The sequence below is a fragment of the Streptomyces sp. NPDC001750 genome, assembly GCF_042892615.1.
Classification (GTDB): domain Bacteria; phylum Actinomycetota; class Actinomycetes; order Streptomycetales; family Streptomycetaceae; genus Streptomyces.
Window position 1 is genome coordinate 170,412 of the sequence record NZ_JBIAUE010000015.1, and the last position, 41,026, is coordinate 211,437.

General features: G+C 72.3%; 29 protein-coding genes (1 of these 29 running past the window's edge). 11 read left to right on the forward strand and 18 right to left on the reverse strand.

What is annotated here, in order from left to right; all coding sequences use genetic code 11:
* The 3 genes from ACFYY6_RS23295 to ACFYY6_RS23305 all read right to left on the reverse strand — a co-directional run.
* Nucleotides 1-287 carry the 5' end (the start) of a 6-phosphofructokinase gene (locus ACFYY6_RS23295; RefSeq protein WP_351625825.1) on the reverse strand. It extends 739 nt beyond the left edge of the window, so 287 of the gene's 1,026 nt are visible here — the first part of the coding sequence; the start codon lies at nt 285-287; the stop codon falls past the left edge of the window.
* 143 nt (nt 288-430) lie between these two features.
* Nucleotides 431-1,159, reverse strand: a complete 729-nt coding sequence (locus tag ACFYY6_RS23300; protein WP_351516511.1) for a glutamine amidotransferase — start codon at nt 1,157-1,159, stop codon at nt 431-433.
* A gap of 34 nt (nt 1,160-1,193) precedes the next feature.
* Nucleotides 1,194-2,432, reverse strand: a complete 1,239-nt coding sequence (locus tag ACFYY6_RS23305) for a MurT ligase domain-containing protein (RefSeq protein WP_351516510.1) — start codon at nt 2,430-2,432, stop codon at nt 1,194-1,196.
* Nucleotides 2,433-2,537: 105 nt separating this feature from the next.
* On the opposite strand from ACFYY6_RS23305, the gene def reads away from it, so the two are divergent.
* Nucleotides 2,538-3,092 carry a peptide deformylase gene (def, locus tag ACFYY6_RS23310; protein ID WP_351625830.1) on the forward strand — a complete coding sequence of 185 codons (555 nt, stop codon included), beginning with the start codon at nt 2,538-2,540 and terminating at the stop codon, nt 3,090-3,092.
* A gap of 54 nt (nt 3,093-3,146) precedes the next feature.
* Here the strand turns inward: def and ACFYY6_RS23315 are convergent, their stop codons facing one another.
* Nucleotides 3,147-3,797, reverse strand: coding sequence for a TetR family transcriptional regulator (locus tag ACFYY6_RS23315; protein WP_351516507.1), 651 nt, complete (start codon nt 3,795-3,797; stop codon nt 3,147-3,149).
* A gap of 172 nt (nt 3,798-3,969) precedes the next feature.
* On the opposite strand from ACFYY6_RS23315, the gene ACFYY6_RS23320 reads away from it, so the two are divergent.
* Nucleotides 3,970-5,196, forward strand: coding sequence for an acyl-CoA dehydrogenase family protein (locus ACFYY6_RS23320; protein WP_351516506.1), 1,227 nt, complete (start codon nt 3,970-3,972; stop codon nt 5,194-5,196).
* A 48-nt stretch (nt 5,197-5,244) separates the two neighbouring features.
* Here the strand turns inward: ACFYY6_RS23320 and ACFYY6_RS23325 are convergent, their stop codons facing one another.
* Entirely contained in the window at nt 5,245-5,733 is a 489-nt protein-coding gene (locus ACFYY6_RS23325; RefSeq protein ID WP_351516504.1) for a glutathione peroxidase, read from the reverse strand.
* A gap of 164 nt (nt 5,734-5,897) precedes the next feature.
* Between ACFYY6_RS23325 and ACFYY6_RS23330 the strand changes: the two genes are divergently transcribed.
* Nucleotides 5,898-6,137, forward strand: coding sequence for a DUF6011 domain-containing protein (locus ACFYY6_RS23330; RefSeq protein WP_351516502.1), 240 nt, complete (start codon nt 5,898-5,900; stop codon nt 6,135-6,137).
* 10 nt (nt 6,138-6,147) lie between these two features.
* On the opposite strand, the gene ACFYY6_RS23335 is transcribed toward ACFYY6_RS23330, so the two are convergent.
* Together ACFYY6_RS23335 and ACFYY6_RS23340 are read right to left on the reverse strand one after the other, a co-directional pair.
* Nucleotides 6,148-7,020: an acyl-CoA thioesterase II gene (locus tag ACFYY6_RS23335; RefSeq protein ID WP_351516500.1), complete on the reverse strand. Its 873-nt coding sequence runs from the start codon at nt 7,018-7,020 to the stop codon at nt 6,148-6,150.
* A 49-nt stretch (nt 7,021-7,069) separates the two neighbouring features.
* Nucleotides 7,070-9,583, reverse strand: coding sequence for a DEAD/DEAH box helicase (locus ACFYY6_RS23340; RefSeq protein ID WP_388651919.1), 2,514 nt, complete (start codon nt 9,581-9,583; stop codon nt 7,070-7,072).
* A gap of 139 nt (nt 9,584-9,722) precedes the next feature.
* On the opposite strand from ACFYY6_RS23340, the gene ACFYY6_RS23345 reads away from it, so the two are divergent.
* Entirely contained in the window at nt 9,723-10,514 is a 792-nt protein-coding gene (locus ACFYY6_RS23345; protein WP_351625838.1) for a metal-dependent hydrolase, read from the forward strand.
* Between the two features lie 63 nt (nt 10,515-10,577).
* Here ACFYY6_RS23345 and ACFYY6_RS23350 read toward each other — a convergent pair whose 3' ends face one another.
* The 5 genes from ACFYY6_RS23350 to ACFYY6_RS23370 all read right to left on the reverse strand — a co-directional run bounded on the left by ACFYY6_RS23350 (nt 10,578) and on the right by ACFYY6_RS23370 (nt 19,689).
* Nucleotides 10,578-12,359, reverse strand: coding sequence for an ABC transporter ATP-binding protein (locus ACFYY6_RS23350; protein ID WP_389194912.1), 1,782 nt, complete (start codon nt 12,357-12,359; stop codon nt 10,578-10,580).
* Nucleotides 12,356-14,260: an ABC transporter ATP-binding protein gene (locus tag ACFYY6_RS23355; RefSeq protein ID WP_351625842.1), complete on the reverse strand. Its 1,905-nt coding sequence runs from the start codon at nt 14,258-14,260 to the stop codon at nt 12,356-12,358. Before ACFYY6_RS23355 ends, ACFYY6_RS23350 begins: the two co-directional genes overlap by 4 nt.
* A 185-nt stretch (nt 14,261-14,445) precedes the next feature.
* Entirely contained in the window at nt 14,446-15,843 is a 1,398-nt protein-coding gene (locus tag ACFYY6_RS23360) for a Gfo/Idh/MocA family protein (RefSeq protein ID WP_389194929.1), read from the reverse strand.
* 358 nt (nt 15,844-16,201) lie between these two features.
* Complete coding sequence (locus ACFYY6_RS23365) at nt 16,202-19,153, reverse strand: FAD-binding and (Fe-S)-binding domain-containing protein (RefSeq protein WP_351516490.1); 2,952 nt, start codon at nt 19,151-19,153, stop codon at nt 16,202-16,204.
* 92 nt (nt 19,154-19,245) lie between these two features.
* On the reverse strand, nt 19,246-19,689 hold the full coding sequence (locus ACFYY6_RS23370) for a MarR family transcriptional regulator (RefSeq protein ID WP_351625848.1): 444 nt from the start codon (nt 19,687-19,689) through the stop codon (nt 19,246-19,248).
* Between the two features lie 166 nt (nt 19,690-19,855).
* Between ACFYY6_RS23370 and ACFYY6_RS23375 the strand changes: the two genes are divergently transcribed.
* Entirely contained in the window at nt 19,856-21,661 is a 1,806-nt protein-coding gene (locus tag ACFYY6_RS23375) for an ABC transporter ATP-binding protein (protein ID WP_389194916.1), read from the forward strand.
* Nucleotides 21,662-21,940: 279 nt separating this feature from the next.
* On the opposite strand, the gene ACFYY6_RS23380 is transcribed toward ACFYY6_RS23375, so the two are convergent.
* Nucleotides 21,941-23,149 carry an NAD(P)-binding domain-containing protein gene (locus ACFYY6_RS23380; RefSeq protein ID WP_351516606.1) on the reverse strand — a complete coding sequence of 403 codons (1,209 nt, stop codon included), beginning with the start codon at nt 23,147-23,149 and terminating at the stop codon, nt 21,941-21,943.
* A gap of 183 nt (nt 23,150-23,332) precedes the next feature.
* Here ACFYY6_RS23380 and ACFYY6_RS23385 point away from each other — a divergent pair, with 183 nt between their 5' ends.
* Entirely contained in the window at nt 23,333-23,752 is a 420-nt protein-coding gene (locus ACFYY6_RS23385; RefSeq protein ID WP_389194919.1) for a secondary thiamine-phosphate synthase enzyme YjbQ, read from the forward strand.
* A 485-nt stretch (nt 23,753-24,237) separates the two neighbouring features.
* Here ACFYY6_RS23385 and ACFYY6_RS23390 read toward each other — a convergent pair whose 3' ends face one another.
* Nucleotides 24,238-25,116 (reverse strand): helix-turn-helix domain-containing protein, encoded by an 879-nt coding sequence (locus ACFYY6_RS23390; RefSeq protein ID WP_389194922.1) that lies wholly within the window; start codon nt 25,114-25,116, stop codon nt 24,238-24,240.
* 470 nt (nt 25,117-25,586) lie between these two features.
* On the opposite strand from ACFYY6_RS23390, the gene ACFYY6_RS23395 reads away from it, so the two are divergent.
* From ACFYY6_RS23395 to ACFYY6_RS23405, 3 genes are all read left to right on the forward strand, one after another.
* Nucleotides 25,587-26,489, forward strand: a complete 903-nt coding sequence (locus ACFYY6_RS23395) for a DUF6801 domain-containing protein (protein WP_351625853.1) — start codon at nt 25,587-25,589, stop codon at nt 26,487-26,489.
* A gap of 8 nt (nt 26,490-26,497) precedes the next feature.
* Complete coding sequence (locus ACFYY6_RS23400; RefSeq protein ID WP_351516479.1) at nt 26,498-28,690, forward strand: NACHT domain-containing protein; 2,193 nt, start codon at nt 26,498-26,500, stop codon at nt 28,688-28,690.
* Between the two features lie 326 nt (nt 28,691-29,016).
* A complete protein-coding gene (locus ACFYY6_RS23405; RefSeq protein WP_389194925.1) occupies nt 29,017-31,260 on the forward strand; it encodes a PQQ-binding-like beta-propeller repeat protein in 2,244 nt (747 codons plus the stop codon).
* A 391-nt stretch (nt 31,261-31,651) separates the two neighbouring features.
* Here ACFYY6_RS23405 and ACFYY6_RS23410 read toward each other — a convergent pair whose 3' ends face one another.
* Together ACFYY6_RS23410 and ACFYY6_RS23415 are read right to left on the reverse strand one after the other, a co-directional pair.
* Nucleotides 31,652-32,578 carry a hypothetical protein gene (locus ACFYY6_RS23410; protein ID WP_351625860.1) on the reverse strand — a complete coding sequence of 309 codons (927 nt, stop codon included), beginning with the start codon at nt 32,576-32,578 and terminating at the stop codon, nt 31,652-31,654.
* Nucleotides 32,579-32,588: 10 nt separating this feature from the next.
* Entirely contained in the window at nt 32,589-32,984 is a 396-nt protein-coding gene (locus ACFYY6_RS23415) for a hypothetical protein (protein ID WP_351625863.1), read from the reverse strand.
* An 80-nt stretch (nt 32,985-33,064) separates the two neighbouring features.
* Here ACFYY6_RS23415 and ACFYY6_RS23420 point away from each other — a divergent pair, with 80 nt between their 5' ends.
* Nucleotides 33,065-36,859, forward strand: a complete 3,795-nt coding sequence (locus ACFYY6_RS23420) for a CHAT domain-containing protein (RefSeq protein WP_388651925.1) — start codon at nt 33,065-33,067, stop codon at nt 36,857-36,859.
* Between the two features lie 16 nt (nt 36,860-36,875).
* Here the strand turns inward: ACFYY6_RS23420 and ACFYY6_RS23425 are convergent, their stop codons facing one another.
* Nucleotides 36,876-37,616 carry a class I SAM-dependent methyltransferase gene (locus ACFYY6_RS23425; protein WP_351625868.1) on the reverse strand — a complete coding sequence of 247 codons (741 nt, stop codon included), beginning with the start codon at nt 37,614-37,616 and terminating at the stop codon, nt 36,876-36,878.
* 337 nt (nt 37,617-37,953) lie between these two features.
* On the opposite strand from ACFYY6_RS23425, the gene ACFYY6_RS23430 reads away from it, so the two are divergent.
* Nucleotides 37,954-39,354, forward strand: coding sequence for an amino acid permease (locus ACFYY6_RS23430; protein WP_351516469.1), 1,401 nt, complete (start codon nt 37,954-37,956; stop codon nt 39,352-39,354).
* A gap of 89 nt (nt 39,355-39,443) precedes the next feature.
* On the opposite strand, the gene ACFYY6_RS23435 is transcribed toward ACFYY6_RS23430, so the two are convergent.
* A complete protein-coding gene (locus tag ACFYY6_RS23435) occupies nt 39,444-40,715 on the reverse strand; it encodes an FAD-dependent oxidoreductase (protein ID WP_388651926.1) in 1,272 nt (423 codons plus the stop codon).
* Nucleotides 40,716-41,026: the final 311 nt, after the last annotated feature.

Consider the following 41,026-nt stretch of genomic DNA (forward strand, 5'->3'; position numbering starts at 1 on the left):
ACGTCGAGACCGAGGTCGGCGACGTGCCCCCTGGCCTGCTCGACGCCGCCGCGCAGATGGGCGGGCTGGACCCGGGAGGAACCGAGGATCGTGCCGCCGCGGGCGAGGATGCCGGCGACCGAGTCGAGGTCGAGCTTGCGGTAGTCGCACTCCAGGAGACCCTTCCACCCGTCGTGGAAGCCGATGACCTCGTCGCCGTGGTCGACCACCGCGCGGTGCACGACGGAACGGATGACGGCGTTCAGGCCGGGGCAGTCGCCGCCGGAGGTGAGTACACCAATTCGCATTGCCCGGGAAACCTTTGCAACGTGGGCCGACGACCGGACCCCGTCGTCCGGTTGGATGCCCGCCACCCTACCGGCGCGGGGTGGCGGGACCGAACCGGGCGTCCGCCTGCTGGACGCCGCTCAGCTGAGCGAAAAGTGCCTCATCAGGCGGGCTGGGTCGCCGAGGCGATGCGCTCGGCGCGCAGCGCGTCGTACCAGCGGTCGTCCGTCGGCGGCAGGGCGTTGACATCCAGCGCCAGCTTCAGCAGGAGGTCCGCGATCAGCGGGTTGCGCGCCATCACCGGCCCGTGCATGTACGTGCCGAAGACGGTGTCGTTGTACGCGCCCTCGGTGCCGTCCCCGGTGCCGTTGCCCCGGCCGAACTGCACCCGGGCGAACGGCCGCGCCGTCGGCCCGAGGTGGGTGACGCCCTGGTGGTTCTCGAACCCGGTCAGCGGCGGCAGGCCGAGCCGCGGGTCGATGTCGGCGAGCACGTCGCCGACGCACCGGTCCCCCTCGCCGCGGGTGGAGACCACGTCGAGCAGCCCGAGGCCGGGCTCGCGCTCGCCGAGGTCGTTGATGAACTCGTGGCCGAGGATCTGGTACCCGGCGCAGACCGAGAAGATGATCGCGCCGTTGGAGGCGGCCCGGTTCAGTCCGCCGTCGCGGCGCAGCCGCTCCGCGGCCAGGCGCTGCGGCCGGTCCTCGCCGCCCCCGACCAGGTAGATGTCGCCGGACGTCGGGATCGGCTGGTCGCTGCGGACGTCGACGCGCTGCACGTCGAGACCGCGCTGCCGCGCCCGGCGCTCGACCACCAGCGCATTGCCCTGGTCGCCGTAGGTGCTGAGGAGGTCCGGGTACACCCAGACGACACGCAGACCGTTGTTGCTCATGCTTCGTCCTCTCCGGAGGTGGCCGGGGCCGGGGTCAGTTGCCGACACGACGGCGCAGATCCTGGAAGGCGGTGTAGTTGGCGATGACCTCGATACGGCCGGGCGGGGCCTGCTGCACGGCCTCGTCGAGGCTCTCGCAGACCCGGAAGTCGAGACCGGCCACCTCCAGCCGGACCGCGAGGTCCAGCTTGCGGTCGCCGAGCACGAAGATCGGGTGGCCGGCGAGCTGGGTGTAGTCCACGTCCCACAGCCAGGAGGTGTCGGTGCCGTCCGCGCCGCGGGCGTTGACGGACAGGACCACCGGGGTTGGCGGCGGCTCGATCAGGGAGAACGTCTCCAGCCAGCCGGCCGGGTTCTTCGCCAGCAGCAGCCGCAGTTCGCGGCCGAGGAACGTCACCACGTCGTACCGGCCGGCCACGGCCTGCACCTGGTACATGCGCTCCAGCGCGACCTGCGGCGGCACACCGAAGACCGCGGCCACCGCGGCCGACGTGGCCGCGTTGGCCTTGTTGGCGCGGCCGGGCAGCTGGAGGTGGATCGGCCAGGCCGAACCGTGCGGGTCCAGGACGTAGTCGCCGTGCAGGACCCAGCTGGGGGCGGGGCGGCGGAATCCGCACTCGCCGCAGAACCAGTCGTCACCGGGGCGCTGCATCACGCCGCCGCACGACGGGCAGGACCAGGCGTCGTCCTTCCACGCCTGACCCGCCGCCACCCACACCACGTTGGGGGACGAGGACGCCGCCCAGACGATCAGCGGGTCGTCCGCGTTGGCGACGATCACGGCCTTCGAGCCGGACAGGCCCTCGCGCCACTTCTCCGCGAGCATCCGGGTCTCCGCGGCGCGGTCCAGCTGGTCGCGGGAGAGGTTGAGCAGCGCGATCACCTTGGGCGTCGTGTCGCGCGCGACCCCGGCGAGGTACTTCTCGTCGACCTCTATCACGCCGTACTGCGCGTCCGAGCCGCCCGCCAGCGCCGAGGTGATACCGGCCGGCATGTTCGCGCCGAGCGCGTTGGACACGACCGGGCCCGCGGCCCGCAGCGCCTCGGCGATCAGCCGGGTCGTCGTCGTCTTGCCGTTCGTCGCCGACACGAGGATCACGTCCAGGTGCTGCGCCAGTCGCCCCAGCAGGTCGGGGTCGAGCTTGAGCGCCACCCGGCCGCCGATCACCGATCCGCTGCCGCGCCCCGCGGCGCGCGACACCGCCGCCGCGGCCTTGCCCGCCGTCACGGCCAGCTTGGCCCGCGGCGACAGCGGCTCCGTGTTGCCTGCCATCGTCCTAGATCCTCCTTGCATCGGTCCGCGCCCAGCCTATCGATGTCCGGCCCGGACGCCGCACCTCGGCACCGCCGGGACCGCCCGGGGCGGCCGGAACGTACGATGGCCGCCATGCGAAACCGCCCGATCCCCGGCAGTTCCGGACTGGTTCGCGCCATGAGCCTGCTCGGAGACCCGGTGCTGCATGGCGCCTGCGATCCCGTCACGGACTTCGGCCCCTCGCTCGCCCGCCTCGTCGAGGACATGTACGCCACCATGTACGCGGCAGGCGGCGTGGGGCTCGCGGCCAATCAGATCGGTGTGCCGCGGCGCGTGTTCGTCTACGACTGCCCCGACGACGAGGACGTCCGGCACCTCGGACACGTCGTCAACCCGCGTCTGGTCGAGGCGGACGGCGTCACCGTGCGCGGCCCGGAGGGCTGCCTCTCGCTCCCCGGCGTCGAGGCCGGCACCCCGCGCTTCGACCGGGCCGTCGTCGAGGGCGCGACCCTCGGGGGCGAGCCCGTCCGGATCGTCGGGACCGGCTTCTTCGCCCGCTGCCTCCAGCACGAGTGCGACCACCTCGACGGGAGGGTCTACACCGACCGGCTCACCGGGCTGCGCCGGTCCAGGGCGCTGCGCGCGGCCCGCCGGGCACCCTGGGCGCGGGGCGGCTGACGCGGAGCGGGCGCGGACGAGCGAGCCGGGCGCGGGGTGCGGTCGGCCGCACCCTCAGAACCCCGGGCCCCCGGGCCGGTCGTCCACGGCGGCCAGCCTGCCCCACAGCAGATCCGCCAGGCTGCGGACCAACTGTTCGCGGGAGCAGGGCCGTTCCCCCAGCCACCAGTCTCCCGCGGCGTGCATCATGCCGACGATGCCATGACCCCAGATGCGGGCCATCGCCTCGCCGTCCGGTCCCAGGTCCACCCGCTCGGCGATCACCTTGGCGAGCTCCTCGCCGAGTCTGCGCAGCAGCGGGGCGGAGTGCCGCCCGATGTCGAAGCCCCGCTCCGCCGAGGCCGCCGAGTCGTCGGAGGGGTGCATCAGGAAGCGGTAGACCTGCGGCCGGGCCTCGATGGCCGCGAGATAGGTGTCGAGCGTCGACTCCACGCGCCGCCGGCGCTCGGCGGGCGCGTCGAGCGCCGCCCGCAGGGCGATCAGCAGGGCGTCCGTGTGACGCTTGGCGAGGGCGCGGTAGAGGCCGCCCTTGTCGCCGAAGTGCCGGTAGAGGATGGGCTTGGTGATCCCGGCCTCCGCCGCGATGGCGTTCATCGAGGCGCCCGGCCCGTCCCTGAGCACCACGCGGTCGGCGGCCTCCAGCAGCTCGCGGCGGCGGTTCTCGGCCGCTGACCGTTGCCGTTCGGCCCGTCGTGTGGTCTCCATGTCGCCCTCTCCCCGCCCCCGCCGTTCCCGTGCGTCGTGCCTGCGCAACGTAACACCCCACCCCGCGGGGCGCGGATCGGCACCCGTCCGGTTGACACGGGCTACTTACCGGTAACAGACTTCTGTTACCGCAAGTAACCATTGATTTCAGGGCAATACCTGGAGGGGCAACATGGCCGAGTTCACGCTCGAACTCAACGACGACCAGAAGCAGGTACGCGACTGGCTCCACGGCTTCGCCGCCGACGTGATCCGCCCGGCGGCCTCGGAGTGGGACGAGCGTGAGGAGACCCCCTGGCCGATCATCCAGGAGGCGGCCAAGGTCGGCATCTACTCCCTCGACTTCTACGCCCAGCAGTTCTTCGACCCCACCGGGCTCGGCATCCCGATGGCGATGGAGGAGCTGTTCTGGGGCGACGCGGGCATCGCCCTGTCGATCGTCGGTACGGGCCTGGCGGCCGTGGGCGTCCTCGCCAACGGCACCGAGGAGCAGATCGGCACCTGGATCCCGCAGATGTACGGCGACGCCGACGACGTCAAGGTCGCTGCGTTCTGCTCCTCCGAACCGGACGCCGGTTCCGACGTCGCCTCGATGCGCACCCGCGCGGTGTACGACCGGGCGAAGGACGAGTGGGTGCTGAACGGCACCAAGACCTGGGCGACCAACGGCGGCATAGCCAACGTGCACGTCGTCGTCGCCGTGGTCGACCCCGAGCTCGGCTCCAAGGGGCACGCCTCGTTCATCGTGCCGCCGAACACCCCCGGCCTCTCCCAGGGCCAGAAGTTCAAGAAGCACGGCATCCGCGCCTCGCACACCGCCGAGGTGGTCCTGGAGGACGTGCGCGTCCCCGGGCACTGCCTGCTCGGCGGCAAGGAGAAGCTCGACCAGCGGCTGGCCAGGGCCCGGGAGCGCGCCGCGTCCGGCGGCGAGCGGGTGAAGAACGCGGCGATGGCCACGTTCGAGGCGTCCCGCCCCTCTGTCGGCGCCATGGCGGTCGGCACCGCCCGCGCCGCCTACGAGGTGGCACTGGACTACGCGAAGACCCGCACCCAGTTCGGCCGGCCGATCATCGACAACCAGGGCGTCGCCTTCCAGCTCGCGGACATGCGCACGCAGATCGACGCGGCCCGGCTGCTGGTCTGGCGGGCGTCCTGGATGGCCGCCACCGGCAAGCCGTTCACCTCGGCCGAGGGCTCCATGTCCAAGCTCTACGCGAGCGAGACGGCCAAGAAGGTCACCGCACAGGCCGTCCAGATCCTCGGTGGCAACGGCTTCACCCGCGAGTACCCGGTGGAGCGGATGCACCGGGACGCGGCGATCTACACCATCTTCGAGGGCACGAGCGAGATCCAGCGCCTGGTGATCGCCCGCACCCTCTCCGGCATGCAGATCCGCTGACGCGGCGCGCGGGCCCGCGGGAGGTGCGGGCCCGCGCGGAGCCGGCCGTCAGACGGGCAGCTGGGCCTCGATGGCGGCCACCAGCTCCGCGGCCTCCGGGTCCGTGCCCGGACGCAGCCGCGCGACGGGCTCGCCCGTCGGCGAGATGAGGAACTTCTCGAAGTTCCACTGCACATCGCCCGCCTCGCCGTCCGCGTCCGCCAGCGCGGTCAGCTCGGCGTAGAGCGGGTGGCGTCCCTCGCCGTTCACCTCGGTCTTCTCCAGCAACGGGAAGGTGACCCCGTACGTCGTCGAGCAGAAGGTCCCGATCTCCTCCGGACTCCCGGGCTCCTGGCCGGCGAACTGGTTGCACGGCACGCCCAGCACGGTGAAGCCCCGGTCCGCGTACGACTTCTGCAGCCGTTCCAGGCCCGCGTACTGCGGAGTGAGCCCGCACTGGGACGCGACGTTCACCAACAGGACCGCGCGGCCGCGGTATTCGGCGAGCGAGGTGGGCTCGCCGGAGAGGGTGCGCAGGGGGATGTCGTACAGAGTCATGCGGCGCTCCTTGTGAGGGTGGCTTCCAACAGCCATTGTCCTGCCCGCCGGTTGATCGACACGAACTCGAACGCCGGGTCGCCCGGGGTGCTCACCCATGAACCCCTCGCGTCGAGCGCCGCCGGGAAGTCGCAGAGCAGACGCCCGCCTGGGAGGATCGTGCCGTGGACCCCGCAGAACCCCTCTTCGAACCAGGCGCCGAGCCCGCGGCCGAGGACGGCACAGCCGACCGGACACCCCGCCGACGGACGGTGCGCTGCCGCCTGTGCGGCCGCCCCCTCACGGGGACGGAGTCGCGCCGTGCCGGCCTCGGCCCCTCCTGCGACGCCAAACTGCACCCCGCGCCCCCGGACATCCGCACCCGCCGCCATGAGGTCGAGCAGGACCCGTTGCCCGGCGTCTGAAGCGGTACGGCTACGAGCCGAGGGCCCGGAACAGCCCCTCCTGCACCACGGACACCAGCAGGTTGCCCGCGCGGTCGTAGATCCGGCCGCGCGCCAGCCCCCGACCACCGGTCGCGATCGGCGACTCCTGGTCGTAGAGGAACCACTCGTCCGCCCGGAACGGCCGGTGGAACCACATCGCGTGGTCCAACGACGCCATGTCGAAGCCGCGCGGACCCCACAGCGGTTCCACCGGGAGCCGGACCGCGTCGAGCAGCGTCATGTCACTGGCGTACGTCAACGCGCAGGTGTGCACCAGCGGATCGTCGCCCAGCGGCCCGACCGCGCGCATCCACACCGCGCTGCGCGGGTCGGCCCCCTTCACCTCGTCCCGCGTCCAGCGCAGCCGGTCGACGTACCGGATGTCGAACGGCTGGCGGCGGGCCATCCGCTCCAGCGCTTCCGGCAGCTCCCCGAGATGCGCCCGCACCTCCTCGGCGACCGTCGGCAGCTCCTCCGGGCCGGGAACCTCCCGGGCGGGCGGCAGCTGATGCTCGAAACCGGCCTCTTCCGGACGGTGGAACGACGCCGTCAGGCTGAAGATCGTCCGGCCCTGCTGAACGGCCGTGACCCGGCGGGTGGTGAACGACCGGCCGTCCCGGATGCGCTCCACCTGGTAGACGATCGGCACCCCCGGGCGTCCCGGACGCAGGAAGTACGCGTGCAGCGAATGCACCGGCCGGTCCCCGTCCGTGGTCCGCCCCGCCGCGACCAGCGCCTGCCCGGCGACCTGGCCGCCGAACACCCGTTGCAGCGACTCGTGGGGGCTGCGCCCCCGGAAGATGTCGACCTCGATCCGTTCCAGGTCGAGCAGGTCGACCAGACGTTCGGCGGGGTTCGTCATGCGGTTCGTCTCCACTCTCGCAGCGGCGCGGCCCTCAGGGCGTACGCCCTCACAACTGACCGACGGAGGTGACGCGGACGACCGCGCGCCCCTCCTCGTCGGAGGCGGCCAGATCGATCTCCGCGCCGATACCCCAGTCGTGGTCGCCGTTCGGGTCGGCGAACGTCTGCCGGACCCGCCACACTCCGTGCGCGGGATCCTCCTCGATCCTCAGCAGCTTCGGGCCGCGCGCGTCCGGGCCTGTGCCAAGGTCGTCGTACTCGTCCCAGTAGGCGTCCATCGCCTCGCCCCACGCGTCCTCGTCCCAGCCCGACTCGCCGTCCAGCTCGCCCAGTTCGGCGACCTGGTCCAGCGCGGCCAGCTCGACCCGGCGGAACATCGCGTTGCGCACCAGCACCCGGAACGCGCGGGCGTTGGCCGTGACCGGCTTCACCTCGTCGGCCTTCTCCTGCGCCTCCTCGGCGGTCTCCAGCTCCGGGTTGGCGAGCTGCTCCCACTCGTCGAGCAGACTGGAGTCCACCTGGCGGACCATCTCGCCGAGCCAGGCGATCAGGTCCTGGAGGTCCTCGGACTTGAGGTCGTCCGGGACGGTGTGCTCCAGCGCCTTGTACGCGCTCGCCAGGTAGCGCAGCACGATGCCCTCGGTGCGGGCCAGCTCGTAGTGGGAGGTGAACTCCGTGAACGTCATGGCGCGTTCGTACATGTCGCGGATCACGGACTTCGGCGACACCGGGTGGTCGCCCACCCACGGGTGGCTCCTGCGGTACACGTCGTACGCGTGCCACAGCAGCTCGCTCAGCGGCTTCGGGTACGTGACCTCCTGGAGCAGCTCCATCCGCTCCTCGTACTCGACGCCGTCGGCCTTCATCCGCCCGACCGCCTCGCCGCGCGCCTTGTTCTGCTGCGCGGCGAGGATCTGACGCGGGTCGTCCAGCGTCGACTCGACGACGGAGACCATGTCCAGGGCGTACGAAGGGGAGTCGGGGTCCAGCAGGTCGAACGCGGCGAGCGCGAAGGTGGACAGCGGCTGGTTGAGCGCGAAGTCCTGCTGGAGGTCGACGGTGAGCCGGACGATCCTGCCCTCCACGTCCGGCTCGTCGAGCCGCTCCACCACACCGCCGTCCAGCAGCGAGCGGTAGATCGCGATGGCCCGGCGGATGTGGCGCAGCTGCGCCTTGCGCGGCTCGTGGTTGTCCTCCAGCAGGCGCCGCATCGCCTCGAAGGCGTCGCCGGGGCGCGCGATCACGGACAGCAGCATCGTGTGCGTCACCTTGAAGCGGGAGGTGAGCGGCTCCGGATCGGACTGGATCAGCTTGTCGAAGGTGGTCTCCGACCAGGCGACGAAGCCCTCCGGGGCCTTCTTGCGGACCACCTTGCGCTTCTTTTTCGGGTCGTCGCCCGCCTTCCTGACCGCCTTCTCGTTCTCGATGACGTGCTCGGGCGCCTGTGCCACGACGAAGCCCGCCGTGTCGAAACCGGCCCGCCCGGCCCGGCCCGCGATCTGGTGGAACTCCCGGGCGCGCAGCGTGCGCACACGGGTGCCGTCGTACTTGGTGAGCGCCGTGAACAGCACCGTACGGATGGGGACGTTGACGCCGACGCCGAGCGTGTCCGTGCCGCAGATCACCTTCAGCAGACCGGCCTGGGCGAGCTTCTCCACCAGGCGCCGGTACTTCGGCAGCATGCCCGCGTGGTGCACCCCGATGCCGTGCCGCACGTAGCGCGACAGGTTCCGGCCGAACTTGGTGGTGAAGCGGAAGTTGCCGATCAGATCGGCGATCTTCTCCTTCTCCTCCTTCGTGCACATGTTGATGCTCATCAGCGACTGCGCCCGCTCGACGGCCGCGGCCTGGGTGAAGTGCACGATGTAGACGGGAGCCTGCCGGGTGTCCAGGAGCTCGGTGAGGGTCTCGGTGATCGGGGTCAGCCGGTACTCGTAGCTGAGCGGCACCGGCCGGGTGGCGGAGCGGATCACGGACGTGGGACGGCCGGTACGGCGGGTCAGGTCCTCCTCGAACATCCTGACGTCGCCGAGCGTGGCCGACATCAGGACGAACTGGGCCTGCGGCAGCTCCAGCAGCGGGATCTGCCACGCCCAGCCGCGGTCCGGCTCGGCGTAGAAGTGGAACTCGTCCATCACGACCTGGCCGATGTCCGCGTACTTCCCGTCACGCAGCGCGATGGACGCCAGCACCTCGGCCGTGCAGCAGATCACCGGGGCGTCGGCGTTGACCGAGGCGTCGCCGGTGAGCATGCCCACGTTCTCCGTGCCGAACAGCTTGCAGAGGTCGAAGAACTTCTCCGAGACCAGGGCCTTGATCGGCGCGGTGTAGAAGGTGACCTTGTCCTGGGCCAGCGCCGTGAAGTGCGCACCGGCCGCGACCAGGCTCTTCCCGGAGCCGGTCGGGGTGGAGAGGATCACGTTCGCCCCGGACACGACCTCGATCAGCGCCTCCTCCTGAGCCGGATAGAGGGAGATGCCCCGGGTCTCGGTCCATGACGAGAAAGCCTCGAAGAGGGCGTCGGGGTCGTCGGTCGGGGGCAGCTGATCGATAAGGGTCACGCCCCCATCTTGCCTGCCTTCCGCCCGGATGAGGGAACCGGACGACTGTATGAAGATCACGGACGATACGCTTTCCCACTCAACTCGGCCGCGCCGCAGCGGTCGTGGCGGCGACACGGAACTGGGGGCGGGAAGCACCATGATGGGACCGGCACACTCACTGTCCGGGGCGGCGGCCTGGCTGGGGGTGGGCGCGGCGGTCTCGGCGACGGACCACGCGATGCCGTGGCCGGTGCTCGTCGTAGGGGCGTTGATCACGGCCGGGGCGGCGCTCGCCCCGGACCTCGACCACAAGTCCGCGACGATCTCCCGCTCCTTCGGGCCGGTCTCCCGGTGGCTCTGCGAGGTCGTCGACACGCTCTCGCACGCCGTGTACAAGGCCACCCGGGGCTCCGGCGACCCGCGCAGGAACGGCGGTCACCGGACCCTGACCCACACCTGGCTCTGGGCGGTCCTGGTCGGTGGCGGGGCCTCCGTCGCGGCGATCACCGGCGGCCGGTGGGCGGTCCTCGGGATCCTCTTCGTCCACCTGGTGCTGGCCGTCGAAGGGCTGCTGTGGCGGGCCGCCCGGATGTCCAGCGACGTGCTGGTGTGGCTGCTCGGCGCGACCAGCGCCTGGATCCTGGCGGGCGTGCTGGACCAGCCGGGGAACGGATCGGACTGGCTGTTCACCGCCCCCGGCCAGGAGTACCTGTGGCTCGGGCTGCCGATCGTCCTCGGCGCCCTCGTCCACGACATCGGCGACGCGCTGACCGTGTCGGGCTGCCCGATCCTGTGGCCGATACCGGTGGGCCGCAAGCGCTGGTACCCGGTCGGACCGCCGAAGGCCATGCGGTTCAGGGCCGGCAGCTGGGTCGAGCTGAAGGTGCTGATGCCGGTGTTCACGGTGCTCGGCGGGCTGGGCGGGGCGGCCGCGCTGAACGTCTTCTGATCCGCGCCGCGCGCCCCGGCCGCGGCGGTCGGGGCGCGCGAGGGACGGGCCGGGCCCGGCGCCTCAGCCGTGCCAGGACCGCCACAGCGCCGCGTACGCGCCGTCCGCCGCCACCAGCGCGGCATGGCTGCCCAGCTCGCTGATCCGGCCGTTCTCCACCACCGCGATCACGTCCGCGTCGTGCGCGGTGTGCAGCCGGTGGGCGATCGCCACGACCGTACGGCCCTCCAGAACCCGGGCCAGTGACCGCTCCAGGTGCCGGGCGGCCCGCGGATCCAGCAACGACGTGGCCTCGTCCAGCACCAGCGTGTGCGGATCGGCCAGGACCAGCCGGGCCAGGGCGATCTGCTGGGCCTGGGCCGGGGTCAGCGCCAGACCGCCGGAACCGACCTCGGTGTCCAGCCCCTTCTCCAGGGCCCTCGCCCAGCCGTCCGCGTCGACCGCCGCGAGCGACGCCCACAGCTCCGCGTCCTCGGCACCCGCCCGCGCCAGCAGCAGATTGTCCCGCAGCGACCCGACGAACACGTGGTGCTCCTGATTGACCAGCGCCACATGGGTCCGTACGTCTTCCGCCCTCATCCGCGACAACCGCGCGCCGCCCAGCGTGACCTCACCCGTGCGCGGGGAGTAGATCCCGGCCAGCAGCCGGCCCAGGGTGGACTTGCCCGCCCCGGACGGACCGACCAGCGCCAGGCGCGTGCCCGACGGCACGTCCAGGGACACCCGGTGCAGGACGTCCAGCCCGGCACGGTAGCCGAAGCGCACCTCGTCGGCCCGCACGTCCCGGCCGTCCGGGAGGACCCCGGCGTCGCCCGTGTCCGGCTCGATGTCCCGGACACCGACCAGCCGCGCCAGCGACACCTGCGCCACCTGCAGCTCGTCGTACCAGCGCAGGATCAGTCCGATCGGGTCCACCATCATCTGCGCCAGCAGCGCACCCGTCGTCAGCTGGCCGACGGTCAGCCAGCCCTCCAGCACGAACCAGCCGCCGAGCATCAGCACCGCACCGAGGATCAGCACATAGGTGACGTTGATGACGGGGAACAGCACGGAACGCAGGAACAGCGTGTACCTCTCCCACGCGGTCCACTGCCCGACGCGGGTGTCCGACAGGGCCACCCGGCGCGCCCCCAGACGGTGGGCCTCCACGGTCCGCCCGGCGTCCACCGTCTCCGCGAGGACCGCCGCCACCGCCGCGTATCCGGCGGCCTCCGAACGGTACGCGGAAGGCGCCCGCCGGAAGTACCAGCGGCAGCCCAGGACCAGCAGCGGCAGCGCGACCAGGACCGAGAGCGCCAGCGGAGGGGCCGTCGCGGTGAGCGCGGCGATCAGCAGCCCGGCCCACACCACGCCGATCGTCAGCTGCGGCACGGCCTCGCGCATCGCCTCGGCCAGCCGGTCGATGTCCGTGGTGATCCGGGACAGGAGATCGCCCGTACCCGCGCGCTCCAGCACACCCGGTGGCAGTCGCACCGACCGCACGAGGAAGTCCTCGCGCAGATCGGCGAGCATCTCCTCACCGAGCATCGCGCTGCGCAGCCGCATCAGCCGGGTGAACACCGTCTGCACGACGAGCGCCAGCGCGAACACCGCGACCGTGCGCTCCAGACGCAGGTCACCGACGCCGTCGGCGAGGTCCTGGACCAGCCCGCCCAGCAGGTACGGGCCGACGACCGAGGCGATCACCGCGACGGCGTTGAACGAGACGAGCAGCGCGAACGGCCCGCGATGGCGCCGCAGCAGCTCCCGTACGTAGCTCCGCACCGTGGCGGGGGTGCCCACCGGCAGGGTCGTCGCCGACTCGGGCGCCGCCGGGTCGTGGGAGGGTTTCGCGACGCCGATCATGCCCGCTCCTCGATTTCCTCGTCGGCTTCGTGCGGGCCCCGGGCGCCCCGGTCCGCGATCTCCTCGTCCGTCTCGCGCGTGACCACCGCCCGGTAGCGCGGTTCCGTGTGCAGCAGTTCACGGTGCGTTCCGGCCGCGACGACCGTGCCCCGGCGCACCAGTGCCACCCGGTCCGCCGCGTCGAGCAGCAGCGGCGAGGAGGCGAGTACGACGGTGGTGCGTCCCCGGCGCACCTCCTTGATCCCGGTGGCGACCCCGGCCTCCGTGTGGGAGTCGACGGCCGAGGTCGGCTCGTCGAGGACCAGCACCTCCGGATCCGTCACCAGGGAACGCGCCAGGGCGAGCCGCTGGCGCTGCCCGCCCGAGAGCGAACGGCCGCGCTCGGTGATGCGGGCCGTCATCGGGTCGCCGTCCGAGGCGGTGGGCGCCTGCGCCAGCGCGTCCAGCACATCGCCGCACCGGGCGGCCGACAACGCCTCGTCGGCGGGCACCCGCCCGGACGAAGGGACGTCCAGCAGCTCGCGCAGGGTGCCGGAGAGCAGCACCGGATCCTTGTCCTGGACCAGTACGGCGGTCCGGGCCGCGTCCAGCGGGAGTTCGTCCAGGGCCACGCCCCCGAGGAGGACGGACGGCGGCTGCGGCCCGGTCGCGGCACCGGCCCCCCTACGTTCCGGCGCGCCCTCGTCCGGGCCCTGGTCCGGGCCGGTGCCGGTCGCGGTGTCCGCGCCCGTTCCCGCAGGGGCGTGGCCACCGAGCCGTTCGGCCAGGCGGCCCGCCTCGTCCGGGTCGCCGCAGACCACCGCGGTGAGCAGACCGGCCGGTGCCAGCAGCCCGGTGACCGGGTCGTACAGGTCGCCGAAGGGCGCGGTCGCGGCAGCCGGGGAGCCAGTGGCCGCGGGCGGGTCGGTGCGGCGCAGCGAGAGCACCCGCACCGCGCGGCGGGCGGAGGGCCGGGAGAAGGAGTACGCCATCGCGATCTCCTCGACGCGGCGGAGCGGGAACAGCATCAGCGCCGCCGCGCTGTACACCGTGACCAGCTGCCCGACCTCGATCCGGCCGTCGCGGGCCAGCGCCGCCCCGTACCCGACCAGCGAGACCAGCAGCAGCCCCGGAAGCAGCACCTGGACCGCCGAGATCAGCGACCACATCCGCGCGCTGTGCACCGCCGCCCGGCGGACCTCCTGCGAGGCGTGGCGGTAGCGGCCGAGGAACAGCTCCTCGCCCCCGATCCCGCGCAGCACCCGAAGCCCGGCGACGGTGTCCGAGGCCAGTTCGGTCGCCCGTCCCGCCTTCTCGCGCTGGAGATCGGCGCGCCGGGCGGCCCGGGGGAGCAGCGGCAGCACGGCCAGGGCCAGCAGCGGCACGGCGAGCGTCACCAGCATGCCCAGTGAGGGCAGGTAGACGACGAGCGCCGTGCAGATCAGCACGATCGCGGCGACGGCCGCGACGAAGCGGGAGAGTGCCTCGACGAACCAGCCGATCTTCTCGACGTCGCCGGTGGACACGGCGACGACCTCGCCCGCGGCGACGCGGCGGGTCAGTGCCGAACCCAGCTCCGCGGTCTTGCGTGCCAGCAGTTGCTGGACGCGCGCGGCGGCGGTGATCCAGTTGGTGACGGCGGTCCGGTGGAGCATGGTGTCGCCCAGCGCGATCAGCACGCCCAGGACGGCGAACAGGGCGCCCGCCCAAGCGAGCCGGGCGCCGGAACGGTCGACGGCCGCCTGCACGGCGAAACCGACCGCGGGCGAGAACCCGGCCAGCGCGCACTGGTGGAGCAGCCCCCACCCCATCGCCTTGAGCTGGCCGCAGAGTTGATTGCGCCCCAGCCAGAGCAGGAATCGCGGGCCCGAGCGGACGTCGGGAACGCCGGGATCCGAGTACGGAAGATCGCGAATCTTCATGAGGTCCCAGGGGTCGGTGTGCCGGACGGCTCGGAGAAAGCCGCAAACCCGCCCCAGGTTGTCCCCGCCCGGCGGCCGGAGCAATCGAATTTTCCCCGGGGGAGTCGTTTTGGACATGCCCCGGCCGCCGTACCGGTGGCGGAGAAGGGCCGCGGAGCCGGGCCCCGCAGCCTGCCTACCGACCGTCAGATCCCCTCCGGCTTCTCCGAATCCATGCCGGGACGGGCCTTCTTCCACTCACCGCGCGTGAAGTCCGGGATCTGCTGCGGCGCGCCCTTCGCCTTGATGGACAGATGGCTCAACGGCACGGGTGCCGTCCAGGTCGCCGCGTCGTACACGTCGAAGTCCGGGACGAGGCCGAGCTGCATGCACTGCATCAGCCGGAACACCAGCATGTAGTCCATTCCGCCGTGTCCGCCCGGCGGGTTGGCGTGCTCCTTCCAGAGCCAGTGGTCCCACTGGGCGTACCGGGAGAAGTCGCCCCAGGCGTCGTTCGTGTGGTCGGGCTCGATGTAGATGCGGGCCGGGTAGTCCTCGAAGACGCCCTTCGTCCCGCCGAGACTGTTGATCCGCGAGTACGGGTGCGGGGTCGACACGTCGTGTTCCAGCCGGATGACCCGGCCCTTGGCGGTCTGGACGAGACTGATCGTACGGTCGGACTCGATGTAGGTCTCCTTCCAGCTCGGGTCGCCGGGCGGCATGTTGTTCCTGCGGTACTCGGCGAGTCCCAGCGACGGGGAGCCGACGCTGGTGATGCTGACCGCACGGTCGCCGCGGTTGATGTCCATGTAGTTGGCGACCGGACCGAAGCCGTGGTTGGGGTAGAGGTCCCCGCGCAGCCGGGTGTGCCACAGTCTGCGCCACGGGCCCTCGTAGTACTCCGGATCGAACATCAGGCCACGCAGGTCGTGGTTGTACGCGCCCGCGCCGTGCAGCAGATCGCCGAAGAGCCCGGCGTGCGCCATGCGCAGCACACGCATCTCGTTGCGGCCGTAACAGCAGTTCTCCAACTGCATGCAGTGACGCCTGGTGCGCTCGGAGAGGTCGACCAACTCCCAGAGCTCGTCCAGCCGGAGCGCGATCGGGCACTCCACGCCGACGTGCTTGCCGTTCAGCAGGGCGGTCCTCGCCATCTCGAAATGGAAGTCCCAGGGCGTCGCCACGTAGACGAAGTCGATGTCCCCGCGCCGGCAGAGGTTCTCGTAGTCGTTCTCGCCGTTGGTGTAGACGGCGGGCGACGGCTGTCCCGCCGCGGTCACCTTCGCCGCCGCTCGCTCGGCCTTGGCCCTGACCGGGTCGCAGACGGCGACGACCCGTACGCCTTCCAGGGCGAGGAAGAGGTCGATCATGCTGCCACCGCGGTTGCCGAGCCCGACCAGCCCGACCCGGACGGTGGAGCGCCGGTCGAACGGAACCCCCACCATGGTGCGCCCCCGGCGCCGCGGCGCGGACGCCTGCTCCGCGCCGGCCGAGTGCGGGCCCGGGACGGGGGCGGCGGACGCGGTCCCGGTGCCGAGACCGCCGAGCGCGAGCCCGGCACCGGCCACCGAGGCGGTCGTCCACAGGACCGAGCGGCGGCTCATCGGGCCCGGGTCGCCGCTCTCCGCGCCGTGGTGCCGGGGGGTTCCGTGCTGCGTGGCGTCGTGCTGCGTACCGTCGTCGTGCTGTGCTGCGTCGTTCATCGATCCTCCAGAAGGGGGGTCTGACGTGCGCGGCCGGTGAATGAACCTCGTGGAGGACCTTGGTCGTCGAGTCCGTCGACGCGCAAGGGGAACGATTGGATTCCTGATCCCAAACCATGGACTTTCGTGAACCACGGGCCTCGTGCGCGTGCGAAAGCCGGGTGGGTCCGGTCATGACCGGACCCACCCGGCGGGTGAGGACGTCGGCGGGCCGTCGGACGACCGGCCGTGAGGCGGTCGCCGGGTGGCCCCGCGCGGGTCAGCGCACGACCGCTCCCGGCCGCGTCGCCCGTTCCAGCTCCATCAGCACGGAGTAGTACGAGTGGCCCGTGGCCCGGTCCATGCCGATCTCGCACATGCGGTTGGCGGAGAGGTAGGCGTCGTAGTCACGGGTGTTCACCTCCGCCGCCTCCTTGGCCGTGGCCGACTCCGTCAACTCCTTGTGCAGCATGCCGCGGTCGCCCGCGAAGGCGCAGCATCCGGCGTCGTCGGGGATCACGACCTCCTCCGCGCAGGCCTCCGCGACCGTGCGCAACTGCTCCACATCGCCCAGATGCTGCATGGAGCACGTCGGGTGCAGCACCGCCGAATCGACCTTGCGGAGCACCGTCAGCCCGGGGAGCAGTTCGTCGGCCGCCCAGACCAGGGAGTCGACGATGGTCAGCTCCCGGTGCAGCTCCCTGTTGTCGTCGGTGAGGTACGGCACCACCTCGTGGGCGATGCCCAGGGTGCACGACGAGGCGTCGACGACCAGGGGGAGCCTGCCGCCGGCCGTCCAGCCCCAGGCCGCTTCCACGATGCGGTTGGCCATCACGGTGTTGCCCTCGTCGTACCCCTTCGAGTGCCAGATCGTCGCGCAGCAGGTGCCCGCGACATCGTCCGGGATCCACACCGGCTTCCCGGCGCGGGCGGAAACGGCGACGACGGCCTGTGGCAGGGACGGGCCGCGATGGCCCTCCGGGCCGCCGAAGATGCGGTTCACACACGCCGGGTAGTAGACGGCCTTCGCCCCGACGCGGGAGGTGCGGGGGAGCTTCCGGGCGGCGGCGCCCGGGGTCTCGGGAAGCCACTCGGGCATCAGGTCGGGGCGTACGGCCTTGCGGGCGAGCCCGGTGATGGTCTCCAGCGGTCCGTCGCCGATGCGGTCGCCGATCCGGTCGGCCGCGGCGACCGCGAGACGTGCCGCCGCCTCCACCGCCTTGAAGTTCTTGGCGGTGAGCGCCGCGATCCGCTCCTCGCGCGGCGAGTGCCGACGGTGGCGGAAGTCCTTCATCATGGCGCCCGTGTCGATGCCGACCGGGCAGGCCAGCTTGCACGTCGAGTCGCCCGCGCAGGTGTCGACGGCGTCGTAGCCGTACGCGTCCAGCAGCCGCGACTCCACCGGCGAGCCGCCCGTCTGCCGCATCATCTCCCGGCGCAGCACGATGCGCTGGCGCGGGGACGTGGTCAGGTCGTGGCTGGGACAGGTGGGTTCGCAGAAGCCGCACTCGATGCAGGGGTCCGCGATCAGTTCCACCTTGGGGATGGTCTTCAGGCCGCGCAGATGGGCCCTGGGGTCGCGGTCGAGCACGATGCGCGGGGCCAGTACCCCGTCCGGGTCGATGACCTGCTTCGTGCGCCACATCAGCTCGGTGGCCTTCGGGCCCCACTCCAGTTCCAGGAACGGGGCGATGTTGCGGCCGGTGGCGTGCTCGGCCTTCAGGGAGCCGTCGAAGCGTTCCACCGTCAGTCGGCAGAAGTCGTCCATGAACGCGGCATAGCGCTCGACGTCGGACGGCTTCGCCGCGTCGAAGGCGAGCAGGAAGTGGAGGTTGCCGTGCGCCGCGTGCCCGGCGACGGCGGCGTCGAAACCATGTTCCGCCTGGAGCGCGAGCAGGGCCTCGCAGGCATCGGCCAGCCGGGAGGGAGGCACCGCGAAGTCTTCCGTGATCAGCGTCGTCCCCGAGGGCCGCGATCCGCCGACCGCGGTGACGAACGCCTTGCGGGCCTTCCAGTAGCCCGAGATGACCTGGGCGTCACGGGTGAACTCATTGGTCACCGAGGCCACCGGCGCGACCAGGTCGAGCCTCTCGACGACGGACGCGGCGGCCCGCTCGTACGCCTCCTGTCCCGCTTCGTCGGGGGCCCGGAACTCCACCAGCAGCGCCGTGGTCTCCTTCGGCAGCCCGGCCCAGTCGGCGGGCACGCCCTGGACGCTCACCGACGCGCGCAGCGTGTTGCCGTCCATCAGCTCGACGGCGATCGCCCCCGCCGCGTTGAAGTGCGGCACGGCCGCCGCCGCCGCGGTCAGGGAGGGGAAGAACAGCAGACCGGTGGAGACGCGTCGGTCCAGCGGAAGCGTGTCGAAGACGACCTCGGAGATGAAGCCGAAGGTGCCCTCGGAGCCGACCATCAGCCCCCGCAGGATCTCGACGGGCGTCGACCCGTCCAGGAAGGCGTCGAGGCGGTAGCCGTTGGTGTTCTTGATCTCGTACTTGGCCCGGATGCGCGCGGTCAGCTCGGCGTCCGCCTCGATCTCCGCCTTCAGCGCCAGCAGTTCCTCGCAGAGCCGGGGCTCGGCCCGGGCCAGGTCCTCGTCCGCCGAGGGGGCGCCCGTGTCGACGACCGTGCCGCTCGGCAGGACGAACGTGAGGGAGGAGACGGTGCGGTACGAATTGCGGGTCGTGCCCGCGGTCATGCCCGAGGCGTTGTTGGCGACGACTCCGCCGACCGTGCAGGCGATGGCACTGGCCGGGTCGGGGCCGAGCAGCCGGCCGTGGCGGGCGAGCGTGGCGTTGGCCCGCACGATCGTCGTCCCGGGCCGGACACGGGCGCGTGCGCCGCCGTCCAGCACCTCGATGCCCGCCCAGTGGTGGCGCACGTCGACCAGGATGTCCTCGCCCTGCGACTGGCCGTTCAGGCTGGTGCCCGCCGCGCGGAAGACGACCTCGCGGCCGTTGTCGTGCGCGTACGAAAGGATCGCCGCGACGTCGGCGATGTCCTCCGGGACCACGACGACCTGCGGCACGAACCGGTAGGGGCTGGCGTCGGAGGCGTACTTCACCAGGTCGGAGACCTTCCACAGCACCTTCTCGGCCCCCAGCAGGCCGATCAGCGCGCTGCGCAGCGGTTCGGGCGTGCCCGGGGACCGCCGGTCGGGGACCCGGTCCGGGGACGGCGTGCGCACCGCGTCGGGACGGAGTGCTTCGGGCTTCGGCTCCAGCAGCGGCATGTCGGGCTCTCCTCGGCGGTTCTGTTCTGTTCGTTCGGTACGTCCGGCCGGTGTGCCGGGCACGGACCGGCCGGACGCGCGTTCCCACAGGTTTAGCAGTGGCGCTCCGGCATGCCGTTGACCAGGGCGGACAACAGCCCGCCCAGCACCTCGCGCTGATCGATGGTCAATGGGGCCAGGATCTCCTCCGCGGCGGCCCGGCGCGCGTCGCGCAGTGACCGGAGGGTGGCGAGGCCCTCCTCGGTGATCTCGATCCGGATCACCCGGCGGTTGTCCGGGTCGGGGGCGCGGCGCACCCGGCCGCTCGCCTCCAGGCCGTCGACCAGACTCGTCACGGCGCGCGGGACGACGTCCAGCCGCTGGGCCAGGTCCGCCATCCGGGGCGGCCCGTCGTAATGGGCCACGATGCGCAGCAGCCGGAACTGGGCGGGAGTGATGCCGATCGGCTCCAGCTGGCGGCTCTGGATCCGCTGGAGCCTGCGGGTCACCCGCAGCAACTGCTCGGCGAGTACGCCGTCTGCGTCGGAGGAGTCCATGGCGGAATAATATCAGGACCACATTCATTGTGAGTGAAGGTAACAATGAGCTAAGCTCTCGAAATGCCGGATGCCCGGCCCTTGGCCCGGACCCGAACCGCTCCGGGGCCGGATGCCGGACCGGCCGGACCCGGGTCCCCACGACCCCGCACCGTCGAAGGAGCCCATGAAACCCGACGAAATCAACTGGACGCCCCCGCCCCGGGACGGAGAACACCCGCCCGCCGAGGTGCGTCGCATCCTGCGCCTGTTCCGTCCCTACCGAGGCCGGCTCGCCCTGGTGGCGCTGCTCGTCGGCGCCTCGTCCCTGGTGTCGGTCGCCTCGCCGTTCCTGCTGCGCGAGATCCTGGACACCGCCATTCCGCAGGCGCGCACGGGACTGCTGTCGCTGCTCGCCCTCGGGATGATCGTGGCCGCCGTGACGAACGGGGTCCTCGGCGTCCTGCAGACGCTGATCTCCACCACGGTCGGCCAGCGCGTCATGCACGATCTGCGCACCGCGGTCTACGCCCAGCTGCAGCGCATGCCGCTCGCCTTCTTCACCCGGACGAGGACCGGCGAGGTGCAGTCCCGCATCGCCAACGACATCGGCGGCATGCAGGCGACCGTCACCTCCACCGCGACCTCGCTGGTCTCCAACCTCACCGCGGTCGTCGCCACGGTCGTCGCGATGCTGGCGCTCGACTGGCGGCTCACCCTGGTCTCGCTGCTCCTGCTGCCGGTCTTCGTGTGGATCAGCCGCAAGGTCGGCCGCGAACGCAAGAAGATCACCACCCGCCGCCAGAAGCAGATGGCCGCCATGGCCGCGACGGTCACCGAGTCGCTCTCCGTCAGCGGCATCCTGCTCGGCCGCACGATGGGCCGGGCGGACTCCCTCACCGAGGGCTTCGCCGAGGAGTCGGAGAAGCTGGTCGATCTCGAAGTGCGTTCCAGCATGGCCGGGCGGTGGCGGATGGCGACGATCGGCGTCGTCATGGCCGCCATGCCCGCCGTCATCTACTGGGCGGCGGGGCTGGCCCTGGGATCGGGCGGTCCGGCCGTCTCCATCGGCACGCTCGTCGCCTTCGTCTCGCTCCAGCAGGCGCTGTTCCGGCCGGCCGTGAGCCTGCTCTCCACCGGAGTGCAGATGCAGACGTCCCTCGCGCTCTTCCAGCGGATCTTCGAATACCTCGACCTCGACGTGGAGATCACCGAGCCCGAGCACCCCGTCCGGCTGGAGAGGATCCGCGGCGAGGTCAGCTTCGAGCACGTCGACTTCAGTTACGACGAGAAGAACGGTCCGACCCTCAGCGACATCGACGTGACCGTACCGGCGGGCGGCAGCCTGGCGATCGTCGGACCCACCGGGTCGGGCAAGTCCACCCTCGGCTGTCTGGTGCCCCGGCTCTACGACGTCACCGGCGGCCGGGTCCTGATCGACGGCGTCGACGTGCGCGAGCTCGACTTCGACACCCTGGCGCGGGCCGTGGGGGTGGTCTCCCAGGAGACGTACCTCTTCCACGCCTCGGTCGCCGACAACCTGCGCTTCGCCAAACCGGACGCGACCGACGCCGAGATCGAGGCGGCCGCCCGTGCGGCGCAGATCCACGACCACATCGCCGCACTGCCCGACGGCTACGACACCCTGGTCGGGGAGCGGGGCCACCGCTTCTCGGGCGGCGAGAAGCAGCGCCTGGCCATCGCCCGTACGATCCTTCGCGATCCGCCGGTGCTGGTGCTCGACGAGGCGACGAGCGCCCTGGACACCCGTACGGAATTCGCGGTTCAGGAAGCGATCGACGCGCTTTCCGCGGGCCGTACCACCATCACCATCGCCCACCGGCTCTCCACCGTCCGCGACGCGGACCAGATCGTCGTCCTCGACGGCGGTCGCACGATCGAACGCGGCACCCACGACGAGCTGCTCGCGCAGGACGGCCGCTATGCCGCGCTCGTCCGGCGCGACAGCCGACTGGCCCCGATGGCGACCTGATCGACGAGGCCGGGTGTGCGGCCCCGAGCGGCCTGCACACGCGGCGGCGCCGCCGCTCCCGTGGGACGGGGAGCGACGGCGCCGGGCGGAACAACGGTCAGACGAGCCAACCCACGAAGTGGACGATGCCGGCGAGCAGGTTGGTGAGGATGTTCATGAGGATTTTCTCCTTGTACATGGTGCATATGTGGGACAGCGCAGTCGCGGTCTGCAGCCCGTTGCTTGCGCACTGTAATCATCATCCGCCGCGGGGGCGCCGAGCAATGAAATGCGAAACGATCACGCGTTCCAGCGAACATCCGATCCCTTGTTCGTGTGTTCTATGAGTTGAGCTGTCTGTCGTACCGGTCGGCGGGTCCGTGGCAGGACGGCATGGATCGCGCCCGTTTCCGGGACCGAAGCCGTTTCCGGGGCCGTGCCCGTGTGGCCGACGTCGGTTGGCGGTGTCCCGAGGAGCCGCGTGATCTCGCGCACCGCGGCCCGTCCGGCCCGGTTGGCGCCGATGGTGCTGGCGGACGGCCCGTATCCGACGAGATGGACGCGCGCGTCCCTGACCGCCCGCGTGCCGTCGAGCCCGATGCCGCCGCCGGGTTCGCGCAGCCTCAGCGGCGCGAGGTGGTCGATGGCGGCCCGGAACCCGGTCGCCCAGAGGATGACGTCGGCGTCGATGGTCCGGCCGTCGTCCCAGGCGACCCCGGTCGGCGTGATCCGGTCGAACATCGGCAGCCGGTCCAGCACTCCCTCCGCGCGGGCCCGTCGCACGGCGTCGTTCAACGGAAGTCCGGTCACGCTCACCACGCTCTGCGGCGGCAGTCCGCGCCGTACCCGTTCCTCCACCAGCGCCACGGCGGCCCGGCCCCGGTCCTGGTCGAACGGTCCCTCCCGGAAGACCGGCGGCCGACGCGTCACCCAGTACGTCTCGGCCGCCACCTCGGCGATCTCCATGAGGTGCTGGGTGCCGGAGGCGCCGCCGCCGACCACCACCACCCGCCGACCGGCGAACGCGTCGGGCCCGGGGTAGTCCGCCGTGTGCAACTGCCGCCCGCGGAAGCTCTCCTGCCCGGGGTAGCGCGGCCAGAACGGTCGGTCCCAGGTGCCGGTGGCGTTGATCAGGGCGCGGGTGGCGTACGTGCCCTCGGACGTCTCGACGAGCAGTCGGCCGCCGTCGCCCTCGCGCACCGCGCCCACGTCCACCGGCCGGTGGACCCGCAGGTCGAAGGCGCGCTCGTAGGAGTCGAAGTACGCCCCGATCACCTCGGAGGAGGGCCGGTCGTCGTCGGCGCCGGTCAGCTCCATACCGGGAAGCGCGTGCATGCCGTGCACCTTGCCGTACGTCAACGAGGGCCAGCGGAACTGCCAGGCGCCACCGGGGCGCGGCGAGTGGTCCAGCACGACGAAGTCGCGTTCGGGTTCCAGGCCCGCGCGCCGCAGATGGTAGGCGCCCGACAGGCCCGCCTGTCCGGCGCCGATCACGACGACATCGACCATGTGCGCTGCGGCCACCTCAGTGTTGTTCACGCTTCTACTAACCGAGCCGACGGTGAGGATCTTCCTGCGCCGGCGCGAAAGCTCCGTTCGGTGGAACCCTGCGCGTTGCCGCGCGGAAGGCGCGTCCGTGTGCGGAAGGAGTGGACGGCGCGATCGCGCCGCTCGGGCGGCAAGATGGGAGGCATGTCATCCCCCTTCAGCACCAGCGTCCTGCGCATCACCACCGGGACGACGGAGACGGTCACCGACCTGACGCGCCACTGCGAGGAGTTCCTCGCCCGGACCGCCGCCAGGGACGGGCTGCTCAATGTGTTCGTGCCGCACGCGACCGCCGGAATCGCCGTGCTCGAAACGGGTTCCGGCAGTGACGAGGACCTGCTCGCGGCCCTGCACACCCTGCTGCCCGCCGACGACCGCTGGCAGCACCGTCACGGCTCGCCCGGGCACGGCCGCGACCACGTACTGCCCGCCCTCGTGCCCCCGCACGCGACGCTGCCGGTGATCGGCGGACGACTCGAACTGGGGACGTGGCAGTCGGTGTGCCTGGTCGACACGAACGTCGACAATCCGGAGCGTCAGGTGCGGTTGAGCTTCCTGGGCTGACCCGGGGCGACCAGGAGCGCCCTGGGTATGGCGCGGCCGGCGGACTGCCGTGGGTGCTGCGCCGGCGGCGACGGGTACCTCCCGCGATCGAGGTGCGGCCGACGGCGCTGGAGGCCGCCCGGGCGGAAGGGCACCGCAAACGGCGCTACGTCGACCGACCGGCGACCGGCCTGTTCCGTCGCCGGAGATCCTTCGTACGACCGTGTCGCCGTGCGAAGCACCTCTCTTGCACGGCGAGCGACGAGGCCGGGAGGTCGTTCTGCCTCCGGATGCACCTGGCGCACTGTTCGGCGCCCCGCCACCGCCCCGACGCGGCGAAGCCGCCCGACTCCGCCACGCGAGCCGGGGCGGGACGATCCGACGCCGAGATGCTGGGGGTCCGGAAATGTGGAATTCTCCCGTGAACTCGGTTGGCACCATGATTTACCGTGCGTCCCGTGGCCCGCTGCTGTTGCCTTTCGGGCCGGAATTCCAGCGGATTTCGGTCAGCTCCGTCGCGTATCACCGGCGGACGGGAATCCCGCGTGACGCATGTCGCGCGGGCACACCCCGAAGCGCTGCCGGAATGCCGTGCTGAGCGCGCTGGAGGAGGAGAATCCCGATGCATATGCCAGCTCGGTGATGGTCATGTGCCGGTACGCGGGCGCCCGCAGCCGGTCCCGTACCAATCGCAGCCGCTCCTCGCGGATCAGTGCGCGGGGGGTCGTCCCGGCTTTTTGCAGAGCCAGCTGCACCTGGCGCAGCGACCAGCCCAGGGCTCGCGCCATGGTGGCGCCGTTCAGGTGGGGGTCGGCAGCGTGCTCGCGGGCGTACCGGCGGACCACTTTCTCCACCTCCGTCAGGTGGCCGGGCGGGGTGGGTCGGTCGTCCCCTGCGGCGAGGATGCACAACAGCTCGACCAGGCGTTCCGACACCGCGTCGAACTGGCCGCCGGTGAGGGTGGCGCGCTCCTCGTGCAGGCCGGTCAGCATGCCGCCCACCACCCGGCCCAGGCCCGAGCGGAGGTCGAGGCCCAGGGCGAGCGGTGACGACCGGTTCAACCGCCCGTTCACCTCCTGGGCGGGAATCGACATGATGAACGCCCGCGCTGAGGCGGCCTGCAGTATCTCGAACGGTGCGTCGAAGGTGAGCAGGCACCCGGCGTCCGGCGCCAGTCGCAGTTCCTGGTCGTTCTGGCGCAGCAGCAGCTCTCCGGCGACCGGCAGCAGCAAGCGGTAGTCCTCGTCCGGGCTGTGCCGTACCTGGCTCGTGGTCCGGGTGTACTTGATCGTGTCCGACCACCACTGGACGAGCTGATAGGCGGCGGTGCGCTGGCGGATCGTTCCCGCGCGGAAGTCGTCGGTGCGTGGGTACCCGTAGCCCATCCGGCTTTGATACGACGTCACGTGCTCGCCCCAGAATTCGGCGCGCTCACGCGACGTCACGTCCCGGGTCGTGCATGAATTCACCGTGTAGGTTTCCAAGACCACCGAAACACCTTTCACCGCGGCCTGCTCGCAGTGCGCACAGCCGGAGTCGGTTCTCGCGCTCATGGCATGGGGCCCCGGTAGTGCCGCAACAGTGTAGTGGACGGCGGTGCGATCCAGGCAGTGCGTCAGAGGCGTTCGATACGCACATGTGTGCGTGGAACTCGTTGTGTTGCGCGTGGTGCCAACTTTCCTGCGCGTACGCGCAATTCCGGGCGTGCGATTCAGTCCTACGGTTGGTCGTGGACCCTGTGCGCTCGGGCGGGGCGGTCCTCGCTGACCGAGACGAGGCGCCCGCTGCCGTTCCACCCGGTGGAGGAATCCGTGGGCTTCGTGCCGGAGGCCCGAGTATCTGACTGAGGGACAAGATGGCGAACGTCGAACTGATCCAGAACCCGTGTGAGCAGCCAGCGGCATCCCGCTCCGTTCTGAGGGGTCCGGTGGTCCGTGGGGCCTGGGGACTTGTGGTGACCGCAGGGGTCTTGGGCACGAGCGCGGGAGTCTTCGGAGTCGTACCCGCGGCCGCAGAGCCTGTGTCGCGCACACTGCGGTACACCTGCTCGGTTCCGATGGCCGACGAGCGGCAAGGCACCGTGAAGATCGACTCGGACGTCCCGAAGTCGGCGACGGTCGGCATGCCCACACCGAAGTTCGTCATCCGTGCGGCGGTGCCGGTCAGCGCGGCTGACGCGCGAGAGTTGCGGAAGGCGGGCATCAAGACCATCACGGGCACGGTGGACGCGAAGGTGCATGTGACGGCGCCGGGCGTCGAGACCGACCTCGGCGTGCCGTTCCAGGTGGCCAGGACTAGCGTTCCGGCGTCCGGACCGTTCCAGGTCAAGGCGACAGGTGTCGCGCCGACGCGCACCTTTACCCGACCGGGCGGGGCGAGAATCACCGTCGGCGATCTCACCGCGCACGTCACCGCGAGCGGCGGCATCGTGACCGTCAAGCTCGACCTGCCGTGCGGGCTGGATCCTGGGCAGAACAACGTCGTGGCGTCGTTCGACGTCGCCGGGGCGGGAACGACAACCGGTCCAGCCCCGTCCGGAACGGCTGATACGGCCACCTCGCGCACTGCCGGGTCACGGAACCCGAGCGACGACGCGAGGACGGACACGACCCCGGAAGGCTCGGCCGACCCCTCCGGCGCCATGGCCGAGACCGGCAGCCGGGGCACCAGGACTCTGGTCGCGCTGGCCGCGGGGTCCGCCGTCCTGGGCGCCCTCGCCGTGGCCGCTGCCTTCCGCTCCCGCTCACGCGGCAGGTGACCAGGGGGATGTCCGACACCGCACGCCCCACGCGGTGGGGCTGGTCTGCGCTGACGGTGTCGGCGCTGGTGGTGTCGGTCGCCGTGGCCGTCCGAGCGGGAACCGGGGACGTGGACCCGGGCGGGTTGGTGGTCGGGATGGTCGGCCTGGTGCTGACGGTAGCGGGCCTGGACCAGGCCAGGTCCTCCCAGGCCCGGGAGGACACCGACGTCGCCGGGCTCGCCGACCGCCTCGCCGTCGACATCAGGAATCGCGAGGAGGAAGCCCGCCAGAGACTTCTTGGCGGCAGCGACCGCACCATCGACATCGAGTTCGCCCACCTGCCCTCCCGTGCCCACCAGGCCGCGGACGCGGCACCCCGCGGCACATTGGAGGGCGTCGCCGCCTACTACCGCGCTCTCGGGTCCGGCCGACTCGTCATCACCGGCGCGCCCGGATCCGGTAAGACGGTGCTCGCTCTCCACCTCATGCTGCTTCTGCTCGCCGACCGGACGCCGGGCGGCCCCGTTCCCGTACGGCTGTCGTTGTCCACCTTCGACCCCGGCGCGACCAAGCTCGACGACTGGCTGGCCGACCAGCTCGTCCGCGTACACCGGCTACGCCCCGCCGCGGCAGTCGCCCTCGTCAGAGCCCGTCTGGTCCTTCCGGTGCTCGACGGCCTCGACGAGATGGACGCCAGGGAGGATCCCGGGCTCGGCTCCCGCGCCGCGGCCGCCCTGGAGGCCATGAACAGCTACCTCCACGGCACCGTCAAGGGCCAGCTCGTCCTCACCTGCCGCACTGACCCGTACGCCGCTCTCGAACGCGTGGGTCTGTGGGCGCAGGACGCCTCCCTTATCAAGATCGCCCCCGTCAGCACGGCCGCGGCCGAGGCGTTCGTCACCGCCCGGGCCATCGACCCGGGCCGCTGGGCACCCGTCCTGGACGCACTCCGCGCCGACCCGGACAGCCCGCTGGCCCAGGGCCTGTCCACCCCCTGGCGGCTGACCCTCGCGCTCGCCGTTCACGACGAGCGCGACCCCGAGCAAGGCTGGGTCCGTGACCCCGCGGAGCTCCGTCGACGCGGCCTGCGAACCCCCGAGGAGGTCCGGGACCACCTGCTGGATCTGTACATCCGCGGCGCCTCCCCGACGGACGACACCGCCGCGCCCTACACGCGGCAGCAGGTGTGCGTCTGGCTGACGGTCCTCGCCCGCCACCTGCGCACCAACACCGGTGCACGCGAGGTGGCCGGACGTCGTCTGTCGAGCACCGACCTCGTGCTCCACGAATTGTGGCCGCTCACCGGCCACCGCCGCGCCCGCACCGTCCAGGTCCTCCTGACCGTCGCGGTGTGGGCCGTTGCCGACCTGCCCGCGGGCCTGCTCGACGCGTGGAGCGTGTACGTGACGAACGTGACGCTCATGGTGGCGGGCAGCCTTCTCGTGGGAATCCCGCCCTGGCCGATCCCGTCCCGGCTGGAAGGCATCACGGTCGGAACACGTGTCGGACGACGCCAGCTCCTGAACGGGCTCGTGGGCGGGCTCTTCTGGGGAGGGCTCGTCGTCGTGCTCGACATCGGGAACGTCCTCGGCCTGGCGATCGGGCTCGTGTACGGATCGGTGGTGGGACTCGTCGGAGGGGCGACCGTCGGGGCCGGACTGGCGGGCGTGCTCTCGGACGCACCCGAGATCCGCAGGCCGCACGGGCTCGCGTCGCCGCGCCGCATGGTGCGGGACGACCTGGTGACCGGGCTCGTGACCGGCCTCGTGGTCGGGCTCGCGTTCGTCCCCTTCTACTGGTTCGCCCTGAGCCCCGTCCTTGCGTTCGGGGCGGTGTTCATCTACATGGCCCTGTTCGGCCTCGGTGGCGGGCGGGTGCTCGCGCTGGTCTACAACCGCTTGTTCCGATGCGGCTACCGGGGCGCGCTCGACGTGCTGTTCAGGCCCTGGCGCGCGTTCGGACCCCTGTTCAGGACGGGTGCCGGCCCGGCACTCGGAGCGGCTGGGGTCCGCTACGTGGCTCTCCTGCTCTGTACTCGCCGCTGGTGGTCCGACCAGCCACTGCCCTGGCGCCTCGGCCGCTTCCTCGACTGGTGCTGCGACGCGGGTCTGATGCGCACCGCAGGGATCGCCTACCAGTTCCGCCACCGCGAGCTCCAGGACTTCCTCGCCCGCGACGACATCCGTTACGACCCGCCGGGCGGCCCCGTGCCCGCGTGAACCCCGGGTGGCTGGTCGGTCACAAGGGTGCCGTCCGGTGCCCGCTCAGTTCCCGCACGCACCGTGACGGACGCGTTCGCCGCCTCCCGGGAGCCTGATGCTCACCGCGAGACCGCGACGGGCCGCACCGTGCGGTGATCCACGACACGACGGAGGTCCGCCATGCCCCTGGCGGGGCTTCGTCGTGTGCGGCACAGGAGCAGCTCCGGGACCCCTGTTCGTCACCCGCTTTGCTGTGCCGTACTGCCCTGCGGCTAGTTTGTCTGCAGGACAAGTACGCAGGCCCGTGGTGCCAGAGGTGCACGGGGGACGGGAGGGCGGGAAGAGTGTCGCTGCGCGGAGGTGATCCGGTCGAGATCGGCGGCTATCCGCTCGAGGCGCGGCTCGGCTCGGGTGGCATGGGCACGGTCTTTCTGGCCCGTACGAGTTCGGGGCGACCTGTCGCCATCAAACTGATCCACCAGCAGTTCGCGGAGGACGACGAGTTCCGCATCCGTTTCCGGCAGGAGGTGGCGGCGGCGAGGCGGGTGAGCGGCGCGTTCACCGCCGCCGTGGTCGACGCTGCTCCCGAGGCCGAGCAGCCGTGGATGGCGACGACCTATATCGAGGGGCCGACGCTCGCCCAGCACATCGCCAAGGACGGCCCGCTGAACGGAGCGGAGCTGAGGAGGCTCGCCATCGGGCTGGCGGAGGCGCTGCGCGACATCCACCGGGCGGGGGTCGTCCACCGTGACCTGAAGCCCTCGAACGTCGTGCTCTCGCCCGAGGGCCCGCGCGTCATCGACTTCGGCATCTCACGCGCCGTGGACCAGCAGACGCTGACGATGACAGGCCGAGTCATCGGTACGCCGCCCTTCATGTCGCCGGAGCAGTTGCAGGCGCCGCGTGGTGTGGGGCCGCGGTCCGATGTCTTCTCGCTGGGGACGCTGCTGGTGTACTCGGCGACGGGCCGCGGGCCCTTCGATGCGGACAGCCCGTACATGACGGCCTATCAGGTGGTGCATGAGGAGCCGTCGCTGGGTGCCGTGCCGGCGGCTTTGCGCGCGGTCGTCGAGTTGTGCCTGGACAAGGAGCCCAAGGGGCGCCCCTCTGCGGACGAACTCCTCGTGCTGCTGCGGGACCTGCCGGCCGACCTCGGTGGAACCGACGCGAACGGGGTTGACGCGGGCTGCACCCGCGACATGATCACTCAGCATCACTTCGCGACGCCGGACACCCCGGCGCCGTCAGCCCCGACCACCGCCCCGGCCGGTCCCGGCGCAGGAAGCACCGGCACCCCCGTCGGCCGCCGTCTGCGTCGCCGATGGCGTCCTGTGCTCGCGGCCGCGGTCGCGGTGGCAGCGATCGGCGGGGGAGCCGCCGCACTGAAGGCGGGCGGCTTCGGGGGGAACAGCGGCGGCGACGAGGGCAACGGCGTCGCGACGCCGGGTGCCACGCTTCCGGACGGTTTCGAACCGTGGCGCAGGACCGTGCAGGGCGGTCGCGAGGACATCCCCGACGAGTTGCGTTGCGTCGCGCGCGGCGACGCGCTGTTCTGTGGGGGCGGCGGTGTCGTCGCGACCCGTATCAGGGCCATGGACGGCTCGCGGGTGTGGACGGCGAAGAGCCCGGGTGTCCCCGTCCAGGGCATGCACATGGTGGGCGCCACCGACGACACGGTGCTCGGTTACCGCTTCGCCGCCCAGGACGCCCCGCAGGATCCTCCCAGCGAGGTGGTGGCCATCGACGCCGACACCGGCCGGGAGCTGTGGTCCGTGCCGTCCGGCGCCCAGTCGAGGGCCGTCACGGGTCGGACCCAGGACGCCGTCGTGGTCGGCTCCGCCGTCGTGACGGTCGACGCCTCCAACTCCCGCTTCGAGGCCCGGGACGCGCACAGCGGTGAGGTCACCTGGACCACGTCGTTCCCCGCCGGCACGCAGTGCGCTCCCGTCCCGGTGGGCCCACAGCTCTTCGCGATGTGCGCGACGGACACGGAGATGGACGCCTTGGAGGTGCGCCACCCGATCCTGCGCACGGTTGACCGCGCCTCGGGGGCACTGGGCAGGCCCATCGCGGTCGACGGCCCCGCCATACCGATGGGCGTCACCGACGGCAGGCTCGTACTCCTCCAGGGACACATGGAGGGACCGGTGCTCGCCGGCTACGACGGGGTGGCGCGGTTCGACCCGGCCTCGCGGAAGGTCACGTACTCCCGACTGGCCAAGACGTACGCGGGGACGCCCGGCATGGCGGACGGCGCCGTCTACGTGAGCGGGCAGACCGGTCTCATCACAGCGCTCGACCCCGCGACCGGCCGGACGAAGTGGTCGCGGCAGACCGGCGTGGAGGGTGCGTCGGGTCCCGTCGCGGGAGCCGACGCGCTGTATTTCAGCTCGGCCACCGGCCGGGTGGTCGCGCTGTCGCCGCACGACGGCAAACCTCTGTGGACGACAGACCCGCAGGCCGATGGATTGACGGGCGAGCAGGGAGCAAGCCCGCGCGTGACCGTTGCGGGGCGTGCGGTGATCGTGGCCGCGGCCAAGAACACCCTCTTCGCCTTCGACACGCAGAAGCCGCCGATGTCGGGCTGACCCGGGCGGCACCGGACGTCGGCCGCCTTCCTCGCCGGGCGGACACCGCAGCGGCCCACTCGGTCGCCCGCGCGGCCGGCGACGAGGTGCCCTTCCGCCTTCCACGGACCCATCTGGACGAGGTTCATGCCGAGGCTCGTCTCAGACGGCCGGCGCACGGAGTCGGGTGACCTGCTCGGGGAAGTCGGCAGCGATGCTCGCCGGGGGAGTGGAGCTGCTCCGGGCTCCACTCCCCGTCCACGTGGTCGGGCAGGCGCTGCTCGCACGCGCCGATGTCGAGGTCCTGCCCTGCGGCGCAGGAAGTCCCGGTGCGCCTCGGCTTCCTGGGCCGACCAGGGGCGCTCACCGGCCGGGCCGCGGCGGGTGCGTCGGTGTCATGGTCCGCCGACGGTCATTCGGCCTTTCTGAACACCGCCGACATCCCGTCCCCCGTGTCATGGGCCAGCAGTCCCTGTGCGTCCGGCGGGAGCAGGCCGACCCGGGTGGCCAGTTCGCGGCCGTGTACGTCGACGGCGGCCTCGACGAGGCCCGCCAGTGCGTCCAGGGCGGTGCGCGCACGGGAGCGGGCCACGGCAGCGCAGCCGAGGGCGGCCAGGACGGCAGGCCACCACCAGCAGGCGAGCAGGGCGTAGCCGACGGCCCAGGCGGCGAGGCGGGCGGCGGCGCCGAAGGAGTCGTGGGCCGACTGGATGTGGCGTACGGCGGGTTCGGGGAGGACCAGCCACAGCCGGGGCCAGAAGGTGGCGAGGTCCACTCCGTAGGCGGCCTCGACACGGTCGGCCGTCGCCTGCATGCGGTCGCCGTACCAGGTGGGGCGGGCCGGTTCGCGCAGTGCGACACGGTCGCGGGCCTCGGTCAGGGACTGGATCCGGGCCAGTGTGCCGCTCGGGACCATCACCGTGTCGTCGGGCCCGGCACCTGTCCAGCCGGCGCGGCCGACGGCCGCGTCGAGCCGCGCGTCCCTCTCCCTCCACCTGCGGACGCGGCGGACGGTGAGGGCGCGCGAGAGCGGGTCCCGGCCGAAGCGCAGCCAGTACCGCTCGATCACGCCGCCGAGGAACTGCGCGGCGAGCGAGGCCGCGGTCGCGGCGAGCAGGACCAGGGCGACCAGGAGCGCGGCGGTGCCCGCGCGGTCGAGGGCGGGCCTGGTGGCGAGGTCGTCCAGACCGGTGCGCAGCCGGTCGATGTCGTTCCAGTGGCGATGACCCAGGGTGGTGCCGACGGCCGTGACGGCGAGGAAGAGCGCGCCGGGGAGCACCAGAAGGTTCAGCCAGCGTTCGGTGAGTTTGCCGCCCAGGGTGGCGAGGAGGGGATTCACGGGAGCGGGGTCACTGGGCGGAGCCCAGCCGGCCCTTGCGCATGCGCGTGCCGTTGACCGCGCAGTGCGGGGCGGGGAGCAGGTCGCGGGCCCGTTCGACGCGGGGGCACCGGGCCGGCCCGGGGCACACGGCCACCTTGATGTGGGGCGAGACGCCGGGGGCCGTCCAGCTCCGGGATCCGTTGACCAGCCCGCGTGCGTCGCCGGCCCGACGCAACGCCGTGTCCAGGGCGCGGTAGCAGGCCGCGAGTTCGTCGGCGCCCGCACCCGACCGCAGCAGGTCCCGCGCGTGCTCGGCCGCCTCCCGGACCTCGGGCTGCCGCAGCGCGTCCGGCGAGCCGAGCAGGACGCACAACGACGCCGTCGCCCGGCGATCGGCACGAGGGAGGTCGGAAGACGCGGTCATGCTCCAAGTGTGCCGTAGATCGGGCAGAGTTGGGCGTGCATCGACGTGACGGCGAGATCGGACAGCGGGGGAGCGGCGGGGTGAGGTACGACCGGGACTGGTTCCTGCAGGAGATCCGTGCGCGCCTCGCGCGGGCCGCGACCGCGGACGGCGGGGTGGACGGGGCCGTGGTGTTCGGCCCCGAGGCGGACGCGGAACTGCGGGGGCTGCTGCGGACCGCCGACGCCAGGACCGACATGGAGGCCCGGCACGCCGCCGGGTGGCTCTGCGTCGCCCGCGCGATGGCCGGGCCGGGGGAGCACGGCGGCGTGCACGGGTGCATGGCGGGAACACTGCTCTTCCCGGTCTGGGTCGCCGATCCGGGGCTGGTGCCGCCGGAGTTGGCGGCGGGTTACGCGGCCACCGGTCCCGCCGTCCGCCCCGACCCGGCGGACGCGGACGGCCCCGCCGAGTGGGCGGCCCAGTGTGCCGCGTGGCTGATCGTGGCGGAGGGGCGGCAGAACGACCCGCCGCCGGGGGCCTCCGAAGACGTCCGCCGGCTCCACCGACTGGCCGCGACCCTCGGTGCCGTGCTGCCCTCGCCCGGGATCCGGCTCGCCACCGCGGTCGGATGCGGCAGCCTCGCCGTCCTCGCGACGCCGGAGTACGACCCCCGGTACACGGACCGGCGCGCGGGCCTGTCCCGGGTGCTGGACCGGGCCGGGACGACCTGGCCGTTCGGGGACTCGTTCGGCGACATGCCCCGAGACGGAGAGGTCGAGGCCGCGGACCCGGTCCGGCTCGCCCACCGCGCCCTCAAGGCGATCCCGGCCGGGTCGCCCGAGCGGTTCCTCGCCCTCGATGCCCTGGGCGCCCGGCTCCTGGACCGCTACCTGCGCTCGTACGACCCGGAGGACCTGCACGAGGCGGTCGGCATCGCACGTGACGCACTGGCCCAGGCAGCCCCCGGGAGTCCCCGACCGCCCTACGGTCTCGACGTCCTGAAGCGCGCGCTGTTGCTGCTGCGGCAGCGGGAGGGCGCGACGCCCGAGGAGTGCGACGAGGTGGTGGAGCTGTGCCGCCGGGCGCTGTCCGACGATCCGGAACCCGCGACGGCGGGCCACGACCTGGGCATGGCCCTCATGCTGAGGGCACAGTACACAGGCCGGACCGAGGACCTGGACGAGGCGGTTGCCGTGCTGACCGAGGCGCTTCGGGCGGCCACGGATCCCGGTCCGAGCGCCGCCTTGCGCAACGCGCTGGGCAACGCCCTGCGCGCCCGCTCCGTCGCGACCGGTGCTCAGGCCGATCTGGACGCGGCGCTCGGCCTCATCGGCCCGGCCACCGCCTCGACGGAGCCGCCGGACGGCCCCCGACCACCGCTTCTCGCCCCCGCGATGGCCCTGTACACCCGCTACACGCGCGACCCGGAGGCGAACGGGCCGGATCTGGCGGAGGCGCTGCGCCGGCTGCGGCGGGCCGAGGCGCTCGCACCGCCGGGCCACCCGGACCGCCCCACCATGCTCGACGATCTCGGACTGGTGCTGACCGCCGGCTATCAGCGCTCCGGAGATCCCGGGGAGTTGAACGAGGCGGTGCGCGCCCATCGGGAGGCGGTGGCACTCACTCCCGAGGGGCACCGGATGCTCGGAGTGCGGCTGCTCAACCTCGGCGCGGCGCTGGACCTGCGTCACCAGCTGACCGAGGACGGCGAGGACCTGCGGGAGGCCCAGGAGTGCCGGGGCCGGGCCGCCGCGCTGCCCGGCCTGGGCCGTGCGCACCGCGCGGCGTTGCTGAGCTCGACGGGGATCGGTCTGGTCATCGGCCTCGGACGCGCCGCCGATCCGGTCGGCGGACTCGACGAGGCGGTACCGCTGCTCAGAGAGGCCCTCGCCCTCACCCCGGAGGGTGACCCGCTGCTGCCCCGTCGGCGTCACAACCTCGCCATCGCCCTGGTGGCGCGCTTCGCACGGACGCCGCGGCTCGGCGACGCCCGCGAGGCGCGCGAGCTGGCCGACGCGGTGATCGCGGCGCTGCCCGCGGACTCGCCCGAGCTGGCGGGTGCTTTGACGGTGGCAGCGGGGGCACGGCTCCTGAGCCCCCGCATCCTGGTGTCGTCCACGGCCCGCGACGAAGTGGTCGCGCTCTTCCGCCGGGCCGTCGAGGCCACCCCGCCCGGTCACCCCCACCGCACCTTGCGCCTGACGAACCTCGGCCGCATTCTGAGCGACCGGAGGCCCGGCCGCCGTCGCCGCGGAGCCGACCTGGTCGCGGCGGCCGGCGTGTTCCGGTCGGCGGCCCTGGAGCAGCAGTGCGCGCCCTCCCTGCGCATGGACGCGGCACGGGCCTGGGGCGACGTCCGGGCTGAGCTGGGCGACTGGGAAGGAGCCCTGGACGGCTACGCCCTGGCGGTCGACCTGTTGCATTCCGTGGCGCCCCGCCATCTCGTCCGGGACGACCAGGAGTTCCTGCTGAGCGGGACCGTCGGACTGGGTGCCCGGGCGGCGGCCTGCGCGGTGCGCTGCGGCCGGCCCGGGCTCGCGGTCGGACTGCTCGAACAGGCCAGGGGCGTGATCCTCTCCCACGCCTTCGACGCCGACAGCGATCTGACGCGGCTCCGGGAGGCCGCCCCGGACCTCGCCGACCGCTTCGAGGAGCTCCGGGAGGCCCTCGACACCGCGACCGGCACCCCGGAGTTCCTCGAAGAACGATCGCCCGGCCCCGACGCCCGCGCCGATCTGCGGCAGCGGCTGGCGGCCGAGTGGCGGGACCTCACGGACCGGATCCGCGCCGAACACCCCGAGCTGGGCATGCTGCGTCCGGTGCGGGAGTGGGACGAGCGCGAACTGCACGCGACCGCCGCGGCGGGCCCGGTGATCCTGGTCAACGTCTCGCCGTACGGCAGCGACGCCCTGGTCGTCACCGAGCGCTCCATCGACGCCGTGCCCCTCCCCGGGCTCGACCAGCGGACGACGGCGGCGCGTCGGCGCACCTTCCAGGACGCGCTGGTCCGCATCGAGACACCCGGTACCTCCCGCAAGCAGTCGCAGCGTGCCCAGGAGGACGTACGGGAGACCCTCGCCTGGCTGTGGCGGGCGGTCACCGGTCCGGTCCTCGACCGCCTCCCCGAGGCCACTCGCGTGTGGTGGTCGCCCGGCGGTCTCCTGGACACGCTGCCCCTGCACGCGGCTGCCCCCGCCGACGCTCCGGGCGCCCTGGACCGGGTGGTCTCCTCGTACACACCGACGCTGCGGGCCCTGCACCACGCCCGTCGCCGCGCAGCCCGCCCGGCGGGCGGCGGCACGCTCGTGGTCAGCGTCGCGGAGGCCACCGGCCAGGCCCCGCTCCCGGGCGCACGCCGGGAGGCGGACCAGCTGGCCCGTCTCCTCCCCGGCGCCGCGCTGCTGGCGGACGCGGACGCCACCCGCTCCGCGGTCGTCTCCGCCCTGCACCACCACGCGCACGCCCACTTCGCCTGCCACGCCCTGGGCGACCCGGAACGTCCCTCCGGCAGCAGGCTCGTCCTGCACGACCACACCGCGCATCCGCTGACCGTGCGCGACCTGGCCCGGCTGCGGCTGCCGTCGGTCCGGCTCGCCTACCTCTCCGCCTGCGACACCCTGCGCACCAGCCCCGAGCTCGCCGACGAGGCCGTGCACATCGTCAGCGCCTTCCAGATGGCCGGCTTCCCCCACGTCGTCGGCTCGCTGTGGCACGTCGACGACACCATCGGGGCCGAGGTCGCGCTGAGCGTCTACGAAGCGCTGAACACGGGCGACGGCGCGCTCGACGTCGCCCGCGCGGCCGAGGCCCTGCACCGGGCCGTGCGCACCCTGCGCGACACCTATCCGCGGACCCCGAGCCTGTGGGCCTGCCAGGTGCACGCGGGTCCCTGAGGGCCGGGCGGCGGCCTCAGACCGGCTTGCGCCACACGGAGACGTGCTTCGTGGAGTCCTCGGTGAACGGCTCCCCGCTCCAGTCCGCGACGCGGCGTTCCCGTTCGAGCCCCGCGAGCCGTGCCATCAGGTCGAGCTCCGCCGGCCAGGCGTACCGGTGCCGGGAATCGCTGCGGCGGTAACGGCCGTCGTCGCCGTCGCGGGTGAGGTGGTGCGAGATGAGGATCTGCTCGGCCAGATCGAAGGTGTCGAAGCCGAGATGCCTTTCGGAGACGTCGAACGGCACCGCGACCTGCCCGGGCGGAAGGAACCGCAGCGGCGGTACTTCCAGCTCGATGACGAACCGGCCGCCGGGGGCCAGATGGCGGGCGGCGTTCCGGAAGCACTCGACCTGCTCGTCCTGGGTGAGCAGGTTGGTGATCGTGTTGTAGACGAGGTAGACCAGGCTGAACTTTCCGGGGACGGTGGTCGTGGCCATGTCCCCGACGGCGACCGGAAGGGTCTCCTCGTCCACCTTGCGGCGCAGGACCGCGGCCATGTGCTCGGACAGTTCGATGCCCACGACCGGCACACCGCGTTCCCGGAGCGGGACGCCCACCCGCCCGGTCCCGACGGCGAACTCCAGCGCCCGGCCGTCCCCGGCGAGTTCGGCGAGGAAGTCGAGAGCCGGTCCGAGGAAGGCGGGCGAGGACCTCTCGCTCTCCTCGGCGTCGTAGCGTTCGGCGGTCGCGCGGGTCCACAGCTCGCTGCTCGTCATGGGCGGTCACTGTGCCGGAGACGACGGGGCGGTGTCGACGCGTTTTCCGTCCGGGTGTGCCCGGCGCGGGCGGCGCCGGGGCTGCCGGTGAAGGATGCGCCGACCCATGCGCTCGAACCCGTCTGTTTTCCGGTCGAAGCAGGTGAATCGGTGAACATTCGGCGGCGATTTTGTCTGAGGTGTCCGATATCCGAGCATGGAGGAATTCCCCGGGCGATGACCACGGCAGAGGTGTGTGCCCGCACACCCGCCCGCCGCCGCGGCGCCGGCCGGGGGCCGTGACGCGGCCCGCGGGGGCGGCCGACGGCATCCCGGAAGGACGAAAGGCACACCACCCATGCACGACACCGGAACCGTTCCACCATCGGCTCCGGCCCCGGCCTCCGCGGCCTCGCCGGGGTCCTCGCGGCTCCGGGAGCGGGAAGGGGACGGCCGGCACGCCCGACGCTTCGGGCTTCCGGTGGCGACCGCCCTGGTCATGGGCAACATCATCGGCGGCGGCATCTTCCTGCTCCCCGCGTCCGTCGCCCCGTACGGCACCATCAGCCTCGTCGCCTTCGGAGTGCTCACGCTCGGGGCCATCGCGCTCGCGCTCGTCTTCGGACGGCTCGCGCGGCGCGACCCGCGCACCGGCGGGCCGTACGTCTACGTGCGCGAGGCATTCGGCGACTTCGCGGGCTTCCTGGCCGCCTGGTCGTACTGGATCACCTCCTGGGTGAGCAACGCGGCGCTCGCCGTCACCGCCGTGGGCTACCTGGACGTGTTGCTGCCCCTGCACGGTTCGCCGTGGCTGATGATGACCGCCGCACTCGTGGTGCAGTGGGCGCCCGCCCTCGCCAACCTCGCCGGGACCCGCTGCGTGGGCGCGGTGCAGCTCGTCTCCACCGTGCTGAAGTTCGTGCCCCTGCTGCTGGTCGCGGTCGGCGGGATGTTCTTCTTCGACGCGGACAACCTCGGCCCCTTCCAGGCCACGGGCGGCAGCGCCCTCGGCGCGGTCTCCGCGTCCGCCGCGATCCTGGTCTTCAGCTATCTCGGCGTCGAGTCGGCGGCGGTCAGCGCGGGGGAGGTGCGCGACCCCCGGCGCAACGTCGGCCGGGCGACCGTCCTCGGCACGCTCGGCGCGGCGCTGGTGTACCTCCTGGGCACGCTCGCCGTCTTCGGCACCGTCGCGCACGACGAACTGCTCACGTCGAAGGCCCCCTTCACCGACGCCGTCGACGCCATGTTCGGCGGTACGTGGGGCGGCGCGGTGGTCGCCTGCGCGGCGCTCGTGTCGATCGTGGGCGCATTGAACGGCTGGACGCTGCTGAGCGCCCAGACGGCGTACGCCGCGGCCCGCGACGGGCTGTTCCCCGACCGCTTCGTGGTGAAGCGGCGCGGAGTGCCCGCCTTCGGGGTCGTCGTCGCGGCCGTGCTCGCCTCCCTGCTGACCGTCTACAACTACATGGCCGGGTCGGCCCGGGTGTTCGAGATCCTGGTGCTGGTCACGACCTTCACCGCGGCCGTCCCGTACCTGCTGGCGACGGCGGCCCAGCTGTACTTCCTCGCGTCGGGGCGGCGCGACCGGGTCCGCCCGGCCCGCCTCGCCCGCGACGCCGCGCTCGCCCTGGCCGCCTTCGGCTTCTCCATGTGGCTCCTCGCGGGCTCCGGCTACGCCGCCGTCTATCAGGGCGTGCTGTTCCTCTTCGCGGGAGTGCTCGTCTACGCCTGGATGTCGGCCCGCAAGGCGCGCGCCTGACTCCGCCCGTGCCCGACCGCGCCCGCGTCCCCGGGGTCCAGTGGCAGGTGTCCGGCGCGTGATGCCCGGTGCCGGTCCGCCGTGCGCGTTCAGCGCACCGAGGCGGTGGGCGGGCGTTCGCGCAGGGCCCCGTAGGCGAAGAAGTACGCCGGCAGACGGTTCAGCCACCGCGAGGTCGTGACGAGCTCGCTCAGCCGCCGGGCGCGCCTCGCGTCGCCGAACGCCGGGCGGCCCGAGAGGACCGGTTCGATGATGTGCGTGTGGGCGAGGCGCTGAAGGGTCTGCGTCACGACGGTCGTCGGCAGACGGCGGCGCTGGATCCGGCGCACGGTCCGCAGACCGACCGCGCCCTCGCGCAGCGGCCCGACGAGGTACCGGGCGGCGGCCACCGCGTCCTCGACCGCGAGGTTGATCCCGATGCCGAACACCGGTGACATCGCGTGCGCGGCGTCGCCGATGCAGAGCAGTCCCGGGCGGTGCCAGCGGTGCAGGCGGTCGAGCCGTACGTCGAGCAGTTTCACGTCGTCCCACGAGCCGAGCGTGTGCACGCGGTCCGCGAGCCAGGGGACGCCGGCCGCGAACTCGCCCCGGAACCGGTCGAGGCCGGCGGCGCGGCGCTGCGTGTCGGTGCCCTTCGGGATCAACGTGGCGCACTGCCAGTAGTCCCCGCGGTCGATCATGGCGCTGAAGAACCGGTCGCCGACGCCTCCCACGAGCCCGTGCGGGTCGCCGTCCCGCCGCGGCAGCCTGAACCACCAGGCGTCCATCGGACAGGCGAAGCTCCGCAGCCCCAGTTCGGGCAACGACCGGGCCAGCGAGAACCGGCCGTCACAGGCGACGGTGAGCGTGGCGCGCAGCTCGCCGACGCGGCCGTCGGACGTGCGGTACCGCACTCCGGTGACCCTTCCCCGAGCCCTCCGCCCCGCTCGACCGGGGCGTGAACCGGTGCGCGCCCGCAGGAACCCGATCGCCTCGGTGTTCATCCGGAGCGAGAAGGACGGCTCCCGCGCGGCCTCGTCCACGAGGAGGTTCAGCAGATCCCACTGCGGCACCATCGCGATGTAGTTGTACGGGCCGCGCAACGCGCCGATGTCCCCGACGGTGACCAGCGAGCGGTCCGGGCCGAGGGGCACCTGGACCGTCGTCACCCGCCGCTGCGGCAGCCGGCCGAACCGCCCGGCCAGCCCCAGTTCGTCCAGCAGCCCCAGGGTGGACGGATGCACGGTGTCGCCACGGAAGTCGCGCAGGAAGTCGCCGTGCTTCTCCAGGACCGTGACCGCCACCCCCGCCCGGGCCAGCAGCAGCCCGAGGACCATTCCGGCGGGCCCGCCGCCCACCACACAGCATGTGGTCCGTTCCATGGCCGCCGCTCCCTCCGGTGCAGTCCCCGGGCCGGTGATGACAGGGGACGTATACCCGCGGCGGCGCCGGCCGAGTGCCCGGCGAAGCGGTGGTTCCCATCGGCGGACGGCCACCGCCGGACACGATGTCCGCTGCCGGAGACCTCGCTGCCGCACGCCCTGGCTGCTACACGCCCTAGTACTGCAATCACAGTTACTGATAGGGCGGTTGTGAGCTCTGTCGGTGACTGTGGTTGTGTTCTGTCGTGTCTGTAGATCTTGGGGTGGGGCAGATCGAGGCCTGGCAGGGGATGTTGTCCGGGCTGCATGAA

Coding starts and splice junctions, on each gene's coding strand:
- ACFYY6_RS23305 (WP_351516510.1), bottom strand. CDS start 2,432: ATGGCAGGCAACACGGAGCCGCTGTCGCCGCGGGCCAAGCTGGCCGTG.
- ACFYY6_RS23360 (WP_389194929.1), bottom strand. CDS start 15,843: ATGAGCCGCCGCTCGGTCCTGTGGACGACCGCCTCGGTGGCCGGTGCC.
- ACFYY6_RS23425 (WP_351625868.1), bottom strand. CDS start 37,616: ATGACGAGCAGCGAGCTGTGGACCCGCGCGACCGCCGAACGCTACGAC.
- ACFYY6_RS23380 (WP_351516606.1), bottom strand. CDS start 23,149: ATGGTCGATGTCGTCGTGATCGGCGCCGGACAGGCGGGCCTGTCGGGC.
- ACFYY6_RS23400 (WP_351516479.1), top strand. CDS start 26,498: ATGTCCGACACCGCACGCCCCACGCGGTGGGGCTGGTCTGCGCTGACG.
- ACFYY6_RS23320 (WP_351516506.1), top strand. CDS start 3,970: ATGGCCGAGTTCACGCTCGAACTCAACGACGACCAGAAGCAGGTACGC.
- ACFYY6_RS23355 (WP_351625842.1), bottom strand. CDS start 14,260: ATGAAGATTCGCGATCTTCCGTACTCGGATCCCGGCGTTCCCGACGTC.
- ACFYY6_RS23395 (WP_351625853.1), top strand. CDS start 25,587: ATGGCGAACGTCGAACTGATCCAGAACCCGTGTGAGCAGCCAGCGGCA.
- ACFYY6_RS23385 (WP_389194919.1), top strand. CDS start 23,333: ATGTCATCCCCCTTCAGCACCAGCGTCCTGCGCATCACCACCGGGACG.
- ACFYY6_RS23345 (WP_351625838.1), top strand. CDS start 9,723: ATGATGGGACCGGCACACTCACTGTCCGGGGCGGCGGCCTGGCTGGGG.
- ACFYY6_RS23300 (WP_351516511.1), bottom strand. CDS start 1,159: ATGAGCAACAACGGTCTGCGTGTCGTCTGGGTGTACCCGGACCTCCTC.
- ACFYY6_RS23315 (WP_351516507.1), bottom strand. CDS start 3,797: ATGGAGACCACACGACGGGCCGAACGGCAACGGTCAGCGGCCGAGAAC.
- ACFYY6_RS23365 (WP_351516490.1), bottom strand. CDS start 19,153: ATGCCGCTGCTGGAGCCGAAGCCCGAAGCACTCCGTCCCGACGCGGTG.
- ACFYY6_RS23325 (WP_351516504.1), bottom strand. CDS start 5,733: ATGACTCTGTACGACATCCCCCTGCGCACCCTCTCCGGCGAGCCCACC.
- ACFYY6_RS23435 (WP_388651926.1), bottom strand. CDS start 40,715: ATGGAACGGACCACATGCTGTGTGGTGGGCGGCGGGCCCGCCGGAATG.
- ACFYY6_RS23415 (WP_351625863.1), bottom strand. CDS start 32,984: ATGACCGCGTCTTCCGACCTCCCTCGTGCCGATCGCCGGGCGACGGCG.
- ACFYY6_RS23335 (WP_351516500.1), bottom strand. CDS start 7,020: ATGACGAACCCCGCCGAACGTCTGGTCGACCTGCTCGACCTGGAACGG.
- ACFYY6_RS23350 (WP_389194912.1), bottom strand. CDS start 12,359: ATGATCGGCGTCGCGAAACCCTCCCACGACCCGGCGGCGCCCGAGTCG.
- ACFYY6_RS23390 (WP_389194922.1), bottom strand. CDS start 25,116: ATGGGCTACGGGTACCCACGCACCGACGACTTCCGCGCGGGAACGATC.
- ACFYY6_RS23370 (WP_351625848.1), bottom strand. CDS start 19,689: ATGGACTCCTCCGACGCAGACGGCGTACTCGCCGAGCAGTTGCTGCGG.
- def (WP_351625830.1), top strand. CDS start 2,538: ATGGCCGCCATGCGAAACCGCCCGATCCCCGGCAGTTCCGGACTGGTT.
- ACFYY6_RS23430 (WP_351516469.1), top strand. CDS start 37,954: ATGCACGACACCGGAACCGTTCCACCATCGGCTCCGGCCCCGGCCTCC.
- ACFYY6_RS23375 (WP_389194916.1), top strand. CDS start 19,856: ATGAAACCCGACGAAATCAACTGGACGCCCCCGCCCCGGGACGGAGAA.